The sequence below is a fragment of the Nonomuraea sp. NPDC059007 genome, from assembly GCF_042740555.1.
Classification (GTDB): Bacteria; Actinomycetota; Actinomycetes; order Streptosporangiales; family Streptosporangiaceae; genus Nonomuraea.
Genome location: NZ_JBHYJD010000007.1, coordinates 1 through 56,299 on the forward strand (window position 1 = coordinate 1; position 56,299 = coordinate 56,299).

Genomic DNA, 56,299 nt, shown 5'->3' on the forward strand with positions numbered 1-56,299 from the left:
GCTTAGCGGGGGCTCCCCCGGCGCCGGGCCCGCCTCCGGCGCCCCGGGGGCGGGGGCGCGGTCCGGGGTGTGGTGCCGGCGGGCCGACCCCCTGCCCCCCCCCCCGCCGCGCGGGGGGGGGCCTTCTCGTGCGGGCTACTTGGCCAGCAGCGAGCGGAGCACGTACTGCATGATGCCGCCGTGCCGGTAGTAGTCGGCCTCGCCGGGGGTGTCGATGCGGACGACCGCGTCGAACTCGACGTCGCCGGCCTTCACGTGCACGGTCGGCGGGATGCCGCCGTCGTTGAGCGCCACGACGCCGGTGATCTCGAAGGTCTCCTCGCCGGTGAGCCCCAGGGACGCGGCCGAGGCGCCCTCCGGGTACTGCAGCGGCAGGACGCCCATGCCGATCAGGTTCGAGCGGTGGATGCGCTCGTAGGACTCGGCGATGACGGCGCGGACGCCGAGCAGCGCGGTGCCCTTGGCCGCCCAGTCACGCGAGGAGCCGGAGCCGTACTCCTTGCCCGCGAGGACGACCAGCGGCGTGCCGCTTGCGGCGTAGTTGACGGAGGCGTCGTAGATGAACGACACCGGCGCGCCGGCCTGGGTGAAGTCGCGGGTGTAGCCGCCCTCGGTGCCGGGGGCGATCTGGTTGCGCAGGCGGATGTTGGCGAACGTGCCGCGGATCATGACCTCGTGGTTGCCGCGGCGCGAGCCGTAGGAGTTGAAGTCCTTGACCGCGACGCCGTGCTCGTCGAGGTACTGCGCGGCCGGGGTGCCGACCTTGATCGCGCCGGCGGGCGAGATGTGGTCGGTGGTGACCGAGTCGCCCACCTTGACCAGCACGCGGGCGCCGGAGATGTCGGTGACCGGCTCCGGCTTGACCGGCATGCCCTCGAAGTAGGGGGCCTTGCGGACGTAGGTGGAGTCCGGGTCCCACTCGAAGGTGTTGCCGGTGGGGATCGGCAGCGAGCGCCACGTGTCGTCGCCCTTGAAGACGTCGGCGTAGTCGCGCTCGAACATCTCGCGGCCGATCGAGGAGTTGACGACGTCCGCGACCTCCTCGGGCGAGGGCCAGATGTCCTTGAGGAAGACCGGCTCACCGTCGTTGCCGACGCCGAGCGGCTCGGTGTCGAGGTCGAGGTCCATCGTGCCCGCGAGCGCGTAGGCGACCACCAGCGGCGGCGAGGCCAGGTAGTTCATCTTCACGTCGGGGTTGATGCGGCCCTCGAAGTTGCGGTTGCCGGACAGCACCGCGGTGACGGCCAGGTCGTTGTCCTGGACCGCCTGGGAGATCTCGGGGATCAGCGGGCCCGAGTTGCCGATGCAGGTGGTGCAGCCGTAGCCGACCAGGTTGAAACCGATCTTGTCGAGGTACGGCTGCAGCCCCGACCGCTCGAAGTACCCGGTGACGACCTGCGACCCCGGAGCCAGCGAGGTCTTGACCCACGGCTTGCGGGTCAGGCCCTTGTCGACCGCGTTGCGGGCCAGCAGCGCGGCGCCCAGCATCACGTAAGGGTTGGAGGTGTTGGTGCAGCTGGTGATCGCGGCGATGGTGACGATGCCGTGGTCGATCTCGAACGTGGTGCCGTCGGCCAGCGTCACCGGGCACGGCTTGTGCGGCCGGCCGTTCGCGCTCTGCGCGGGCGGGTCGGAGGCCGGGAAGCTCTCCTGGCCCGCCTCGTCGTCGGCGACGAAGTTGGCGACGTCGTGGCGCCAGGTGTCCTTGGCGGCCGACAGGGCGATGCGGTCCTGCGGGCGCTTCGGCCCGGCGATCGACGGGACGACCGTGGCCAGGTCGAGCTCGATGTACTCGGAGAACTCGGGCTCGGCGCCGTCCGGGTCGAGCCAGAGGCCCTGGGCCTTGGCGTAGGCCTCGACGAGCGCGATCTGCTCCTCGGAGCGGCCGGTGAGGCGCAGGTAGTTGGTGGTCTGGCCGTCGATCGGGAAGATGGCGCAGGTGGAGCCGAACTCGGGGCTCATGTTGCCGATCGTGGCCCGGTCGGCCAGCGGCACGGAGGAGACGCCTTCGCCGTAGAACTCGACGAACTTGCCGACCACGCCGTGCTTGCGCAGGATCTCGGTGATCGTCAGCACCAGGTCGGTCGCGGTGGCGCCGGCGGGGAGCTTGCCGCTGAGCTTGAAGCCCACGACGCGCGGGATCAGCATGGAGATCGGCTGGCCGAGCATCGCGGCCTCGGCCTCGATGCCGCCGACGCCCCAGCCGAGGACGCCGATGCCGTTCTCCATCGTGGTGTGGGAGTCGGTGCCCACGCAGGTGTCCGGGTAGGCCTTGCCGTCGCGCGTCATCACCACGCGGGCCAGGTGCTCGATGTTGACCTGGTGCACGATGCCGGTGCCGGGCGGGACGACCTTGAACTCGTCGAAGGCCGTCTGGCCCCAGCGCAGGAACTGGTAGCGCTCGCGGTTGCGCTCGTACTCGCGCTCGACGTTGCGCTGGAAGGCGTCGGGGTGACCGAAGAAGTCGACGATGACGGAGTGGTCGATGACCATCTCGGCCGGGGCCAGCGGGTTGATCTTCGTCGCGTCGCCGCCGAGCTCGCGTACGGCCTCGCGCATCGTGGCCAGGTCGACGACGCAGGGCACGCCGGTGAAGTCCTGCATGATCACGCGGGCGGGCGTGAACTGGATCTCGACGCTCGGCGCGGCCTTCGGGTCCCATCCGCCCACGGCGCGGATGTGGTCGGCGGTGATGTTGGCGCCGTCCTCGGTGCGGAGGAGGTTCTCCAGCAGGATCTTCAGGCTGTACGGCAGGCGCGCCGAGCCCTCGACGGCGTCCAGCCGGAAAATCTCATACGACGCGTCGCCGACGCGTAGCGTGTCACGGCTGCCGAAGCTGTTCGCGGACACGGTGAATCGCCTCCTCGGTGGACCAAATACTCAGTCAAATCCTGCCGCACCCGGGGACCGGACAAGACGTTAGGTAACCCTAACCCGCAGGTTGCAGCGGATATCTCGACATCAAGATATCCCTAAAGTATCTCGACATCAAGTTAAACCGCGCTCACAGGGGCGCGAGCCGCCAGAACAGCAGCCCGACGATCGCCACCGACAACACCGGCGCCAGGATCTTCTGCTCGAACTTCTTGCCCGTCTTGATCCCGATCTTCCACGGCAGCACCCACCGGGCAGCCAGCGGCCACAGCACCGGGCACCCCCTCTCGGTCATGCAGTCGCCCACGACGTGGACGAAGCACCCGATCCCCACCGCCAGCCCCAGCCACGCGTAACCGACCCCGAGCGACATGAACACGACGAACAACCCCGCGGTCAGGCCGATGTTCACCATCGCCGAGCCGGTCTTGTTGCCGGGAATGCCGATGCCGATGGCTCGCAGGGCCAGGCCGATCAGCAGGACGACCATGATGTCGCGCCCGATCGGGTACGTGTTCGCCAGCCAGTGCGCCCCGAACCCCACCGCCACCGCGAACGCCAGCGAGTGCGTCATCCCCCGGTGCCCGCCGCTGATCCAGGCGACCACCTTCGACAACGCCCACGTCACCGGCCCGAACGTCTGGGCGATGGTCGCGCTCGGATGGTCGAGGTCGGGCAGCATCGCCGCCCCCGCGCACACCAGCGCCCCGGCGATGAGCTCGGACGGCGTCAGCGCGCTGGCCATGATCCCGGTCTCGATGAACCGGCTCGACTCGTTCAGCAACGGCAGCGCCGCGAACGCCGGCGCCAGTCCCAGCCACGCGATCGCTCCGGTCATCGCGTGCGAATGCCCCATCATGCGAAGATCACAAAGAGTTACTGTAATGCAAAATCCCGCCCTGGCGGAGGTATCCCCAAGGCCACTGGCGCTCCAGAAAGTCCGCCAGAACCGGCGAAACCGCCCCGCCCCACCCACTCCGGCTCGAAGCACTGAGCATCGACCAATTCACATGAGCCCTGTTCACATTTCCGAAATCTTGGGGTTACTTGTGAGTATCACTCACGACTGCCGGAGGTACCCCCCAATGCGCTTACCCCTGGCCCTGCTGGCGGCACTGACCGTGCTCGTCACACCGGCCCATGCCCAGGCAAGCACCGCCAACCCCCTCCCGCCCCACCTGGAGACCATCCGCAAGGCCGAGGCGATCAAGCTCTACGGCGACGACGCCATCCGCCCGCTGCCCCAGCGCAAGACCTCCCTCGCCGCACTCGGCGACAGCGAGATCTCCGGTGAGGGCGCCGTAGACCGCTCCCTCTACGAGCCCGGCACCGACGGCCCCGACAACTGGTGCCACCGCTCCACCAAGGCGGCGGTGCACGTCACGCAGATCCCCGCCGACGTCACCTACAACCTGTCCTGCTCCGGCGGCGCGACCAACGACATCACCATCGGCGGCACCCACCAGTACGAGGAGCTCAACCAGGGCGAGAACCTGTCGATCAAGGCCCGCAACACCCGGATCAAGATGATCACCGTGGTGGCCGGCGCCAACGACGGCGGCGGGCCCGAGTTCGGCCCCACGATGACCGACTGCGTCACGCGCCGGATCCTCTTCCAGGGCAACTGCTGGCCGAACCAGGACCCGACCTGGCAGCAGCGCGTCGACTTCATCGTCCCGCGCGTGGCCAAGGCGCTGACCGACGTCAAGCAGATCATGGCCGAGGCCGGGTACGCCCCCGGCGACTACCAGCTCGTCGCCATGTCCTACCCGGGCCCGGCCAGCCCCGACGTCGAGGACAACCCGAACTTCCCCGGCTGGTACAACGGCGGCTGCCTCGGCTACCTGTCCGACCTGGCCTTCGCCCGCAACAAGGCGGTCCCGATCTTCGAGCAGGGCATCCGCGCCGCCGCCCAGCAGGCCGGCGCGCGCTACCTGGACGCCAGCCGCCTCTTCCACGGCACCGAGCCCTGCCAGGACACCACCTGGGTGACCGGCCTGCACGCGGTCAACGGCGACTTCTTCAACCCGAACGCGGTCCGCCAGTCGTTCCACCCGAACACCTCCGGGCACGCGGCGTTCGGCGCCTGCCTGACCCAGTTCTTCAACGCCGGCACCAACGCGGCCACCTGCATGAACCCGGCCGGCTCGCTGAGCCCGCGGCTGTACGCGGGACTGCCGGAGTTCAAGCAGCTCAGGCATGCGGCGACCGGTACCTGCGTGGACGTGGAGGGCAATTCCTCGCGCAACGGCCGCAAGCTGCTCAACTGGCCGTGCGAGGCCACCAGGAACCAGGCGTTCTGGTACGACCCGTCCACCCAGGCCGTCCACTCCCAGCTCTCGCAGGACCGGTGCGCCGACATCAACGGCGGCAACCTGGTGGCCGGCACCGCCGTACAGGTGTGGAACTGCAACGCGAGCCCGGCGCAGCGCTGGACCTTCGACGGCGCGCGCCTGCACGCGGCCGGAGCGCCGTCGCTGTGCGCCACCTTCCCGGGTACGGCCCGCGCCCTCGGCGACGGAATGGTCCTGGCTCCGTGCGACGGCGGCGACCAGCGCCAGGTGTTCACCTGGGAGGCCAAGACCGCGGTCGTCTACCAGCAGCTGAAACTGTCGGGCAAGTGCCTGGACGTGCCGGGAACCAAGCCGGCGAGTGGCGCGAACCTGCTGCTCTACTCCTGCGACGGCAGGGCCGACCAGTTCTGGGGGTTCAACACGGTCTCCGGGCAGCTGCACAACCTGGCCGACCCCGGCCTGTGCGCCGACGTCGAGGGCGGCACGGTGGACCAGGGCCGGCCGGTGCAGGTGGCGAACTGCTCGGCGGCGATCGGCCAGTACTCGGCCTCGATGCGCTGGAACCTGTCCGGCGGGGGCTATGCCTCCCGCAAGGACCCGTCATGGCTGATCGGCGCGGCGGGCTCGGCCGACAACACGCCGGTGACCTTGCAGAGGACGGGATCCTGGACCCCGGGTGAGAGCCGCAGGCCCGACCCGTGGAAGTTCATGACCGTCGACATCTACTGAAAACCCACTGAAACTTACGGAAAACGCAGACGAGGTCGTTTCCAGCGGCGACAGCACCCCCCAGCCCTGCCGACGCGGAACGACCTCGTCTGCTCTAGATAACGGCCGTCTTTCCCATGCTGTTCCCGGATTCCGCAACTTTTTCGTGATCTGTCTCACTCTCGGCCAGTGCGGCCGAGGTGACCTCCCGGAAGAAGGGCACCACGATCACCAGAGCGAACGCGGCGAACACCGCGAAGGCCACCCGGACCCCGGCGAACTGGGCGACGAGCCCGGCCACGAGGGAGGCGACCGGCATCGCCCCGTAACCCAGCATGCGCCCGGCCGCGGTGTAGCGGCCGAGCAGCCGGTCCGGCACGACGCGCTGCGCGATCGTGCGGGAGTTGACCGTCCACAGCGTGCCGCCCATGCCGCCCACGAAGGCGGTGACGCCCACCGCCCACGCCACGGGCAGCACGGCCGGGACGAGCAGCATGAGGAACGTCCCGGCCAGGTCGGCGAACAGGGCCCAGCGCACGCCCAGCAACCGGTTGATCAGCGCGACCGTCAGGGCCCCGGCCAGGCCGCCGAGGCCGATGGCGCTGATGAGCAGGCCGTATCCGGCCGCGTCCAGCCGGAGCTCCTGGATCGCGTAGATCGGCAGCAGCGCCAGCCAGGCCGCCCAGCTCGCGCCGAGCACGGTGACGGCCAGGTTGAGCGTGCGCAGGAGCCGGTGGTTCCACAGGAAGGCGAGCCCCTCGCCGATCTCGCCGCGGACCGACGTCCGGCCGGACGCGGGCGCCGCCGCGGCGCGGAAGCGGCCCACGAGCAGCGCGAGCAGGACGGCGCCCAGCGCGAAGCCGGCTCCCGCCGAGCCGAGCGCCACCGACAGGCCGATCCCGACCAGCAGGCCGCCGACCGCGGGACCGGCGAACTCGTTCATCAGCGTCTCGGCCCCGGCGATCCAGGCGTTGGCGCGGGTGAGCCGCCTTGCCGGTACGGCCGCGGGGACCAGGGCGCCGATCGCCGCGCTGGCGACCACCTCGGCGACGCCCAGCGTGAGACCGGTGGCGTACAGGAGGGGAATGGACAGCCAGCCGGCCAGCGCGGCGGCGAGCAGGACCCCGACGGCGCCGAGGCGGACCAGGTTGGCCACGACGGCCAGCCGCCGCCGGTCGCCGCGGTCGGCGAGGACGCCCGCGTGCAGCGAGACCAGCAGCCACGGCAGGGTCAGCGTCACGCCCACACCGGTGATCAGCGCCGGTGAGGAGGTCAGCCCCACCGCGGCCATCGGCAGGGCGATCCGGCCGATGCCGTCGGCCAGGTTCGTGACCGCGGTGAACCCGACCAGGGCGCCTTCGTTTCTCATTCCAACCACCTATCGCATTAGAAGGTTAGATCTTAACCGTCTAGGTGATTAGATGGAAGGCATGATGGAACCGTCTTCCGCGACCCTTCTCATCGAGGCGTTCGCGAACACGATCGACGTCGAAGAGGGCACCGATCTGCTGTCCGAGCCAGGCGGGCTGCGGAGCTGGCTGGCCGCCCACGGCCTGCCCGGCAGCGTGGACGAGCGCGCCTTCCAGCAGGCCAGGCTGCTGCGGGCGGGACTCAGGGAACGGCTGCTCGCCAACAACGGCGAGGAGCCGGACGAGCGGGCCATCGCCAAGGCCGAGGAGGTACTCGACTACCTGCCGGTGACGGTGAGCCTTCGCGCCGAGGCGCCGCTGCGAGCGGAGGGACCGCTGGCGGCCATCGCCGCCGCCTGGGCGAACACCGCCGCGACCGGCGAATGGCAGCGGCTGAAGAGGTGCCCGAACCACGCCTGCGCCTGGGTTTTCTGGGACGGGACGCGCAGCCGTACCCGGAAATGGTGCTCGATGCGGGTGTGCGGAAACCGGGCGAAGGTGCGCGCGCACGCGGAACGGCAGCGGACGACGTAGGCTTGTCATCGACCGGTTGTCGATATATCTTTGAAGCATCGACAGCATTCGACGATAGGAGCACGACATGTCTTCCGCACAAGCGTCAGGTGGCCCTTGGCCCGACGCACACGAGATCAAGCGCGCCGCCCGTGAGGCGATCAGGAACATCTCCGAGGCCTTCGAGCAGGGCGCCGAGCACCACCACCGTCATCGGGGCGGCGGTCCGCACGAGCACCGAGGCCGCGGCAGGCGCGGCGGTCCCGGCCCGTTCGGCTTCGGTCCCGGCGGCCCCTGGGGCCAGGGCGGTCCCTTCAGCGGGGGCCGCGGCGGCTGGGGCGGCTGGGGCGGCCGGCCCCGCAAGGCCAAGCGCGGCGACGTCCGTTCCGCCATCCTCGCCCTTCTGGCCGAGGAGCCCCGCAACGGCTACCAGATCATCCAGGAGATCGCCGAGCGCAGCGAGGGCGGCTGGAAGCCCAGCCCCGGCGCCGTCTACCCGGCGCTCCAGCAGCTCACGGACGAGGGCCTGGTCGTCGCCGACGAGAGCGAGGGCCGCAAGACCTTCCGCCTCACCGACGCCGGCCGCGCCTACATCGAGGAGCACGCCGACGAGGTACGCGCCCCGTGGGACGAGATGCGCCCCGACATTGACGACAACACCGCAGATTTGTGGGATATCGCCCGCCAATCCGCCTTCGCCATGATGCAGGTATTGCAGACTGGCAGTGAGGCGCAGATCCGCGAGGCCCGCAAGGTGCTCACGGAGACGCGCCGCAAGCTCTACCAGATCCTGGCAGACGGCGACCCTGGCGAGGAGTGACCTGAGTGGACGCGCACGACCTCCGGATCGGCGATGCCGAGCGTGAGCGGACGATGGCTTCCCTGCGCGAGCACTTCGCGCAGGGCCGCCTGAACCATGAGGAGCTCGACGAGCGACTCGACCGCACGCTGGCCGCCCGCACCGCACGCGACCTGACCGCGATCACCGCGGACCTCCCCTCCTCGGAGTACGGCTACGCGCCACCCGCTCCGGTCAAGGAGGGAGCCTGGGACGACCGGCACGCCTACCACGACATGATGCGCGCCCACCGTGACCAACTGCGCGAGGCGCGTCACCAGATGCACGACGCGCACCGGCAGTGGCATGACATGCGCCACAAGATGCGGCACCAGGGCCGCACCCACCACCATCACGGACCGGGGCCGATGGTGCCGTTCCTGGTGGTGTTCGGGATCGTCGCCATGATCGTGGGCGGCTTCGGGGCACTGAAGTTCGTGCTGCTCTTCGCGATCGGCGCGATGATCTTCAGTTCCATCCGCCGCGCGGCCATCCGCCGGTCCCTACGCTGACGCGCCGGGCTCCCCGCCCGGCGCCAGCGACTCCCTCAGCCTGCGCAGCTCGGCCGCGATCGCGTCGAGGGTCCAGTGCGCGTTCAGCCCGCTCGGGTTGGGCAGCACCCACACGGGCGTGTCCGCGATCTTCCGCTCCTGCGCCCCCATCGTCGCCTTGGGTACGGCGAAGGCCGTGCGAAAGGCCGACACCCCGAGCACGGCCAGAGTTCTGGGCCGGTGCTCGCTCAGCAGCGCCGCCAGCCGTACACCCCCCTGCGCGAGCTCGGCCCGCGACAGCTCTGCGGCCTTCGCGCTCGCTCTGGGCACGATGTTGGTGATCCCCAGCCCGTAGGAAGGCAGCAGGTGCTGCTCGGCCGGCGCCAGCAGGCGCGGCGTGAACCCCGACAGGTGCAGCGCGGGCCAGAACCGGTTGCCCGGCCGGGCGAAGTGATGCCCGGTGGCCTCCGACATGAGCCCGGGGTTGATGCCGCAGAAGAGCACGTCGAGATGGGGGCCGAGCACGTCGTCGATCACAGCGGCGAGATTAGCCCATGTCTTCGAGCTTGCGGCCCTTGGTCTCCTTGACCCACTTGGTGACGAAGAGGAAGGACAGGACGGCGAACGCGGCGTACATCGCGTAGGTGAACGGCAGGTTCCACTCCGACAGCGCCGGGAACGAGACCGTGATCAGCCAGTTCGCGATCCACTGGGCCGCGGCGGCGACGCCGAGGGCGGCGGCGCGGATCCGGTTCGGGAACATCTCCCCCAGCAGCACCCAGACCACCACGCCCCAGGACAGGGCGAAGAACAGCACGAACACGTTGGCGGCGACCAGCGCGATCGTGCCCTGCGGGTTCGGCAGCGTGACCGCGCCGCCGACCGTCTGGGCCGCGCTGAACGCCCACGCCGCCGTGCCCAGCGAGATCGCCATGCCCGCCGAGCCGATCAGCAGCAGCGGCCGGCGGCCGATCCGGTCGACCAGCGAGATGGCGATGAACGTGCCGATGATGTTGATGACCGAGCTGGAGAAGCTGATCAGCAGCGAGTTGCTCTGGTCGATGCCGACCGACTGCCAGAGCACCGACGAGTAGTAGAAGATCACGTTGATGCCGACGAACTGCTGGAACACCGACAGGATGATGCCGATCCAGACGATCGGCAACAGGCCGAGCGCCCGGCCGCGCAGGTCCTTCATCGTCGGGCGGGCCTCGGTCTTCAGCGAGTGCTGGATCTCGGCCACGCGGGCGTCCAGGTCGATGTCCGGGCCCTCGACCTCGGCCAGCACCTTCCGCGCCACCGTCGAACGTCCGGCCGCGATCAGGTAGCGCGGCGACTCGGGGATGGTGGAGGCGAACAACAGGTACAGCAGCGCCGGCACCACACACGCGCCCAGCATCCACTGCCACGCCTGCAGGCCCCACAGCGGGTTGTTCACGTCGCCGCCGGCCACCCGCGCCAGCACGTAGTTGACCAGCTGCGACACCGCGATGCCGAGCACGATCGCCAGTTGCTGGAACGACCCGAGCCGCCCCCGGTAGGCGGGCGGCGCCACCTCCGCGATGTACGTCGGCCCGAGCACCGAGGCCATGCCGATCGCCACGCCGGCCAGCACCCGCCAGAACGCCAGGTCCCAGATCGCGAACGGCAGCATCTGGCCGATGGAGCTGATCGCGAACAGCGCCGCGGCGACCTGCATGGTGCGGGTCCTGCCCCACCGGTCGGCCAGCCCGCCGCCGACCCACGCGCCGATGGCGGAGCCGAGCAGCGCGATCGCCACCACGAAGCCGGTCTCGACCGAGCCGACCTGGAAGTGCTTCTGGATGCCGGTGACGGCGCCGTTGATGACGGAGCTGTCGTAGCCGAACAGGAAGCCGCCGATGGCGGCCGCGGCCGTGATGAAGACGACGTGCCCCAGGTTCTCCTGCTGCGACTGCGGTGTGGCCATGTTTCCGGACGTACCCGGAGATTGATCAATAAACGGCTCCACTTAGGCAAAGAGAGGGAGCTGCGGCATTTTGGTGGCGCGGACCCCTCGGGGATTTGGCCCAATAAGAAAGAGGAAAAGCGGCGCTTATGCCGGGCTAAGTCTGGCGATTAACGTACCTGCATGTCACGGATCGTCCCGCCCGCCGGGCCTGCCCGGACCCTCGCGCTGGCACAGCTCACCAACTCCCTCGGCGACGGCGCCTTCTACGCCACCTCCGCGCTGTTCTTCACCCGGGTCGTCGGGCTCTCGGCCGCGCAGGTCGGCGTGGCGCTGACCGTGGCGTGGGCGTGCGGCATGCTGGCCGGGGTACCGCTGGGACACGTGGCCGACCGGTGGGGACCGCGGCGTACCGCCGTCGTGCTCGCGGTGGCGACCGCGCTGGCCCTCAGCGCGTTCCTGGTGGTGCGCGCCTACCCGCTGTTCATCCTCGTGGCCTGCCTGTACGCCTGCTGCCAGGGCGGACTGACTTCAGCCAGGCAGGCGCTGCTGGCTGGCCTGGTGCCCCCGGAGGAGCGCACCGCCGTCCGCGCCCACCTGCAGTCGACGCTGAACGCCGGGCTCGCGGTGGGCGCCGGAATCGGCGGGCTGGCGCTCTCCTTCGACACCGCGCCCGCCTACCTGGCCGTCTTCGCCCTGGACGCCGTCGCCTTCCTGCTGGCCGCACTCATGCTGCGCCGCCTGCCGGAGGTGCCCCCGGTCCCCGCCGCTCCGGCCGGGACCCGCGCGCCACGCCTGGCCGTCCTGCGCGACCGCCCGTACGCGCTGATCACCTTCCTCAACGCGATCATGTACCTGAACATGCCGCTGCTCAGCCTCGGCCTCCCCCTCTGGATCGTCGAACGCACCGACGCCCCCAAACCCGTCGCCGCCGCGCTGCTCGTGGTCAACATGCTCTCGGTGGTGATCTTCCAGGTACGGGTGGCCCGCCAGGTGACCGACCTCCCCAGCGCCGCCAGGGTAGGTGGCCGATCCGGCTGGGTCTTCCTGGCCGCCTGCCTGGTATACGCGGTGTCCGGCGCCAGCATCGGCCCGTGGGCGGCAGTGGCGGTGCTGGTGAGCGCCGCCCTGATCCAGGTGTTCGGCGAGATGATGCAGGGCGCCGCCGCCTGGGAACTCGGCTTCGCCCTGGCCCCGGCCGACAAGCAGGGCCAGTACCAGGGCTTCTTCGGCATGGGCCCGCAGATCGCCCGCATGCTGGGACCGGTGCTCATGACCACGCTGCTGATCGGCTGGGGCACGGCGGGCTGGCTCGTCCTGGGCGTCTTGTTCCTGACCGCCGGCCTGGCCCTGGGCCCCGCCATCCGCCACGCCCAGCGCACCCGCCAACCCCTCCCCGCCCACCCCTGACCCCACCGTGAGGGTCAACCTCCCGGGTCCAGAGGTCCCGGAGGGTTCGGGAGTCTCGAAGTCCAGGGGTCAGTCGAGGATGAGCATGAAGTGTTCCTCGCCGTCGTGGACGATCGTGCCCGCGTGCCGGAAGCCGAGCTTCTCCAGCAACCGCACCGAACCGGTGTTGGCCTTGTGCGGGTCGGCGTGCAGCGGGCGGGCCTTCTCCTCCTGGAGGTAGAGGGTCAGCGCCCGGGTGCCGACGCCCTTGCCCCAGTGTTCGCGGCCCAGCCAGTAGCCGAGAAAGCGGCGGCTCTCCTCGGTCCAGGACACGATGTTGCCCGCCGTCACGCCGTCCACGGTGACGGTCCTGACCAGCACGTCGGGGTCGCCGAGGATGTTGGCCCGCCAGTGGTTCATGAACCGCTCGCGCGGGCGGGAGGGAAAGTTGGCCCGCGCGCTGGCCTCCTCGTCGTGCTCCTGCTCGAAGAACACCTCAAGGTCGGCCTGCTCCACGGCCCGCAGCCGCACATCTACGCTCATGCCGCGGGAGTCTGGCACCCGCCACCGACATTTCACGGACGCTGGTCGGTGGGGATCGTGGCGGTCACCACGAATCCGCCCTGACCGTCGCCCTCGGCCGCGAACTCCCCGCCCAGCAGCGACACCCTGCGGCGCAGCCCGGTCAGCCCCATCCCGGAACCGGCCGCGGCCAGTTCGGGCGCGGGGGAGGACAGGGGCGCCTGGTTGCGGACCTCGACCTCCACCCGGTCGGCGAAGTAGGCGAGCGAGACCGTCACCGCGCCGCCGGGCGCGTGCTTGCGGGCGTTGGTCAGCGACTCCTGAACCACCCGGTACGCCGCCCGTGCCACCACCGCGGGCACCGCCGACGCGTCACCCGAGACCGCGAGCGTGACCCCCTCGCCCGAGGCCAGCTCCGCCAGGTCGCCCCCGGTGTCGTGGTCGGGCGGCCGGCCGCCCACGCTTTTGCCCGGCAGTTCGTCACCGGCGACCACCTGCATCAGCTCGCGCAGTTCGTTGAGCGTGCGCGCCCCGGCCCGGCGGATCTGGTCGGCCGCGGTGCGGGCGGACTCCTCGCGGGCGGTGACGCGCAGCGCCTCGGCGTTCAGCACGATCTCGGTGACGTGGTGGGTGACGATGTCGTGCATCTCGGCGGCCAGCCGCCGCCGCTCGGCGACCTCGGCGCGTTCGGCCAGCAGGCGGCGTTCGGCGTCGGCCAGTTCGGCCCGCCGCCGCAGCGAGCCGATCAGCTCGTAGCGGGTCTTCAGCCAGAGCGCCACGACGGCGGGCAGCGCCGTGGCCGACAGGGCGAAGTACAGCGCGGTCCAGGCCGGCGCCCAGATCGGGATCGCCAGCAGGGCCAGCGCGGCGGCGAAGGCGAACGCCTGGCGCCACGGCAGCAGGTACACCAGGAACGACACCACGAGCGGCGCCGCCAGCGGAGCGGACGCCTGCGTGGTTCCCGCGCTCAGGGCCAGCGCCGCCATGGCGGCCAGGGTGAGCGCGCCGACGGTACGCGGGAGCCGTACCACGCCGAGAAGACAGACGTCGACCACGAGGTTCACGACCAGCTCCGCGACCTGACCGCCGCCCGCGAACAGGAAGACCTGCGTGATCGCGCACACGACGGCCGCGCCCCACGAGGCCAGAACCACGGTACGGCGGTCGCCCGCGGTGAGGTCGGGCCTGGTCACGGCGGGTCACCCGGCAGCAGCCCCGCCCGGTGGGCCAGCAGCGCGGCCTGGGTGCGGTGGGTGAGGCCGAGCTTGGTCAGCAGCCGCGAGACGTAGCTCTTCACGGTCGTCTCCGACAGGAACAGCCGTTGCGCGATCTCCGGGTTCGTGAGCCCTTCGCCCAGGCAGACGAGCACCTCGCGGTCGCGCTCGGCCAGTTCCTCGACCCTGGCGCGAGCGCTCTCGCCGCGCGCGGACTGTGTCACCAGGCGGCGCGCGGCGATCGGCGACATGACCACGTGCCCGCCGGCGGCGACTCTGATGAGGTTGAGCAGGTCCTCGGCAGGCGTGGTCTTGACCAGGTATCCGCTCGCCCCGGCGGCCAGCGCGGCGCGCACGTGGGTGTCGGAGTCGAAGGTGGTCAGCGCGATCACGGTGGGCGGGTCGGCCAGCGCGGCGATCTCCCCGGTGGCCGTGACGCCGTCGACGCCGGGCATCCGCAGGTCCATGAGCACCACGTCGGGCCGCCCCCGCAGGACCTCCTCGACCGCCTCCGCCCCGTCGCGCGCCTCCCCCACGACCTCGATCTCTGGGCTGGAGCCGAGGATGGTCCGCAGGTGGCCGCGTACCATCGGGTCGTCGTCGACGAGCAGCACCCTGATCATGCCTGCCGAGTCTGTCATCACCCCAGTGTCTCTCTCCAGAACAATGTCCCGCTCCAGAACCCGCACTGGTGCGCCCGGTCCAGGTCGACGGGTCCGACGCCGCCCTGCTCGGCCGGTTTGAGGCTGACGGCGCGCGCGCCGGTGAAGGCGGGCCAGCCGCTCGGCCGGCCGGTGCGGGCGAAGGAGGTCCAGGCGTCGATCATCTGGTCGGCCAGGCGCCACTGCCCGGCGGTGAGGTCGTCCCAGGGCTGCCCGCCCAGGTCGAACAGGTACGGCAGCTCACTGGCATGCTGCGCGCCCGGCGGGAAGCCGGCCGGCACCCGCCCGATGTTGGGCGCCTTCTCGTCGGCGAACTCGTAGGCGTAGACCCGGGTGTGCTCGGCCATCTCCCGGTCCGCCCAGAGCGTCGGGCAGGCCCAGGCCCGGTCACTGGCCACGGTGGCCCAGGCCAGGGCCGGGCTCCGGTAGGCCGACAGCGGGTACTTCCTCATCGCGGCCTCGGCGTGCGTGCCGAAGGCGCCCTTCATGAGCCGCGGGTAGTTCTCCGCCGTCACAGGGAATCCGGCCTGGGCGGCGCCGGATACGAAGCCGTTGCCCTCGTCCCTGGTGCCGCCGGACAGCACCGGGATCTTCAGGAACCTGCCCTGACGCAGCGCCCCTGCGGGTTCGCGGGGCAGCAGCGGCGTGCCGTACGCGAGACTGCTGGAGAAGCTCTCGTTGACCGGCATCAGCGCATCGGCGGGCTTGGCCCGCAGGCACTCCAGTTCGCGGCCCGCCGGGCAGCCCAGTTTCTTCGCCGCCTCAAGGCCCGTGGCGTGGTTGGCCTTCAGCGGGACATAGGGCGTGAAGGACGGCATGCCGGGGATCGGCAGGTAGGTGCCGCTGACCCACTCCAGCATGCAGGAGCCGGACTGGATGATCGCCCGGTCGGCCAGCCCGCGCATGGCCGGGGAGGTGAGCAGGGCGCAGGTGCTCATCCCGCCGGCCGACTCCCCGAACACCGTCACGTTGCCCGCGTCGCCGCCGAAGGCCGCGGCGTTGCGCTTGGTCCAGCGCAGCGCCTCCAGCTGGTCGGCCAGGCCGAAGGTGCCGGAGCCGGACAGGCCGGGCAGGCCGAGGTAACCGAACGCGCCGAGCCGGTAGTTGACCGTCACCACCATGACGCCGCCCTTGGCGGCCAGGCGGCGGGCGTCGTAGGCGGCGCCGGAGCCGGTGGTGAAGCCGCCCCCGTGGAGCCACACCATCACCGGCAGCCGCTTGCCCGTGCGCTTGGCCGGGACGGTGACGTTGACGAACAGGCAGTCCTCCGCGCCGACCCGCTTGCCCGCCTCCGCCTGGGTGCACTGCTCGCCCGGCTTGGTGGCGTCGGCCACGCCCGTCCACGGCTCGGGCCTGACGGGTTCCTTCCAGCGCAGCGGGCCGACGGGGGCACGCGCGTACCGGATGCCGCTGAAGGTGGTGACCGCGGCTTCGGTCTGGCCGCGGATCCGGCCGGAGTCCAGTCCGACCACGGTGGTGGTCTCGGGGGCCGCGGCGTGCGCGGCCCCCGAGACGAGGAGCAGGCAGAGCCCCGCGAGCAGGGACGATCTCATGACGACTTCCTTCCGAACGCCGTTGGGACCGCCACCGTACGATCGGCGCCACGGCCCCCGGCACCCGCGGAAGTTGCGACCCGGCGACCGGAAGTTGTCAGAGGCGCGGGTCCACGGGCTCGGTCTCCATCGCCAGCACGGCGAAGACGGGCTCGTGCACGCGCCACATCGCCTCGCCCTCGGCCAGCCGCGACAGCGCCTCAAGCCCCAGCGCGTGCTCGCGCAGGGCCAGCGACCTCTTCTTGCCGAGGAAGCGCCGGCGCAGCACCTCCAGCGCCTCGGTGTAGTCGGGGCCGTAGATGATGCGCAGGTACTCCCGCCCGCGCACCTTGACGCCGGGCTGCACCCGTCCTGGCGTGTACGCGGCGGGCTTGACCACCATGCCCTCGCCCCCGGCCGCCGTCAGCGACTCCCACCAGGCCGTCGCCGCAGCCCGCGAGTCGTCCGAGTCGAGCGACACGAACACGTGCCTGGTCGGCGTGATCAGCTCGGAGTCCAGGCGGCCCAGCGCGGACAGGTGCCACGCGTGCGGCTCCAGCGCGGTGTTGCGGCCGCTCTGCCCGTCCCCGCAGGCCAGGATCTGGAACGGCGCCAGCCGTACCCCCTCCAGGCCGTCCACGGGCCAGCAGTAGCGCGCATAAGCCTCGCGGAAGCGGGCGGCGTTGTCCTGGCGGCGCCGGGTGCGGTCCAGCAGACCGCTCACATCCAGGCCGCGCCCGGCCGCCGCCTCCAGGACCGAGGTGGCCATGGGCAGCGCCGTGCGCGCCGCCGCGCCGACGGAGGCGTACTGCGACCTGATCAGCTCGCCCGCCTTCGCCGACCACGGCAGCAGCTCGCAGTCGAGCACCACCCAGTCGGCGCCGAGCTCGTCCCACAGCGGCGCCACGGCCGCGCGCAGCCGCTCCACCAGCGGCGCGGTGTCGTCGAAGAAGCGCCGCCCGGTGCGCGTGAAGATCTCCCCCGCGCTGCCGTCAGTCACGCCGAAGCGCGCCGCCGCGGCCTCGGGCGTCCTCGCCAGTACGGCCACCGCCCGCGAGCCCATGTGCTTCTCCTCGCACACCACCTCGGTGACCCCGGCGGCGGCGAACTCCTCGAACGCCTGCGCCGGGTGCTCCAGGTAACCGTCGAGCTGGGAGGTCTCCGGCGGCGCCATGGTCGGCGGCAGGTAGACCAGCCAGCGCGGGTCCACCGCGAAGCGGCTCATGACCTCCAGCGCCGCTGCGGCGTTGGTGTCGAACACCTTGACCCGCGGGCCGAAGCGCGTCTCGACGTAACGGGTGCCCTGGACGTCGTTGATGTCGAGCTGGCCCGGGTCGCGGGTGTAGCCGCCGAGCGGCTTGACCGGGGCGTACCAGACCTGCTCGGCGGGCACGGAGACGAGCTCGCGCGAGGGGTAGCGCAGCGCGGTCAGCTCGCCGCCGAACACGGCGCCGGTGTCGAGGCAGATCGTGTTGTTGACCCACTCCGGCTTGACGGTCGGGGTGTGGCCGTAGACGACCATGGCCCGGCCCCGGTACTCCTCGGCCCACGGGTAGCGCACGGGCAGGCCGTACTCGTCGGTCTCGCCCGTGGTGTCGCCGTAGAGCGCGAACGCGCGCACGCGCCCGGAGGCGCGCATGTGGTAGGCCTCCTTGAGGCCGGCGTGCGCCACGACGAGCTTGCCGTCGTCGAGGACGTAGTGGCTGAGCAGGCCGTCCATGAACGTCCGCGCCCGCTCGACGAAGGCCGGGTCGCTCGCGGCGAGCTGGTCGAGCGACTCCTGCAGGCCGTGCGCGACGCGGACCTTGCGGCCGTTCATCGCGCGGACGAGCTTCTGCTCGTGGTTGCCCGCGACGCAGATGGCGGTGCCCGCCTCGACCATGTCCATGACGATGCGCAGCACGCCGGGCGTGTCGGGGCCGCGGTCGACCAGGTCGCCGACGAAGACCGCGGTGCGGCCCTCCGGGTGGTGCGTACCCTGCCAGCCGAGCTCGGCCAGCAGCCGCTCCAGCTCCGCGCGGCAGCCGTGCACGTCGCCGATGATGTCGAACGGCCCGCGCAGGTGCCGCAGGTCGCTCCACGCCTTCTCGTAGGTGACCTGCGCGTTCTCGATCTCGTCGAGGCCGCGCAGCACGTGGACCTTCCTGAAGCCGTCCTTGTTGATCTTGCCGAGGGAGCGGCGCAGGTCCTTGCGCTGCCGGATGACGACGCCGGGGCCGAAGTCGCGGTCGGGCCGCGTCTCGTTGCGCGCGATCGCCACCTCCTCGGGTACGTCGAGGACGACGGCGTCGGCCAGCACGTCATGCCGCCTGGCCAGCTCGATGAGGCTCTTGCGGGCCTGGTACTGCACGTTGGTGGCGTCGACCACGGTGAACAGGCCGCGGCTGAGCCGTACGCCCACGATGTGGTGGAGCAGGTCGAAGGCGGCGGGGGTGGAGCTCTGGTCGTTCTCGTCGTCGGAGACCAGGCCGCGGCAGAAGTCGGAGGAGATGATCTGCGTCCGCTTGAAGTGCTTGGCGGCGAACGTCGACTTCCCGCTGCCCGAGACCCCCACCAGCACCACGAGAGACAGCTCGGGAACGCTAACCACGAGTGAAAACCCCCATCTGAGTCGAGGGCCCCAGCTCGGGGTCCTCCTCGCCGACCGGCCTGATGCCGACGGTGTAGCCGAACCGCTCGCACACGCTCGCGCACCAGGCGGCGAACTCCGCCCGCGTCCACTCGAAGCGGTGGTCGCGGTGGCGCAGCCCGTCCAGGAACTCGTAGCGCACGTTGTACTCGACGTTCGGCGTGGTCACGAGCACGTGCTGCGGCTTGGCCGCGCCGAACACCACCCGCTCGAGCGCGGCGAGCCTGGGCGGGTCGACGTGCTCGACGACCTCCATGAGCACCGCGGCGTCGTAGCCCGCGAAGCGCTTGTCGGTGTAGGTCAGCGCACCCTGGAACAGAGTGAGCCTGGCCCGCTTGCTGTCGGACATGCGCTCCAGGCGCAGCTTGCGGGCCGCGATGGCCAGCGCCAGCGGCGAGACGTCCGTGCCGGCGACACGGGCGAACCGCGGCCTGGCCAGCAGCGCGCCGACCAGCTCGCCCTGGCCGCAGCCGAGGTCGATCACGCTGGTGGCGCCCAGCTCCTCCAGGGCCGCCAGGACCGCCTCACGGCGCAGCACGTTGAGCGGCCGCGCCTTCGCCTTCCCCGGCTCGCCGGACTCCGCCCGCGTCTCCTGTGTCTCCGGCGTCTCGGCCAGGGCCTCTTCGGTCTCGGCCGCCACCGCCTCGTCCGCTGCGGTCTCGTCCGGCGCGGCCTCCTCCGACACCGCGGGCTCCAGTTGCTCCTCGGTCTCGTCGCCGAGCTCGGCCAGCCGGGCCAGCGCCGAGCGGGCCAGCGTCCAGCGCCGCCCCAGGTACCGGCGGGCGATCACGCCGCGCAGCGGGTGCTCGCGCAGCCATCCCTCACCGGCCCGCAGCAGCTTGTCCACCTCGTCGGGCGCGACCCAGTAGTGCTTGGCGTCGTCGAGCACCGGCAGCAGCACGTACAGCTGGTTGAGCGCGTCGGCCAGCCGCAGCGTCCCGCGCAGCGTCAACCGCACGTACCGCGAGTCGCCCCACTCGGGAAACCCCTCGTCCAGCGGTACGGCCTGCGCCTCCACCGCCCACCCGAGCGGCTCGAACACCCCGCGGGCCAGATCCGCCCCACCCCTGCAGACCAGCGCGATCTCCAGCGGCAGCGGCGTCCCCGGCAGCTCGGGCCGTGCCTTGCACCGCCCGGCCCGCGCCGTCCTGAACACGTCCGCCAGCGCCACCGCCATCAGCGACGAGGCGGCGTACGGCCGGTCGTTGACGTACTGCGACAGGCTGAAGTCGGGCGAGCTCTTGCCGCTCGACCTGACCAGCGCCACCGGGTCCACTTCCAGCAGCAGGGCCACGGTGCATCGTCGCTCGTCCGCTTCTGGATAGAAGACCGTCGCCGTTCCCGTCGATTGACGGAACTCCTGCACCCGGTCGGGGTGCTTGTGCAGCAGGAAGCCCAGGTCAGTGGCCGGCTCGGCGGTGGTCGAGATCGTCAGTAGCACTCCGGAAGTCTGACTTATCCGGTACGGGCGGCGCCAATCAAAATCGCCGCCCGCCCGCGGCTGCTTCACACGTGGGGCAGGATCTCGGCGGCGATCAGCTCCAGGTGGTCGAGGTCGGTCAGGTCCATGACCTGCAGGTACACGCGCTCGGCGCCCACCTTGGAGAACTGCTCCAGCTTGCCCAGCACCTCGGCCGGCGTCCCCGCCAGGCCGTTGGCCCGCAGTTGGGCCAGGTCGGTGCCGATCGCCCCGGCCCGGCGCTCCAGCCCGGCCTGGTCGGCGGCCACGCAGACGGTCTGGGCCACCGACATGCGCACCGTGCGACCGGCCGCGTCGGCGGCCTGCCGTACCGTGTCGAAGTGGGTGCCGCTCTCGTCCACGGTGCGGAAGGGCACGTTGAACTCGTCGGCGTACTTCGCCGCGAGGCGGGGCGTGCGCTTGGCGCCGAAGCCGCCGATGATGATCGGCGGGTGCGGGCGCTGCGCCGGCTTGGGCAGCGCGGGCGAGTCCTTGAGCTGGTAGTGGGCGCCGTCGAAGGAGTAGGGGCCCTCGGCGCTCCACAGGCCGGTGACGATGCGCAGCTGCTCCTCGAACCGGTCGAAACGCTCCCCGACCGGCGGGAACGGGATGCCGTAGGAGGTGTGCTCGTTCTCGTACCAGCCGGTGCCGAAGCCGAGCTCGACCCGGCCGCCGCTCATCTGGTCGACCTGGGCGACGCTGATCGCCAGCGGGCCAGGCAGGCGGAAGGTCGCGGGCGAGACCAGGGTGCCGAGCCGGATGCGGGAGGTCTCCCTGGCCAGCCCCGCCAGGGTGATCCAGGCGTCGGTGGAGCCGCTGCCCGGATCACCCTGGCCGATGCGCTGATAGTGGTCGGAACGGAAGAACGCGTCGAACCCCAGCCGCTCGGTGGCCCGCGCGACGGCCAGCAGCTCGTCGTAGGAGGCGCCTTCCTGCGGTTCGGTGAAGATCCTCAACTTCATAGGCCCATTAAATCCGGAGAACGGCCCCGCGCCCGCGTGTAGCCTTGCTAGTTTCACTTTCGGTAGCCGCCCAGCCACGAAGGGTCGCTTATGCCGAACAGCCGGCGCAACAGAGAGCCGGGCACTCCCCCGCGCTCCATCGTGATGGCGGCGGCCCTGGCTCTGGCCGCCGCCACCGGCGTGGCCGTATGGCTGCTCCCGGCCCAGGCCACCCCCGAGACCCCGGTGGCCGCCCCCGTCAAGCCCCCGCCGCCGACGGTCACCGCCACCCCGCGGCCTTTAGCCGCCGAGGGGCCCAGCGCGTTCCTGGCGTTCGTCGACACCGCCCGCACGCCCGAGTTCGACCTGCCCGACCACAGCCGCCGCACCGGCGTGCGCTGGTACGCGCTCGGCCACGTGGTCTCCGGCGGCGACGGCTGCGTGCCCAAATGGGGCGGCAAGCTCGACCCCGGCAGCAACCCGGTCGCCAACCGCATCGGCAAGCTGCGCGCCGGCGGCGCCGACGCCGGCCTGTCCTTCGGCGGCCCCGCGGGCAGGGAACTGGCCGACGCCTGCGACGGCACCACCTCGCTGACCGCCGCCTACCGCCGGGTGGTGAGCGCGTTCGACGCCCGCTTCGCCGACTTCGAGATCCGCGACAGCGCCAACGCCGACGTGGTGCTGCGCCGGGCCAGAGCGCTGCGCGCGCTGCAGCAGGAGCGGCCGCTGCATCTCACCTTCACCTTCCCGCTGGGGCCCGGCGGGCTGTCAGAACGCGACGCGGCACTGCTCAAGCTCACCCACGACGCCGGTGCCCGGATCTCCACGGTGAACCTGCTGGCCGCCATCGAGCCCCGTGACGCGCCCGAGGGCCGGATGCGGCGGGTGGCGGAAGCCGTACGGGCGGCTCATGGGCAGGTCACGCGGACGCTGGGGATCACCGACCCCGCCCAGGCGTGGCGAAGCCTCGCGCTCACCTCGGTCCTGCGCGGCCCCGGCGACCTCGGCGAGATCGACGCGCGCAAGCTGACGACGTTCGCCGCCCGCTACGAGCTGGCCTGGCTGTCGCTGCGCGGAGCCGCCCCACCGCAGGCCGTGTCCCGAATCCTCTGGCGCACCCGTGCGTGAACAGTAAGATTCTCCGGTCAGGGGGTATTTGCCGGAGGAGGAGCGTTTGATGGCGGCCCGGCCGGAGCTGGCCAGGAAAGTGCTGCTCTACTGGATGGACGGCATGATCGCGTTCATCGCGGTCGCCTTCGTCTTCATGCTGCTCGGCCTCGTCGGCAACCGCACGATCTCCGCTGGACACGCGCTGCTGGTCATCGCGCTCCTGCTGACGCAGTTCGCCCTCTTCCCGTTCATCCTGCGCGCCGCCTACGACGACAAGCCCAGGCCCACCGTCCTGCTGGTCGTCTCGGGGGTGGCCATGCTGGCCGCGGTCGCGCTCATCCCGCCGGGGCTCGGTGTCAGCACCTGGGAGATCGTCGCCGGTCTGTGGCTGGCCGGCGTGGCGATCCACTTCCCGTGGCGGGTGAGCGTCGCCGTCGGTACGGCCCTGGCCGCCATCACCATCCCCGTAACCATCCTCGTCGCCCAGATCTCCGTGCCCTTGGCCGTGCTGGGCGAGGCGGTCACCCTGGTGCTGACCCCGCTGGCCATGTGGCTGTGGGTGTGGCTCGGGCGCACGATCAGGGAGGCGCACGAGAGCCAGACCGCCAAGTCCCGCCTGGCCGTCGCCGAGGAACGGCTGCGCTTCGCCCGCGACCTGCACGACCTGCTCGGCCACAGCCTGTCGGTGATCAGCCTCAAGAGCGAACTTGCGGCGAAGCTGTCGGCCAAGGACACCGGCCGCGCCGCGGGCGAGATGGCCCAGGTCCGCGAGCTGGCCGGGGGTGCGCTCGCCGAGGTCCAGGCCGCCGTCGAGGGCTACCGCTCGCTCGACCTGTCTCGCGAACTGGCCACCGTACGCGCCGCCCTGGAGGCCGCCGGCGCCCGCTGCACGATCGAGGCCGGCACCGACGACCTGTCGCCCGCCGCCCGCTCGCTGCTCGCGTGGGCGGTACGCGAGGGCGCCACCAACATCCTCAAGCACAGTACGGCCACGCGCTGCTCCATCACCATCGACCGGGGCGTGCTGGAGATCCGCAACAACGGCGTGAAGGGACCCCAGCGCATGACCGGCAGCGGCCTGCGCGGCCTGTCGGAACGGCTGACCGCCGCCGGCGGCACGTTCTCCGCCTCGGCCACGGGCTCGGACGAGTTCCTCCTGCGCGCGGCGGTGCCGGCATGATCCGGGCCAGCAAGCTCGACAGGATCCGGTGGCTGGTCCTGTACTCCTGCGACTTCATCAACCTGACCGCCTTCCTCAGCCTCGCCCAGCTCGGCCTCGCCTTGGAGGAGAACTGGGCGCCCAAGCCCGCGATCATCGCCTTCCTCGTCGTGCTCGTGGTCTTCTACGCCCTGTCCACCCGGCCCCTGCGCATCGCGACCCGCGGCGGGCGGCGGCCGACCCTGCTTCTGGCGGTCACCGCCGTCATCGCGCTCGTGTTCACCGCCTTCACCATGTTCTGGCTGGTGCCGGTGTGGCTGGCGATCGCGTCGCCGTTCCTGAGCAGACGCGTCTTCTGGACCACGGCCGCCGTCGTCGCCGCCCTGACCGGCGTGTTCGTGGCCGTTCTCGGCGGTCTCCCGGCCCTGGGCATCCTGCTGGTCCTGCTGGTGATCGTGACCGGCGGCACGCTGGCCAACGTCCGGATCTGGCGGATCGCCCAGGAGGCCCACGAAGGCCAGGAGGCCAAGGCGGCGCTGGCCGTGTCGGAGGAACGGCTGCGCTTCGCCCGCGACCTCAACGACCTGCTCGGGCAGAGCCTCGCCGACATCGCCGCCGGGGCCGGGCGGGCCGAGAGCACGCTGGGCGCCGACCCCGAGCGGGCGGCGGCGGAGATGTTCGAGGTACGGGACCTGGCCAGGCGGTCGTTGCGGGAGGTTCGCACCGCCGTACAGAACTATCGGGCGCTCGACCTCGGCGAGGTGCTCGCGAGCGTGCGCGCCGTGCTGGAGGCGGCGGACGTGCACTGCGCGATCGACACCGACGACACCGGCGACCTGCCCGCCGAGGCCCGCACGCTGCTGGCCGCGGTGGTACGCGAGGGTGCCACCAACATCCTCAAGCACAGCACCGCCCAGCGGTGCACGATCACGATCAAGAATGGGGTGCTGGAGATGTCCAACGACGGGATCTCGGCGGACGCCGGCGAGCCCGGCGGGCTGCGCGGCCTGTCCCAGCGGTTGAGCGCGGCGGGCGGCACGCTGAGCGCCGGCGCCGCCGACGGCGTCTACCTGCTGCGGGCCGCGGTATGACCACGCGCGTACTGCTCGCCGACGACGAGCACCTGATCCGCGGCGCCCTCGCCGCCCTGCTCGACCTTGAGGACGGCATCGAGGTCGTCGCCCAGGTCGGCCGCGGCGACGAGGTGGTCCCCGCGGTCCGGGCCCACAACCCCGACGTGGCCGTCCTCGACATCGAGATGCCCGGCATGGACGGCCTGACCGCCGCCGAGCAGATCAGCGACCAGTGCAAGATCGTCATCCTGACCAGCCTGGGCCGCCCCGGCTACCTGCGCCGCGCGATGGCCGCCGGAGTCAGCGGATTCCTGGGCAAGGACGCCTCCGCCGAAGAGCTGGCGATGGCCATCCGCAAGGTGATGGCCGGCGGCCGCTACCTCGACGCCGAACTGGCCGCCGCCGCGATGGCCGCCGGCGACAGCCCGCTGACCGAACGCGAACGCGACGCCCTGCGCCTGGCCGGCGACGGCGCCCCCATCTCCCGCATCGCCACCGAACTCCACCTGACAGAAGGCACCGTCCGCAACTACCTGTCCAGCGCCATGACCAAACTCAACGCCCAGAACCGCCTGGAGGCCATCCGCACCGCCCAGCGCATGGGCTGGCTGTAGCCCTGGCATGACGGCGATCGAGAAGGTCCTCGTGGCGATCGCGACGGCCCTGCGGCCTCCGGCCAGGGCGTTCGCCTGGTGGCATCGGCAGCTCACACACCACCCCCTCGTGACGCCTGTCGCCTCCGGGGCGGCGTTCTTCTCCCTCTATGTGACGGCGGCGTGGATCACCGGAGAACGGCCCATGCCCTGGCCCGTCGCCGGCTTCTTGGCCGCGGGCATGACCGCCGCGGCCGGGCTGCGATCGCTGATCATCACATGGCGCCGCGCACCGATCGAGCCACCCGGCTCCGACGGATTCCGGCTACGGCGGGTTCTCGAACACCCCTCCCAGCCCGAGCACCAGCGCGATCACCATGGCGGCCAGCAGCGCCGTCAGCACGAATAAGTGAATCTTCCTGCCCAGCCGGACAAGGTTCTGAGCTTTGCGCCATTGCCGCTGGTGGGCTCGCTGAGCCCGTAGCTGGGCGATCTGCCGGCGGCTCGTGACCTTGAGCCTGCTCCGGTCGATCTCCTGCCGCTTCATGATCGTGCGTCACTCATGCGTCGTCAGCGCCCCTTCTGGCCTGGATCCTTCGACGTAGTCGTGTCGATCGCCGGTCAGGGCGGCGATGCGCCGTAGGAAGCCCGTCCCCGGTGCCGCACGGAGGGGACGGGCTCTTGCCGGGACCTACGCGCGGCGCGTGTGGTCTCGAATGCCTTGCTGACTAGCAGATGTAATGAACGCCGTCCGTGGTCGGGGGCGCCGGGAGGAAGCTCTCGCCGCCGTTCCTAGGCACCTGGGTGATGTGCACCCAGGCGCTCCCGTTCCAGTTCGCGAGATTGACCGGGACCGTGGTGTTGTTCCTGGCCGCGCGGGCACGGTCGCCTAGACCCTGGGCTCCGATGTTGACGAACGCGCAGATCAGAGGCACGGAATAGAACCTGACACCGTTGCCGTCGTAGAGGCAGAAACTTCCACTCGGGCAATCGAGGGCTGCCTTGGCCGACGCCTGCGCGGGCAGGGCGCCGGTTGCACTCACCGCGATCACGGCCGCAGCCGCGACGAGCATGATCTTGCGCATGCACACTCCCTTGTGGAACGAGGGCAGCCTTTGCCGCCCCCCTGACAGTTGCTGACTCCCAAGGTCTACCGTTGGACGATTGATTGGATTCGGGTCCGCAACGCTAATCAATCAATGGTGAACAATCGTCAAGGGGTCCGCCCCGACCTATGGCCCCGCCCCCGAGACGGCCAGAGTGGGGCTCCCGGCCGCCTGGGCGTCTGCAGTCGCTCTGCCCAGGTGATGGGCAGAGCTGTTCCTGTATCCAGCTAGTCCGTGATGGTCGCCGGCCCACAGGAACCCCCACGGCCCGGGTCGACGCCGGGGTTGAGTGTTGTTGCGTACCTGCTGGTCAAAGCCTCTTTCTAGGCCTTGACCAGCAGGGCCACGCACTCCACGTGGTGGGTCATCGGGAAGGCGTCGAAGGCGCGCAGGTCGGTGAGGGGGTAGCCGCGTTCGTCCAGCCAGGCCAGGTCGCGGGCCAGGGTCGCCGGGTCGCAGGAGACGTAGACGATCCTGGCCGCCTCCAGCGAGGCGATGCGGTCCACGACCTCGCGGCCCAGGCCCGAGCGGGGCGGGTCGACGACCACCAGGTCGGCGCGTTCGATCTGGAAGCGGTCCAGGGCTTCCTCCACCCGGCCTCTCTCCACCCTGGCCTGGGGGAGGTCGCGCAGGTTGGCGCGGGCGTCGCGGACGGCGGCGGCCTCCGATTCGAGGCCGAAGACGGCGCCCTCGTCGCCCACCCGCTCGGCCAGCGCGGCGGCGAACAGGCCCACGCCGCAGTACAGGTCCAGCGCCCATTCGCCGGGTTCGGGCTGGCCGTAGGTGAGGACGGCGTCCAGGAGGGTCTCCGCGGCGCCGGGGTGCACCTGCCAGAAGCCGCTGCCCGTCACCCGGAACTCGCGGTCGTCCGCCCGCTCGTGGAGGTTGCCGGAGCCGTGACGGGCGTCGCTGCGGCCCTTGCCCTGGTTGACGAGGATGGAGGCGGGTGCCTCCAGGTCGGGGACGGCGACGGTGCGGCGCGGGCGGGGCGCGATGACGACGTTGCGTTCGCCGCTCGACGACGCGATGACCTCCACCCCGGCGGCGCCCTTCCAGTTGTGCGCCTCGGCGCCCACCGCCTCCACCTCGGGGTGGGCGATGAGGCAGGCGTCGACGACCTCGATGTCGTGGGAGCGGTGGTGGCGGAAGCCGAGCTCGCCGCCGGGCGTGGCGGCGAACTGGACGCGGGTACGCCACCCGAGCCCGTCCTTGGCCCCAGGAACCTCCTCCACCACGATCTCGCGCTCGATCCCGGCCAGGCGGCGCAGTTGCTCGGCGACCACGTCGGCCTTCATGGCCCGCTGCGCCTCCAGCGTGACATGCTGCCAGTCGCACCCACCGCACCGGCCGGGACCGGCGTACGGGCACGGCGGCACGACCCGGTCGGGCGAGGCCTGGAGGATCTCGACGGCGTCGGCGCGCAGGAACCGGGTCGTCTCCTCGGTGACCCGGGCACGGACTCGCTCTCCGGGCAGTGCGTGGCGTACGAACACCACCCGCCCCTCATGGCGTGCCACGCACCAGCCGCCATGCGCGACCGGGCCTACCGTCAGCTCGAGAGTTGCCTGTTCCACAGCAGTACAGCCTAGGCCCTCACCCGGCCGACTCCACCGAGCACCACCTTAACTACGCTATGTAACCATGCACGAGGGGCGGGTGGTACGACGGCGGCTCGGGTTCGGGGGCACGCTGGCCGCCACGCTGTTCTTCTGCGCCTCGCTCACCCCGACGCTGCTGCCCAGGCCGTGGGTCATGCAGGGCGCGATGGGCGGGGTCACCGGCATCATCGGCTACGCCGTGGGCGCGAGCGCGGGCGCGGCGGGACGGGCGCTGATCGGCTACGGGCTGCCCGAGCGGGGGCGGGTGCTGGCCTGGCGGGTGCTGATCGCGGTGTGCGCCACGCTGGCGGGCGTGACGCTGTGGTACAGCCTCGGCTGGCAGGGCGACCTGCGCGCGCTCATGGGGATGACCAGGCAGATCACCTGGTTCCCGCCGGCGATCCTGGCGCTGAGCGTCGCGCTGTTCGCGCTCTTCCTGCTCCTGGCCCGGTCGGTACGGCTCGGCGGCCGCAAACTGATCACCTGGCTGGACCGCTTCGTCCCGGTGCCCATCGCCCAGGCCACCGGAATCGTCATCGTGACCGCCGTCGTCGGGGTGCTGGCCAACGACGTGCTGTTCTCGGGGTTCGTCAACGCGGTCAACGACGCCTCGTCGGTCGCCAACGGCACCACCGATCCCGGGGTGCGGCGACCGGGTTCGGTGAAGGTGTCCGGCGGCGCGGGTTCGCTGGTGGGCTGGGACGCCCTGGGGCGCGAGGGCCGCAACTTCACCGGGAGCGCGATCGCGACGCCCCGGTTGCGCGCCTTCTCCGGGAAGCGGCCCGCCGAGCCGATCCGGGTCTACGTGGGCCTGCAGGCGGCTCCCACACCGGCGGCCCAGGCGGCGCTGGCCGTACGGGAGCTGGAAAGGACGGGCGCGTTCGCGCGCCCGGTGCTCGCGGTGCTGGGGACGACGGGCACGGGGTGGGTGGACGAGCAGATCGCCGACAGCCTGGAGTACATGTACAACGGCGACAGCGCGATGGTCGCCCTGCAGTACTCCTACCTGCCGAGCTGGGTGTCGTTCCTGGTGGACCGCGGCAAGGCGGCGCGGGCGGGCGCGGCGCTGTTCGACGCGGTGCGCGCGCGGTGGGAACGGCTGCCGCCGGGCGAACGGCCGCTGCTGGTCCTGTCAGGGGAGAGCCTGGGCAGCTTCGAGCTCGAAGGCGCCTTCCGCGACCTGCCGGACCTGGTGAGCAGGGCCGACGGGGCGTTGTTCGTGGGGCCGCCGGACGCCAACCCGATCTGGCGGGCGGTGACCGCGGGGCGTGAGCCGGACAGCCCGGTGTGGCGGCCGGTGTACGAGCAGGGCAGGACGGTGCGCTTCGGGCAGTATCCGGATGACCTGTCCTGGCCGCCGGGGCCGTGGGAGCGGCCGCGCGTGGTGTATCTGCAGAACGCCTCCGACCCGGTCGTGTGGTGGTCGACCGACCTCATCTACGCCAAGCCGGAGTGGCTGACCGCGCCGCGCGGGCCGGACGTCAATCCGCAGATGAACTGGTTCCCGCTGGTGACGTTCTGGCAGGTGCTGGGGGACATGTCGGTCGCGCTGAACGTCCCGGCCGGGCACGGCCACGTCTACGGCGCGAACGTGGTGGAAGGCTGGGCGGCCATCGCCGCGCCGGACGGCTGGAGCGCCGCCGACACCGCCCGCCTCCACGCGCTGGTCAGCGCTCGTTCTTCCCCGTGAGCTGCTCGTCCTTGATGACCTGGTGCCAGGGACGGCGCACGGAACCCGGCGCGAACGGCTCGGGACGGCCCTTGAGCCGGTCGGAGGAGTGCAGCTGCCACGGGACGCTGGTCACCATCACGCCCGGCTTGAACAGCAGGCGCGCCTTGAGCCGCAGCGCGCTCTGGTTGTGGAGCAGGTGCTCCCACCAGTGGCCGACGACGTACTCGGGGATGAAGACGGTGATGACGTCGCGGGGCGAGCGGCGGCGCAGCGTCTTGACGTAGTCGAGGATGGGCTGCGTGATCTCCCGGTAGGGCGAGTCGAGCATCTTCAGCGGGACGGGGATGCCTCGCCGTTCCCACTCCTCCTGCAGGCGGCGGGCCTCGTCGCCCTCGACGCCGACGGTGATGGCCTCCAGCGTGGACGGGCGGGTGGCGCGGGCGTAGGCGAGGGCGCGCATGGTCGGCTTGTGCACCTTGGAGACGAGCACGATCGCGTGGTTGCGGGCCGGGAGCATCGACGGCTCGTACTCCTCGGTGATCTCCAGCTCGGCGGCGACGTTGTCGTAGTGGCGGCGGATCGCCTTCATCATCAGGAACAGGATCGGCATCGCGATGCACACGATCCACGCGCCGACCAGGAACTTCGTCAGCAGCACCACGATCAGCACCAGGCCGGTCATGATGCCGCCGAAGAAGTTGATCGTCCGCGAGCGGTGCATCTGGTGGCGTACGCGGGGATCGGTCTCGGTCTTCAGGTGGCGCGTCCAGTGGATGACCATGCCGGTCTGGCTGAGCGTGAACGAGACGAAGACGCCGACGATGTAGAGGTTGAGCAGGCGGCTCACGTCGGCCTGGAACCCCCACAGCAGCAGGCAGGCGCCCAGCGCCAGGATGACGATGCCGTTGGAGAAGGCCAGCCGGTCGCCGCGGGTGTGCAGCTGGCGCGGCAGGTAGCGGTCCTGGGCCAGGATCGAGCCGAGCACCGGGAAGCCGTTGAAGGCGGTGTTGGCCGCCAGGAAGAGGATCAGCGCGGTCACCGCCGAGATCACCACGAACAGCACCGAGCCGCTGCCGAAGACGGCGTCGGCCACCTGGGAGATGATCGGCTGCTGGTAGTAGCTCTCGCCGGCCGACTTGCCGTCGATGAGGATGTCCAGCGCCGGGTGCTCGGAGACCTTCACGCCGGAGACCAGGCCGAGCGCGATGATGCCGCCGAACATCGTGATCGCGACCAGGCCCATCATGAGCAGCGTGGTGGCGGCGTTCCTGCTCTTGGGCTTGCGGAAGGCGGGCACGCCGTTGCTGATGGCCTCGACGCCCGTGAGGGCGGCGCAGCCGGAGGAGAAGGCGCGCAGGATCAGGAAGGCGGCGGCGAAGGAGGTCAGGTTCGTCTGCTCGGCCACGATCCCGTAGTCGGCGGTGGGGGCCTTGAGGTCGTCGTCGAGGACCAGCAGCCGGATGCCGCCCCAGACGATCATGCCGATGACCGCGGCCATGAACGCGTAGGTCGGGATGGCGAAGGCGGCGCCCGACTCCCTGATGCCGCGCAGGTTGACGACCGTGAGCAGAATGACGATGGCGATGGCGACCGTGGGCTTGTGCTCGGCCACGAACGGCACCGTCGCGCCCACGTAGTCGACGCCGTTGGCGACCGAGACGGCCACCGTCAGCACGTAGTCCACCATGAGCGCGCTGGCCACGGTCAGGCCGGCGTTCTTGCCGAGGTTGGTGGTGGCGACCTCGTAGTCGCCGCCGCCGCTGGGGTAGGCGTGGACGTTCTGCCGGTACGAGGCGACCACCGTGAGCATCACGATGATGACGGCGATGGCTACCCATGGGCTGAAGTGGTAGAACGACACACCCGCCAGCGAAAGGATGACCAGAATCTCCTGTGGCGCGTAGGCCACCGAGGACAGGGCGTCACTCGCGAACACGGGGAGTGCGATGCGTTTGGGAAGCAGCTGTTCATGCAGCTGACCGCTGCGCAGCGCCCTGCCGACCAGGACGCGTTTCAGGAGATCCGTTACCTTCGCCACGTAAACCGATGCTAGCCCTCTCCTCCCGCCCGGCAGTTACGGCGCTCCCTTATCAGGCCATACTGATACACGAGACCTGCCAACCCGCGGACGGCGGAGAGTATGCATATAGTGATCATGGGTTGTGGCCGGGTGGGATCGACCATCGCCCACATCCTTGAGGACAACGGCCACTCGGTCGCGATCATCGACCGGGACCCGCAGGCGTTCCGCCGCCTGCGCGCCGGATTCCGCGGCCGCCGCGTCACCGGCGTCGGCTTCGACCGCGACGTCCTCATCGAGGCCGGCATCGAGTCGGCCGCCGCCTACGTGGCGGTCTCCAGCGGCGACAACTCCAACATCATCTCCGCCCGCGTCGCCCGCGAGACGTTCGGCGTCGACAACGTCGTCGCCCGCATCTACGACTCCCGCCGGGCCGAGATCTACCAGCGGCTCGGCATCCCCACGGTCGCCACCGTGCGCTGGACCGCCGACCAGATCCTGCGCCGCGTCCTGCCCGAGGGCGCGGAACCCCTCTGGCGCGACCCCACCGGCACCGTCATCCTGGCCGAGGTCACGGTGAACGCCGCCTGGGTCGGCACCCGCGTCGTCGACCTCGAAGAGCGGGCCGGGGCCCGGATCGCGTTCGTCAACCGCATGGGCGAGGCCCTGGTCGTCAAGCGCGAGACCATGGTCCAGGAAGGCGACATCCTGCACGTCATCGCCGCAGAAAACGACATGGACCGGATCAACAAGGTGCTCGCCGCGGCGCCGGAACAGGACCACTGATGCGCGTCGCCATCGCCGGCGCCGGAGCCGTCGGCCGCTCCATCGCCGCCGAACTCCTGGAGAACGGCCACGAGGTCCTGCTCATCGACATCGACCCCAAGGCCATCAAGATCGACACGGTGCCGCGCGCCGAATGGCTGCTCGCCGACGCCTGCGAGATCTCCTCCCTCGACGAGGCCGGGCTCAACAACTGCCACGTCGTCGTCGCCTCCTCCGGAGACGACAAGGTCAACCTCGTGGTCTCACTGCTGGCCAAGACGGAGTACGGCGTGCCGCGCGTCGTGGCCCGCATCAACCACCCGTCGAACGAGTGGCTGTTCAACGAGTCCTGGGGCGTGGACGTCGCCGTCTCCACGCCGCGCCTGCTGTCCGCGCTGGTGGAAGAGGCGGTGAGCGTGGGCGATCTGGTGAGGTTGATGACGTTCCGCCAGGGGCAGGCGAACCTGGTGGAGCTCACACTGGCCGACGACGCCCCGGTGGTGGGCCAGCGCGCCGGCTCGGTCCCCTGGCCCACGGACTCGGCCCTGGTCGCCATCCTCCGCGAGGGCCGCGTCCTCGTCCCCACCGCCGACGACCCGCTCGAAGCCGGCGACGAGCTCCTCTTCGTCGCCAACCAAGAAGTCGAGCAAGATCTAGCGCACCTGCTGTCCTCTCACTGACTTTCCCTTCAAGCCCCACCATCCGTTACGGCAAGCCGCAGCCACCCCCACCCGCCGCACGTGGCCGGCCTCTGTCCAGGGACACGGCCGTCCAGCGTGCGGGGCGGGCCACCATAACGCCCGCCCCGAACCCGGCTACCGCTGACAAACACGTGTGCCCGGGGTTTCCGGAGCAGCGTCGGGTGGCCGGCGGGGCGGTCGTAGCGGCGGCCGGCCACGCACGCTGGACGGCCGTTCCCCTGGACGGGGCCCGGCCCTGTGCGGCGGGTGGGGGTGGCTGGGGCCGGCCGTAACGGAAAAAGGGCCGGAAAGAACCGCCACACACCCCTAGCCGCACACAGCAACCAGAAAAAGAAGATCAGGCAATCGACGGCTTGATGGGCGTGCGGCCGCGGCCCAGGAGCCAGAGCATGGCGGCCAGGGCGGCGACCTGGAGGGGCCAGCCCATCAGGATCTTGGTGATGCCCAGCGCCGCCACCGCCTCGTCGCCTCCGTACAGGTAGACGGGCAACTGCACCGCCACCCGCACCACGCACGGCACCATCAGCAACCACGTCAGCCGCGTGCACAGCCGCACGATCCCCGGGTCCTTGTGCCAGGCCGTCGGGTCGCCCGTGACCGAGCCGATGAGGAAGCCCACGACCGGCCAGCGGGTCACGATCGAGATGAGCATCGCCACCGAGTAGCCGGCGTTCCAGAGGATTCCGGGGAGAAAGTACGCCTTCGCGTCACCCGAGCGGCTGGCGAAGAAGGCGCCGATGGCGATGCCGATGAGGCTGTTGATCACGAACTGCGGCGTGGAGCGCTGCACGAGGCGCGCCAGGAGCAGCAGCACCGCCAGCGCGATGCTGACGATGAGCGAGGTTTTCAGCTGCTCCGTGGTGATCCACGTGACGGTGAAGGCGATCGTGGGCACCGCGGCCTCGATCATGCCACGCACGCCGCCCAGTGCCTTGCTGAGCTGGGCGCGCACCGCCGACTCGACGGTGTCGTGGGCGACTTCCTCGGCCTCGGCGCTCACCTGATCAGCTCCCTGGACGCAGTTCGTATCGTGGATTGAACATCACCTTGCGCCCGTCCTGCATGCTGACCAGGCCCTCGGCCTTGACGATGCGACCGGGTTCGATGCCCGCGATCCTTCGGCGGCCGAGCCAGACGAGGTCGATCACGTCGGACCCGTCGTAGAGCTCGGCCTCCAGCGCGGGCGCCCCACCTCGGGGACGCAGCGTCACGGTACGTAGCGTACCGGCTACGCAGAAGCGGCGTCGGCCGCCGCACCTGACGATGGGAGTGGCGCCGGCCTGGTCGGCGTCCTCCCGCAGTTCCTGAGCTTCGATCTCGGACTGCGGGGAGGCAAGCCGGCTGAAGAAGCCGCGCAATCCCCCGCGTTTGTGGGGCTCTGCCGTACTCGTCATGATGACTCAGCTTATGTGATGAGAGGCGTCAGCGAATCTCACTGATTTCAGGTCCTCGCTGGAACGGGTTGAGCCCGGGGTCGGGCGCGTCCTGTTCCGGGGTGTTCTCGTTGGGACGGCGCAGCGGGATCGCCTCTTCCCTGGCCATCGGGTCGCTGCCGCGCACCACGACGATGTCCCTGATGAAGTCGAGGAACTCCTCCGCGACCTTCTCGTCGAGGGCGGCCCGGCCGCTGATGATGGCCAGCAGCAGCCAGCGCGGGCCGTCGACGCCGAGGTAGCGGATCTGGCGGCGTTCGCCGTCGGACTCGACCTCGCCCCTCAGCTCGGCACCCAGCGGGCCCTCGCTCACGGACAGGCCGCTCGCGGTGCTGGTGATCTTGGTGCGTACCTCGTCCCACAGGCCGGAGGACTTGGGCGCGGCCATCGCCTGGACCTGCAGCGTGCTCTCCTCGTAAAGGGCGATCACGCTGACGTGCTGGTCGCCCATGGCGGCCAGGCGGATGTCGAAGGCCGGGTGGTGCGGGACCCGCAGGCCACCCAGGTCGATCCGGTCTGACTCCGGGTGCGTCTCGTCGGCGTCCCAGGGACCCGACTCGCGGCCGGGCTCGCGTGCCGCCGATTCCTCGGCGACCGGCTCCTGCTCGCGACGCTTGCGTCGGAACACGTTCCTCACTCCTTAACGTCCGGTAGAACCAAAGCCGCCGTTGCCGCGTGCCGATCCGGGCAGGCGCTCGACCTCGGCGAAGGCGGCGCGCTCCACACGCTGGATGACCAGCTGGGCGACCCGGTCGCCGCGGCGCAGGCGGAAGGCGTTCTTGGTGTCGGTGTTGATCAGCGTCACCTTGATCTCGCCACGGTATCCGGCATCGACGGTGCCGGGGGCGTTGACGAGGGTCACGCCGTGCTTGGCGGCCAGGCCGGAGCGCGGGTGCACGAACGCGGCGTAGCCGTCGGGCAGCGCGATCGCCAGTCCGGTGCCGACCATCGCGCGCTCGCCGGGCAGCAGTTCGACGTCCTCGGCGGCGTAGAGGTCGGCGCCGGCGTCGCCCGGATGGGCATAGGACGGCGGCGGCAGCTCGCGGTCGAGCCGCTGGATCAGGACCTCCGTGTCCGTCGGGCGCGCGAGGCTCGCGCGCCTCCCGTCCACTGCGCCGGACTCGCTCCCGCTCACGGGTTCACCTCGTACTCGTGATGTTCGGCCGCCATGGCCTCGGCGTCGCCGTGCCGCGCGAAGTGCTCCATGTTCACCTCGACGAACAGCGCCGCGGCGCGGACGGCGACCGGGCCGTCGGGGGCGCCCACGCGCCCCTCAGCCTCAAGGTACGCCTTCCGCCCCGCCACACCGGTGCACCAGGCACGCAGGTGGAGTGTCGTGCCCACGGGAACCGGGAGGAGGTAGTCGGTCTCCAGGCGGGCCGTGACATACGGCTTGTGGAACAGCCAGATGGACATTCCGATGACTTCGTCCATCGCCGCGGCGAGCACGCCGCCGTGCGCCAGCCCCGGCGCTCCCTGGTGGGCCGTGCCGACGGTGAACTCCGCCTCGACCGTGGCCCCGTCGGGCGTGCGGGCGGCGAGGTGGAGTCCGGTCGGGTGGTCGGCGCCGCAGCCGAAGCACCGGCTGTAGTGGGAGCCGAGCGCCGAACCCGGCGGGGGCGCGTTGAGGTGCGCCTTCGGCTGGTCCGCGCCCTCGGGAGGCGTGGTCAGGGAGGAACGTGTCACGGGTGACGAGGTTACTCCTTGCCGGAGACCGCCACGTCCTCGGCGGCCGCACCGGGCTCGGCGGACGCTTCCGGCGCGGGGGCGCCAGGCTCCGTGGGCGCTTCCGGTGTGGAGGCGCCGGGCTTGCCGGGAGTGGGCTTCGCGGGCGCCCGCGGCGTGGACGGGTCGGCGGGCGGGAGTTCCTGCGGCGGATCGTGGCGCAGCTCGGGCAGCGCCCGGTAGATGACGGCGGCCACCGGGACCGCCACGACCGCGCCCGCGATGCCGCCCATGATGCCGCCGATCGCCAGCACCAGGATGATCGCCAGCGGGTGGAAGTTGAGCGCCCGCCCGACGATCAGAGGCTGCAGCACGTGGTTTTCCAGCTGCTGCTCGACGATGAGCACGATGAGGAAGACCAGCGCCTTCCACGGCTCGACCGAACCGAGCGTGACAAGCGTGGCCACGGTGCCGGCGAAGAAGATGCCGACGATCGGGATGAAGCTGGCCAGGAAGATCAGTACGGCCAGCGCCGCCCAGAGCGGCACCCCCAGCCCGGCCAGCACGATGCCCATGATCACGCCGTGCACCGCGGCGACCGCGACCGTGCCCTGGACGTAGTGGGAGATCGTGACCCATGCGGCGGTGCCGGCCCTGTCGACCCGCGGCGCCATGCTGCCGAAGCCCTTCAGGAACCAGCCCCAGATCCGGTCGCCATCCTTGAGCAGGAAGAACGTGACGAACAGCAGCAGCACGATCGAGGCCAGGATCTCCACGAAGACCTGACCGGCGGCCAGAGCGGTGCTGGTCAGCGCCGCCTGCTGCTGGGTGATCCAGCTCGTGATCTGCCCGGTCCACTTGCTGAGCTCGGCCTCGCTGAGATGCAGCGGCCCCACCAGCATCCAGTCGCGCACGTTGTTGATCGTCGCGGTGATCTGCTTGGCGAGCTGCGGGAACTCCTCGCTGGCCCGCGTGCCCACCAGCCAGCCGGTGCCGCCCAGGATGGCCAGCGCCACCAGCATCGTCAGCCAGGTGGCGTAGATCGGGCGCAGCCCGACCCCGCGGAAGAAGCGCGTCAACGGATAGAGCAGGGCGGCCAGCAGCAGCGCGATCGCCACCGGCAGCGCCACGAAGCTCAGCCTGGCGATGACCTGCGCGAAGACGTAGACGACCACGCCGACGAGGATCAGGCAGGCACTCCACGCCGCCATGCGGGCCAGGACGGGCGGCACGAGTTTCGTCAGTCGGTCGGAGAACACGTGTTCAAGACTGGCACGTCCCACCGACAGATGCGCGCAGATATTCGGGCCTGGGCAAGGTCAGCGGCCCATGTCACGTTCGACGCATGAAGGCTGTCCCGATCTTAGTGGCGCTCCTCATGGCGCTGTCCGGTCTCACCGCCCTGCCCGCCCACGCGGGCGGCGGCCTCGCGCTGGAGGTGCTCTCCAGCCGCGCCGACCAGGTGAGCGGCGGCGACGCCCTGCTGAGGGTAAGACTCGCCCCGCGGCTGAAAGTGCTGCGCAACGGCGAGGACGTGACCTCGGCCTTCGCCCCCGACCCGGGCGGCAGGACGGCGACCGGCCTGGTGACCGGCCTGCGCTCGGGCGAGAACCTGGTCACCGCGACGGCGCGGCCGTACCGGGACGTGCTGCGGCTGCGCAACCACCCGATCTCGGGACCGATCTTCTCGGGCCCACAGCAGTACCCGTTCGTCTGCAAGACCGAGCGCACGGGCCTCGGCCCGCCCGTGGCCGACAACCAGGACCGGCAGGGTTACCGGGTCGAGGGCGGCTGGAGCAAGGACTGCTTCGCCCCGTCGGTCACCGACCGGATCTACCGCTCGACCGGCGGCCAGTGGAAGCCGATGCCCGCCGAACGCCCGGCCGACATGTCCACGACGAAGCTGCTCGACGGGCGCACCGTCGACTTCGTGGTCAAGCGCGAGCGCGGCGTCGTCAACCGCTTCCTCTACTCGATCGCGGTCGTGGAGGGCGGCTGGAACCAGCGGGCCATGTACCGCTTCGACGGCGGCGTCGCGATCGGCCGCGACCAGGGCACGCTCGGCGGCAGCGCCCTCGACCCGCACGGCCTGGGCCTGGGTTACGCGATCCTGCACTCCTCCGGCACGCGTACCTCGACCCACTACAACCTGATCGTCGGCGGCGAGACCGCCCTGATGGTCAAGGAACGCTTCATCGAGCTGTACGGCAGGCCGCTCTACACCGTGGGCGTGGGCGGCTCGGGCGGCGCCATCCAGCAGTACGTCTACGCCCAGAACCACGGCGACCGGATCATCGACGCCGCCATCCCCCAGTACTCCTATCCCGACATGGTCACCCAGACCATCCACATCGGCGACTGCGAGCTGCTCGAACGCTACATGGACGCCACCCCGCGCTGGGCGAACTGGAACTCCAGGACCGCCCTGATCGGCCTGAACGCCAGCGACACCGTCGCCAACCCGTACACGAGGCAGCCGGGCGCCAGCGAGTGCGTGATCGGCTGGCGCGGCCTGACCCCGCTGGCCATGAACCCGAAGTGGACCGACGACAACGACCCCGAGTGGGCCAAGATGGACCCGCCGGGCGTCAAGGACACCGTCCACTGGACCCACTGGGAAGACCTCAAGAACGTCTACGGCGTCGGCCCCGACGGCTACGCCCGCTCCCCCTGGGACAACGTCGGCGTGCAGTACGGCCTGAAAGCCCTGCGCGACGGCGTCATCACGCCGGAGGAGTTCCTGGACGTCAACGAGAAGGCGGGCTCGTGGAAGGAGTCGCGCGACATGGTCCAGGAGGGCTGCCCGTTCGTCCCGGCCGCCTGCCCGGCCGACTGGGACCCGTGGAGCGCCCGCAACATCGGCCCCGGCCGCAGGACCGGCGACCCGGTCGCGATCCGCAACGTCGAGCGCAGCGGCCTGGTCTTCAGGGGCGACATCGACATCCCGGTCATCGACTGGCGCCACTACCTGGAGGACCAGCTCGACATGCACAACAGCCACCAGTCGTTCGCCTCGCGGCGGCGGATGCTCGACCATGACGGCGACGCCGGCAACCAGGTGATCTGGTTCACCGACGCCCGGCCTGACGGGCCGCGCTTCGACCAGACGCCGCAGGCGCTGGAGGTCATCGACGCGTGGATGGCCAACATCCGCGAGCGCCCGTGGCGCGGGGTGTCCGGCAACAAGCCGCCGCTGGCGGTGGACCGCTGCTTCGCCACCGACGGCACGCAGATCGCGGCCGGCCGCGGCGTGTGGAACGGCATCCTCGACCGCCGCGAGCCGGGCGCCTGCACGAAGGCGTTCCCGCTGTACTCGACGAGCCGGATCGTCGCGGGCGGCCCGATCGAGGGCGGGGTCTTCAAGTGCCGGCTGCAGCCGGTCGCCAAGGCGATCGCCCGCGGCCTGTACGGCACGTGGAACCCGGCCCCCGCCGAGCGCGCGCGGCTGGACGCGGTCTTCCCGGCGGGGGTGTGCGACTACTAGCCGAGCTCCACCTCGACGGTGAGCGACTCTCCCGGTTCCAGGACGAACTCCTCGACGTTGCCGGCGCCGCAGAGGTCGTCCTGGGCCAGCCGTACCAGCGCCACCTCGGGGCCGGTGACGGTCAGCCTGGACACCTCGGCCCGCATCGACTGCTTGGCCTCGGACTTGGCCTTGCGCACCCGGCGCAGGATCTCCGAGGCCACGGTCAGCACGGCGGGGTCGCCGGCGCCGGGGGCGGCCTGCGGCCACGCGGCCCGGTGGACCGAGCCCTCGCGCCACCACGACCAGACCTCTTCGGTGACGAACGGCAGGAACGGCGCGAACAGCCGCAACTGCGTCTCCAGCGCCCGCCGCAGCGCCACGATCGCCGAGGCGTCCCCCTCGTACGCCCGCGCCTTGACCAGCTCCAGATAGTCGTCGCAGAACGACCAGAAGAACCGCTCGGCGACCTCAAGGGCCCTGGTGTGGTCGTAGGACTCGAAGGCCCGGCCCGCCTCGCCGACGGCCTCGTCCAGCGCGGCCAGCATGGACAGGTCCAGCGCCTCGGTCACCTCGCCGCCGACCTCGCCGAAGCCGAGCACGAACTTCGAGGCGTTGAGGATCTTGATGGCCAGCCTGCGGCCGACCTTGAGCTGGCCGGGGTCGAAGGCGGTGTCCACGCCATAGCGGCCGTTGGCGGCCCAGTAGCGCACGGCGTCGGAGCCGTACTGCTCCAGCAGCGCCATCGGGGTGACGACGTTCCCCTTGGACTTGGACATCTTCTTGCGGTCGGGGTCGAGGATCCACCCCGACACCGCCGCGTCGCTCCACGGCAGGCCGCCGAACTCCAGGTGCGAGCGGGTCACCGTGGCGAACAGCCAGGTGCGGATGATCTCGTGCGACTGCGAGCGCAGGTCCATGGGGAAGACCCGGCGGAACAGGTCGTCGTCGGTCTCCCAGCGGCCGGCGAGCTGCGGCGTCAGCGAGGACGTGGCCCAGGTGTCCATGACGTCGGTGTCGCCGGCGAAGCCGCCGGGCACGCCGCGCTGGTCCTCGGTGTAGCCGGGCGGCACGTCCGAGGACGGGTCGACCGGCAGCATCTCCTCCGGCGCCAGGATCGGCTCGTCGTGCAGCCGGTTGCCGGAGCCGTCGAGCTTGTACCAGACGGGGAACGGCACGCCGAAGAAGCGCTGCCTGGAGATGAGCCAGTCGCCGTTGAGCCCTTCGACCCAGTTGTCGTAGCGCACCCGCATGTGCGGCGGATGCCACTTCAGCTCCCGCCCGCGCTCCAGCAGCCGCTCGCGCAGCGCCTGGTCGCGCCCGCCGTTGCGGATGTACCACTGGCGGGTGGTGACGATCTCCAGCGGCTTGTCGCCGCGCTCGTAGAACTTCACCGTGCGCTGGACGGGCTTGGGCTCGCCGTCGAGGTCGCCGGACTCGCGCAGCATCTCCACGATCCGCTCGCGGGCGCTGTGGACGGTCTTGCCGGCCAGTTCCTTGTACGGCTCGCCGTCCACGCCCTCCGGCGGCTCGGGCAGCAGGCGCCCGTCCCAGCCGATGACCGACCGCGTGGCCAGCCCCAGCTCGCGCCACCAGGTGACGTCGGTGACGTCGCCGAAGGTGCAGATCATCGCGATGCCGGAGCCCTTGTCCATCTCGGCCAGGCGGTGGGCCACGATCGGCACCTCGACGCCGAACAGCGGCGTGAGCACGCTCGTGCCGAACAGCGGCTTGTAGCGCTCGTCGTCGGGGTGGGCCACCAGCGCCACGCAGGCGGGGATGAGCTCGGGCCGGGTGGTCTCGATGAAGACCGGCCCCTGGTCGCCGTAGAAGGAGATCCGGTGGAAGGCGCCGGGCCACTCGCGATCCTCCAGCTCCGCCTGGGCGACGGCGGTGCGGAAGGTGACGTCCCAGAGCGTCGGCGCCTCGGCGAGGTAGGCCTCGCCGCGCGCGAGGTTGCGCAGGAAGGCGCGCTGCGACACCGCGCGGGAGTCGTCGCCGATCGTGGTGTAGAGCAGCGACCAGTCGACCGACAGGCCGACGCGCCGCCAGACCTCCTCGAAGGCCTGCTCGTCGATGGCGGTCAGCTTGTGGCACAGCTCGACGAAGTTGCGCCGCGAGATGGGGATCTCCCGCTTGCCCGGCTTGTCCGGTGGAGCGAACTCCGGGTCGTAGGGCAGGGAGGCGTCGCCGCGCACGCCGTAGACGTTCTGCACCCGGCGTTCGGTGGGCAGGCCGTTGTCGTCCCAGCCGATCGGGTAGAAGACCTCGTAGCCCGCCATCCGCTTGTAGCGGGCCATGATGTCGGTGTGGGTGTAGGAGAAGACGTGTCCGACGTGCAGCGAGCCGGAGACGGTGGGCGGCGGGGTGTCGATCGAGAAGATCTCCGGCCGCTCACGGGTACGGTCGAAGCGGTAGACGCCTTCGTCCTCCCAGCGGGCTACCCATACCTGCTCCAGGCCGTCGAGAGTCGGTTTCTCCGGCATGGCGGCATGGCGTAGTCGCTGTTGAGTCATGCCTCCTTATGGTACGGCTTCGCACGGCTCGCAGAAGCTAGAGACTAGTGTTCGTTACATAGGCGAAGGAGTGATCAGGATGGCGGACGACAAGCCGGATGTCGCGTGGCGGGTGATCGGCGGTCTGGTGGGTCTGGTGACGGCCTGGGCGGCCAGGAAGCTGCTCGGGATCGTCTGGGTCAAGGCGACGGGCAAGGAGCCCCCGATCGACTCGGAGTCCCCCGAGGTCAGCATGGGTGAGGCCATCGGCTACGCGGTCGTGATGGGCGTCGGCATGTCGGTGGCGCAGATCGTGGTCAACAAGACCGCGAAGAAGCGCTACGACGCCTGGAAGGCGCTCAAGACTCCAAAGCCGTGAGAAACTCGCTGGCCCAGCGGTCGACGTCGTAGGTGGCCACCCGGCGCCGCATCGTGCGCATCCGCCGGGCCAGCTCGTGCGGCGAGGCGTTCATGGCGGCCATCATCTCCCGTTTGAGTCCCTCCACGTCGTACGGATTGACCAGGTACGCCGAGCGCAGCTCGGAGGCGGCCCCGGCGAACTCGCTCAGCACCAGCGCGCCCTGCAGATCGTGGTGGCAGGAGACGTACTCCTTGGCCACGAGGTTCATCCCGTCGCGCAGCGGCGTCACGACCATGATGTCGGCGGCCAGATAGAGCGCCGCGAGTTCCTCCCGGTCATAGGACTGGTGGAAGTACTGGACCGGCTGGGCCCCCAGCACCGAGTGCTCGCCGTTGATCCGGCCGACCTGCAGCTCGATGTCGTCGCGCAGCCGCCGGTACTCCTCGACCCGCTCCCTGCTGGGCGTCGCGATCTGCACGAACACCGCCTCGCCCGGGGCCAGGCTCTCATCGCGCAGCAGTTCCCCGAAGGCTTCGAGCCGCTGGCCGATGCCCTTGGTGTAGTCGAGCCGGTCGACGCCGAGCAGCACGTGCTCGGGATCGCCGAGCTCGACCCGGATCTCCTTGGCCCGGTGCATGATGTGCGGCTCGCGCACGAGCGTGTCCAGCTCGGAGAAGTCGACGGAGATCGGGAACGCCTGGGTGGTGACGACCCGGTCCTCCAGGAAGATCTCGTTGCTCTTGTACGGCAGGCCGAGCAGCCGCCTGCACAGCATCCGGAAGTTGGCCGCCCCGCCGGGGAGCTGGAAGCCGACCAGGTCCGCCCCGAGCAGCCCTTCGACCAGCTCGCGCCGCCACGGCAGCCGCCAGAACAGCTCGACGGGCGGGAACGGGATGTGCAGGAAGAACCCGATGCGCAGGTCCGGCCGCATCTTGCGGAGCATCGCGGGCACCAGCTGCAGCTGGTAGTCCTGCACCCACACGACCGCGCCCTGCTCGGCGACCTCGGCGGCGGCCTGCGCGAAGCGCTCGTTGACGGTGCGGTAGGACTCCCACATCTCGCGTTCGAACACCGGCGGTGCGACCACGTCGTGGTAGAGCGGCCAGAGCGTCGAGTTGGAGAAGCCCTCGTAGTAGAGCTCGACCTCTTCCGAGGTCAGCGGGACGGGGATGAGGTCCATGCCGTCGTTCTCGAACGGCTCCAGGAGTTCGTCGGCGGCGCCGTGCCAGCCGAGCCAGGCGCCTTTGCGGCGCTGCATGACCGGGGCGATGGCGGTGACCAGTCCTCCAGGGCTTCGACGCCACGATGCCGTTCCGTCAGGCCCTACCGTGCGGTCCACCGGCAGGCGGTTCGCCACGATCAGGAACGAGCTACGGCTGGTCACCAAGGATTCCCTCCTACGACTCACTGTACGCAAGCCGCAAGGCACGGCTCACGGCGGCCGCCACCTCTTCGGTCCCCGCATGGGGGATCATCGCGGCGATGTGGGCGTCGGGCCTGACGAGCCATACCTCATCCGGCGCCGCACCGAGAGTCTCGGCCAGGGCTCCGGTCCCATCGATCTCCGCGAGCTCGCGAACGGCGAGCGGCGCCGTAGTCACCTTCCCCGGGATCTGGGCAAACAAACTCGAATCACACATTTCACCCAGGAGTAGCAGGAAACCGCTCCTGCACATCTCGCGCAGCCGTCCGCCAGGCATGGGGCAGTCGGGAAGGATCACCCCGGGCGCCGGAGCCGGGCTCTGTCCCCTGGGCGGACGCCCGGCGAAGGGGCGGCCCGGCGTGGTGAGCGGGGAGTCGACGTACCAGTACGGCTCGGCGAAGCGCCCGGAGTCGACCTCCTCGATCGCGCCCCGCTCCAGCACGTCGCGCCGGTGCGCCCGCCCGGCCTCGTCCGTGGGCACCAGGAAGCGCATGGTGGCCGTGGTGACCTCCAGGTTCTCCCGGGCGGCGGCGTGCCGTTCGTCGTGATAGGTCTCCAGCAGTTCCTCCGGCGCCCAGCCGCGCAGGACTGCGGCCAGCTTCCAGGCGGCGTTCTCGGCGTCGGGCACGCCGGAGTTGAGCCCGCGGGCGCCGAACGGGGCCACGAGGTGGGCGCAGTCCCCGGCCAGCAGGACCCGTCCCACGCGCATCCGGGAGGCGATCCGGGAGTGGAAGCGGTAGACCGACTGCCAGACGAGCTCATACGGCCGGTCACCGATGATTTGCCTGATTTTTCGCGAAATATCATCTGATGTTGCGAGGTAGCCGGGCGGGACCTGCCAGTCGATCCGATACGTCGAGCCGGGACACGGGTGGATGAGGACCTGGCGGCCGGGGTTCCACTCCGGATCGAAGTAGAAGCGGCGCTCCTGCTCCCAGCCCGGCAGATCGGCCCGGATGTCGCAGATGAGGAACTGGTCGTCGAAGGAGTGCCCGTCGAAGGTGACGCCGAGCGCCTGCCGTACCCCATGGGCGCGGGCGCCCGCGCAGGCCAGCACATAGGGCGCGCGCGTCACCCGATCGCCGCAGCGGACCGTCACCTCCTCGCCGTCCTGCTCCAGGCCGGTCACCTCGTGGTCCCAGCGCACCTCGATCAGCGGCTCGGCGGCGATGGCCGCGTCGAGCAGTTCCTCGGTGCGGGCCTGCGAGATGTTGACGAACGGCGGCAGCGGGCCCTGCGCGCCGAAGCTCCACGAGAACAGCTCGCGGTCGCGGTAGTAGGTGCGCGCGGTGGTCCAGGTCAGGCCCTCCTCGGCCACCTGCGGCACGCCCAGCCACGACCAGAGGTCGAGCACGTCGCGCTGCTGGCAGATCGAACGCGAGCCCTCCAGGTCACGCGCCGGCCTGCGGTCCAGGACCAGCACCCGCAGCCCCCAGCGGGCCAGCAGCAGCGCCGCCGTCTGGCCGACCGGGCCCGCGCCGACCACTATGACTGCAGGGCCGCCCATACGTCCCTGTCCCTCTCTGCGGTCCAGATGACCGGGCGCTCGATCCCGTGCAGCTCGTCCCACAGCCGCGAGACGTCGAACGGCAGGCAGTGCTCGAAGATCGGCCAGCGTCCGTAGCGGGGCGCGAGCGCCGCGTGGGTGCGCTCGAAGGCCTCCTTGAGCGTACGGCTGCCGCCCACCTCCCTGATCATCACGTCCAGGAACTCGCGGGTCTGGGCGATGGCCGCCTCGACCCCGTCCTTGCCCGTCGCGACCGCGCCCCTGCCGCCGACCAGCGTCTCCGCCCCGAACGCCGCCACCCGGTCGAGCGTGCCCGACGCCCAGTCGCGGTGGAAGGCGTCGCCGGTGTACAGGGCGGCCTGCGACTCCACGAGGTCGCCGGCGAACATGATCCGGTGCTTCGGCAACCACATCACCAGGTCGCCCTCGGTATGGCCGCGCCCGCAGTACTGCAGGACCAGCTCACCCCTGTCGCCGCCCAGCTCGATGGTGAAACGGTCGCTGAACGTGGCGGTGGGCCAGGTCAGGCCGGGGATCGAGGCGGGCTCCTTGAACAGGCGCGGCATCCTGCCGTACTCGCTGGCCCAGTCCTGCTCGCCGCGCTCGGCGATGAGCTCGCGGGTCTTCTCGTGCGCCACGATCACGTCAGCGCCGAACGCCGACGCGCCCAGGACCCGCACCGCGTGATAGTGGGACAGGACCAGGTAGCGCACCGGTTTGTCCGTGTGCTCACGCAGCTTCGCCAGCCACTCGCGGGCGGCGACCGGGGTGGCCAGCGCCTCGAAACACACCACGAAATCCTCGCCCTCGACCGCGCCCACGTTGGGGTCGCCTTCGGCGGTGAGCGCGTAGACGCCCTCGGCCAGGACATGCAGCGTCTGCCGCTTCTCGCCCAGATCCTCCGATGAGGCGAACGGCTTGGCCATCTTCTTCCGCTCCTTCACAACAGGCGCTTCCCCGGCTCTTTCCGGCTTTCCGCTTCCCCAGCTTTTCCGCTCCCCCGCTCCCCCGCTCCCCCGTTTTCCGCTTTTTCGGGTTTTCGGGTTTTTCGCCTTTTCAGGCGTCGAAGTCCGCTGTGACGTGCTCGGTGACGGGGTGGCTCTGGCAGGCCAGCCGGTATCCGGCCGCCAGTTCTCCGGGCTCCAGCGCGTAGTTCTGGTCCATCGTGACCTCCCCCCTGCTCACCCTCACGCGGCAGGTGCCGCAGACGCCGCCCCTGCACGCGTAGGGCGCGTCCGCGCGCACCCTCAGCGCGGCGCCGAGCAGGCTCTCGTCGTCGCGCAGGTTCACGCGCGTGGTGCGGCCGTCGAGCGTGAAGTCGAAAACCGCCCCATCCGGTACGGCATGCGCCCTCGCGACCGGCTCCCCCGCGTAGAACAGCTCGTAGTGGACCCGTCCGCCTACCAGCATCCCCCTGACCGTTTCGACCAGGCCGATAGGGCCGCACAGGTAGTACTCGTCGGCCTCGCCCAGCAGGGGCAGCAGGGTGCGCATCTTGTCCGCGTCGATGCGGCCGCTGGCGATCGGCGCCTCCTGGGGCTCCTGGCTGAGGACGTGGAGGAGGTTGAGCCGGCTGCCGTAGACGTCCTTCAGGTCGGCCAGTTCCTCGGCGAACATGACCTCCCTGGCGGTTCTGTTGCCGTACACGAGGGTGAAGCGGCTGAGTGGCTCGACCTCCAGCGTGGTCGTCAGCAGGGAGATGACGGGGGTGATGCCGGATCCGGCGGCGATGGCCAGATGATGCCGCGATTTTTCCGGATATAGCGGGGTGGTGAACCGGCCGAGTGGCGGCATCGCCTCCACCATGTCGCCCGGCTTGAGCATGGAGTTGGCCCACTCGGAGAACGCCCCGCCCGGGAGCCGCTTGACCCCGATCCTGAGGGGGCCGCCGGCCGGGGAGCAGATGGAGTAGCTGCGCCGTACCTCCAGGCCGTCGAGGAAGACGCGCACGGTGAGATGCTGCCCCTGCACGAACGGCAGCCGCTCCTCGAACGTCACCGCCACCGCGTCGTCGGTCAGCCGGTCCACGGCCGCGACCGTGAGGGGCCGGAAGCGGCTCACGTCAGATCTCCTTGAAGTGGTCGAACGGCTCCAGGCACACGCGGCACGTGTAGAGCGCCTTGCAGGCGGTCGAGCCGTACCGGCTGACCAGGCGCGTCTCCGGCGACCCGCACCGGGGACACCGCGCGCTCAACTCCAGCGCGACCGCCCCCCACTCGCTCAGCTCCAGCGCGACCGCTCCCCTCTCGCTCAGCTCCAGCGCGACCGTCCCCCGGCCGCGCAGGCGGCCCGGCGGCGAGATCCCGTGCTCCCGCAGCTTCTCCCTGCCCTCGTCGGTGATCCAGTCCGTGCTCCAGGGCGGCGACAGCACCGTCGTGACCACCGCGCCGGGCAGCGCCCGGCCGATGTCCTCGCGGATGGCGTCCATGGCCGGGCAGCCCGAGTACGTGGGCGTCACCACCACCTCGAACCCACCGTCCGCCCTCTGCCTGACCTCCCTGACGATGCCCAGATCACCAAGGGTGAGCACCGGCAGCTCAGGATCCGGCACCGCCGCGACCACCGCTCTGGCCTGCGCGAGCGTCACCATGTGGCGCCCTGGTGCTCGCGGTGCAGTGCCTGCATCTCGGCGAGGAGGGCGCTCAGGTGCTCGCTGTGCACACCTCTGCGCCCCCCATACCGCTGCCCAGTACCCTCCGGCACCGCCAGCCCCGCCTCATTCAGCACCGCCCCCACATACTCCGCCCAAGGCTCCCTGAGCACACTCACGCCCACACCCCAACCGCCCCCTTCACCCGCGTCTCCGGCATCCCCGGCGCCCTCGGCGCTCCCGGCGTCTTGGGTGTCTTGGGCGTCTTGGGCGAACAGCTCCCCGGTGAACGGCCAGAGCGCGTCCAGGGCGGCCGTCATGCGGCGGTGGCTCTCGTCGGTCCCCAGTCCGAGACGCCTGGTCCAGAGGGCGGCGTAGTCGCGGTGGTAGGCGATCTCCTTGACGCCCTTGGCGGCCACCCCGTCCTCGGGATGCGTGCCGTACACCTCGAACAGGAAGCTCGCGTACAGCAGGTGCCGCACCACCGTGTGCGCGAAGTCCCCGTTGGGCTGCTCCACGAGCAGGCAGTTGCGGAACTCCCCGGGCCCGCGCAGATACGCCAGCTCGTCCTCATCCCCGATCCGCGACAACAAGGAGCGGGCCTGCCCGAGAAGGTCGAGCGAGAGGTTGGCCAGAGCGACGTCCTCCTCAAGGGTGGGCGCCCGCGTCACCCACTCGGCCAGCCGCTGCGACAGCACGAGGCAGTCGTCACCGATCTCCAGGGAGTTCACAGGTGCTTCACCCCCTCGGGCAGGTCGTAGAAGGTCGGATGCCGGTACGGCTTGTCCCCCGCCGGATCGAAGAACGCGTCCTTCTCATCCGGCGACGAGGCGGTGATCTCGGCGGCCGGGACGACCCAGATGCTCACGCCCTCCTGGCGGCGGGTGTACAGATCCCTGGCATGCCGCAACGCCAACTCGGCGTCCTCGGCGTGCAGGCTCCCGGCGTGCACATGCGAAAGCCCACGCTTGGGCCGCACGAACACCTCCCACAACATCACCCCACCTCCCCAACCCCGGAACCGCTTTCCCACGGCACCGCCCCAGATCCCGCCACCCCTTCCCCCGGCACCCCACGCGCCGCCGGCTCACGGTCCGACAACCCCTGGTCTGACAACCCCTGGTCTGACAACCCGCGGTCCGACAGCCCCAGGTCTGACAACCCCCGGTCCGACGACCTGTGGGCTGACATTTCGGGATCCGACAACCCCCGGTCTGACAACCCCCGGTCTGACAACCCCCGGTCTGACAACCTGCGGTCCGACACTTCGGGGTCCGACAACCCGGGGGCTGACGGCCTAGGTGCTGACGTTTCGGGGGCTGACTCCTCGGAGGCCTCACGGTCCGGCAGCCTGGAACCTGACGCCCCAGAGGTGGATGGGCCCGAGGTGGATGGGTGGGGGCTGGAGCGGGTCGCGTAGGCGGTGGCGGCTTCGCGGACCCAGGCGCCCTCCTCGTGGGCGCGGCGGCGGTGGGACATGCGTTCGGCGTTCATGGGCCCGTCGCCCGCCAGCACGCGCTTGAACTCCGACCAGTCGATCTCGCCGTGGTCGTAGTGGCCGCGCGCGGGGTTCCAGCTCAGGTCGGGGTCGGGGAGGGTGAGGCCCAGGATCTCGGCCTGCGGTACCAGCATGTCGATGAAGCGCTGCCGCAGTTCGTCGTTGGAGTGGCGCTTGATCTTCCAGGCCATCGACTGCGCGGAATGGGTCGACTCGGTGTCCGGCGGGCCGAACATCATCAGCGACGGCCAGTACCAGCGGTCCACCGCGTCCTGGGCCATGCGCTTCTGGGCGGGCGTGCCGTGGGCGAGCGTGTAGAGGAGTTCGTAGCCCTGCCGCTGGTGGAAGCTCTCCTCCTTGCAGATCCGCACCATCGCCCGCGCGTACGGCCCGTACGAGCACCGGCACAACGGCACCTGGTTGACGATGGCGGCGCCGTCCACGAGCCACCCGATCGCGCCCATGTCCGCCCAGGTGGGGGTCGGATAGTTGAAGATCGAGGAGTAGCGCTGGCGGCCCTCGTGGAGTGCGTCGAGCAGTTCGTCGCGGTGGACGCCGAGCGTCTCGGCGGCGCTGTAGAGGTAGAGCCCGTGCCCCGCCTCGTCCTGAACCTTGGCCAGCAGGATCGCCTTGCGCTTGAGCGAGGGCGCCCGGGTGATCCAGCTGCCTTCCGGCTGCATGCCGATGATCTCGGAGTGCGCGTGCTGGGCGATCTGCCGGATCAGCGTCTTGCGGTAGGCGTCGGGCATGTCGTCGCGTGGTTCGATGCGCTCGTCCGCGTCGATGACTTCCTGAAATATCCCGCTCATCGATCCTCCTCCCACGTATAGAACCCTTTCCCCGACTTACGCCCCAGTTCCCCCGCGGCGACCTTCTCCCGCAGAATCCGGGGCGGCTCGAACCGTTCGCCGAGCTTCCGGTGCAGGTACTCGGCGATGGCCAGCCGCACATCCAGCCCCACGAGGTCCCCGAGCTTGATCGGCCCCATCGGGTGCCGGTAGCCGAGTTCCATGGCGGTGTCGATGTCCTCGGGCGAGGCGACGCCCTCCTCGACCATCCGCATGGCCTCCAGCCCCAGCAGCACCCCCAGCCGACTGGACGCGAACCCCGGCGAGTCGTTGACCACCACCCCCGTCTTCCCGATCAGCTCCACCCACCGTTGCGCCCGCCCGAGCACCTCACCCGGAGTACCGGGCGTCACAACGATCTCGACCAGCTTCTGCACCGGCACAGGGTTGAAGAAGTGCAGCCCGATCAGCCGCTCGGGCCGATCAAGCCCCGCCGCCAGCTCACCGATCGACAGCGAACTCGTATTGCTCGCCAGTACGGCCCGCTCCCCCGCCCGCGCCTCCGCCTCGGCCAGAACCTCGACCTTGAGCTTGGGATCCTCCGGCACCGCCTCGATCACCAGATCCACACCACGCGGCACCGGCCCCATCACCAGCCGACCCAACGCCTCCCCCGCACTGACCCCACCACCCCCAGAGCCGACAACCCCCGGACCGACAGACCCAGGGATGACAGGTCCCGGGCCGACCGACCCTGAGCTGACCGACCCTGAGCTGACCGACCCTGAGCTGACCGACCCTGAGCTGACCGACCCTGAGCTGACCGACCCCGGGATGTCCGCCCCCGGGCTGACAGACCCGGGGCTGACAGACCCCGGACCGACGGAGCCAGGGGTGACAGACCTCGGGTTGACCGAGGCGGGGTTGGCGGGCTGGGGGCTGGGTGGTGTGGTGGTGGGTTGACCGGTGGATTTGGATGCGGCTATGGCCAGGCCCTTGGCTATGCGGGCATAGGCGGCTTCGGATTCGGGTTCTTGGACGGTTACCTCGGCTCCGGCCGTAAGGAAGACCTGGGCTATGCCGGCGCCCATCCGGCCGCCGCCGATGACGGCCACCCGCAGGCGGCGGGGTTCCTCTGGGGGTGCGTCGGTCATCTGTTGTCCTTCCTGTTCCGGTCCAGGAATTTCCGCATGCGGGCATGCTTGTCGGGGTCGTCGAACAGCACGGCCTGGGCCAGGTGGTCGGTGACCGGGTGGGCGGCAGGCGGGGCGTCCAGGACGAGCTTGGTCAGGCGGAGTGCGGCGGGTGACATCTTCACCATGCGGTCGATCAGGGCGTGGGCCGCCGCCTCCAGGGACTCTTGCTCGTGCACGGAGGCGACCAGGCGCGACGACAGCGCTTCCTGGGCGTCGATGGTGTGCCCGGCCAGCAGTACCAGCTTGGCCAGCGGCTCCCCGACCAGTTCCTTCAGCCGCCAGCACGCTCCGGCGCCGGCGATGATGCCCAGACCGGGCTCCGGGTTGCCGAACTTCGCCTGGGTACTGGCCACCCTGATGTCGCAGGCGTACGCCAGTTCCGCGCCGCCGCCCAGGGCGTAACCGTCGACCGCGGCCACCGTCGGCATCGGCAGGTGGCGGATTCGCTCGAACAGCGTGCTGTTGATGCCCTGGAGCGCCTGGTCGCGGCCGCGTTCGAGCAGTTCGGCGATGTCGGCCCCGGCGGCGAAGAACCCGTTGCCGCCGGTCAGCAGCAGTGGCCTGGGGTCGCTTTCCAGCAGGCTGCAGACCGCGTGGAGGTCGCCGACCATCTCGGCGTTGATCGCGTTGCGGGCCTCGGGCCGGTGGAGCCGCACCACGAGCCGGTCCGGCTTCTCCTCCACGAGCACGGTGTTCACCGTCGGCCCCCGGCGGCCGGGTGGCTGTCAGTCATGCGGGCTCCTCACGGTTCGCGGCACGGGCAGAGGCATCGGTCAAGGCAGCGGCGACAAGGGCAAAACCTCAGAGCGGGACGATGCGGGCCGCCGCTGTAGGACGTCAGGTGCGAGAACGGGCCCGGTGGTGGTTGCGCTGGTCGATGGTGTGCTGCGGGCGGCGGCCCCCAGGGCCTGACCGGGTGACAGCGGCCGGACCGGGTACCGAGGGCCGGACTGGGTGACAGGAGCCGGACGGGATGACAGGGGCCGGACGGGGTGCACGGAGGGCCGGAGCGGGTGGCCCGTTCCCCGGCCCGGCCCCTAGGCATCACACGGCACAAGAACGGAGTGTCAGGCCGGGCGGCGGGATTGGACGATGTGGAAGCGGCCCGCCACATACCCCGGATCGGTGAGGGAGGCCGTCGCCGCCGGGTTGGCGCCGGAGCCGTGGAAGTCGCTGAACGCCGCCGACTGGTTGACGAAGATGCCGCCGGTCAGGTTGCAGGAGAGGTTGACCCCGGCCTCCAAAGCCGCCTTCTCCGCCCGGTCCAGCACATCGGGCGAGGTCGAGTACACGGCCGCCGTCAGCGCCCCGTGCGCCGAGACGGTCTCGCCGAGCAGGTTCAGCGCCGCCTCGGTCGACTCCACCGGGATCACGAAGGAGATGGGCCCGAAGTGCTCGCTGGTGTAGACGTCGGATCGCGCGGGGTCCACGCGTACGATGACGGGCGTCCTGACGGTCGCCTCCGGGAAGGTCGGGTGCTTGAGCGCCCGCGATTCCAGGACCACCTCGCCCAGCGCGGGCGCGTTGTCGACGCGGGCCAGCACGTCGGGGTTGGCCAGCGCCCCGGTGAGCTCCACCGCGCGGGCGTCGTCGCCGAGGAGTTTGCCGACCGCGGCGGCGATCCCGGCGGCGACCTCGTCGAAGCTCTTGTGTCCTTCGTCGGTGTCGATGCCGGCGGCCGGGATGAGGATGTTCTGCGGCGCGGTGCACATCTGGCCGCTGTAGAGCGACAGGGAGAAGGCGAGGTTGCCGAGCATGCCCTTGTAGGCGTCGGTGGAGTCGAGGACGACGGTGTTGAGCCCGGCCTTCTCGGTGTGGACGAGCGCCTGGCGGGCGTTCGCCTCCAGCCAGTCGCCGTAGGTGGTGGAGCCGGTGAAGTCGACGATGCGTACGCCGGGATGGACGGCCAGGTCGGTGGCCAGGCCCACGCCCTCCTCCACGGCCAGTTGCACGAGGCCGGGGTCGAAGCCCGCCTCGGCCAGCACCTCGCGGGCGATCTGGACGGAGATGGCCAGCGGCAGGATGGCGCGCGGGTGGGGCTTGACGATGACGGGGTTGCCGGTGACGAGCGAGGCGAACAGGCCCGGGTAGGAGTTCCAGGTCGGGAAGGTGTTGCAGCCGATGACGAGCCCGATGCCCCGCGGCACGACGGTGAACTTCTTCTCCATCACCAGCGGGTCGCCCTTGGCCGGCTTCTCCCAGCGCGCCGCGGTGCCGGAGGCGGTCATGGCGGCGTAGCCGTACGCGATGGCTTCGAGCGCGCGATCCTGGGCGTGCGGGCCGCCGGCCTGGAAGGCCATGACGAACGCCTGGCCGCTGGTGTGCTGCACGGCGTTGGCGAGCTCGAAGGAGCGCTTGTTGATCCGGTTGACGATCTCGACGCAGGCGAGCGCGCGCGCCTCAGGCCCGGCATCGCGCCAGGCGGGCAGCGCCGCCTTGGCGGCGGCGATCAGGGCCGCGACGTCCGGCCGCGGGTAGGTGACGCCGAGTTCGATCCCGTACGGCGAGCGTTCCGCCCCGACCGGGTCACCGGAGGACGGCTGGTCGGTGGGGAAGGGTCTGCCCAGATAGCCCTCGAACGCTTCCTTGCCCCGCTCGGCGGCACCCTCTCCGTAGACGCGGGGGCTCGGCGACTCGGGATAGGCGCTCCAGTAGCCCCGTTCCGAGATCGCGGAGAGCGCCTGGTCCAGGGTCTCGCGGTTCTGCTCGAACATGTTGTCCCTCTCTTGACAGGGATCCGCCGGACGTGAAGTGTTTACCGAACATTCGGTCAGTTGACAAGGGAGACTTCCGTTGGAAAGCGCGCGTCGTATGCTCGCCGCCGACACGGCCTCCAAGGCACTGGGCATCGAGCTACTCGATCTGGCGGAGGGCCGGGCGACCTGCCGGATGGCGGTGACCGCGGAGATGGTCAACGGGCACGGCCTGTGCCACGGCGGATACGTCTTCCTCCTGGCCGACACCGCCTTCGCCTGCGCGTGCAACACCTACGGCCCGGTGACGGTCGCGGCCGGGGCGGAGATCACCTTCGTCTCCCCCGCCCGGGAGGGCGACGTGCTGACCGCCGCGGCGGCCGAGCGCACGCGTTACGGACGCAGCGGAATCTACGACATCACGGTGACGGGTTCCGGCGGCCGGGTGGTCGCGGAGTTCCGCGGCAGAAGCAGGGAGCTGCGGTGAAGCAGGAAGATGCGGTGAAGCGGGGAGATGTGGTGAAGCAGGGAAATGCCGTGAAGTGGGGAGATGCCGTGAAGCGGGGAGATGCCGTGAAGCGGCCCATGGACACGGCCGGAGCGCCCGCGCCGGAGGACCTCGATCCCGCGGAACGGCTTTCGCGTGACGAACTGGCCGCGTTGCAACTGGAGCGCCTGCAGTGGACGCTCAACCACGCCTACCAAAACGTCCCGTTTTATCGTCATAAATTCGACGAACAAGGCGTCCACCCCCGCGACTGCAAAGAGCTCGCCGCCCTCGCGCAATTCCCCTTCACCACCAAGCAGGACCTGCGCGACACCTACCCGTTCGGCATGTTCGCCGTCCCCCGCGAGCAGGTCGTCCGGATCCACGCCTCCAGCGGCACCACCGGCAAGCCCACCGTCGTCGGCTACACGCGCGACGACATCGACACCTGGTCCGGCGTCATGGCCCGCTCCATCCGCGCCGCCGGCGGCCGCCCCGGCCACATCGTGCACGTCGCCTACGGCTACGGCCTGTTCACCGGCGGCCTCGGGGCCCACTACGGCGCCGAGCGGCTCGGCTGCACCGTTGTGCCGGTCTCCGGCGGCATGACGCCCCGGCAGGTCCAGCTCATCAACGACTTCCGGCCCGAGGTCATCATGGTGACCCCGTCGTACATGCTGGCGCTTCTCGACGAGTTCGAGTCGCAGGGCCTCGACCCGCGCGCCAGTTCGCTCAAGGTCGGGATCTTCGGCGCCGAGCCGTGGACCGAGGAGATGCGCAAGGAGATCGAGGAGCGCTTCGACCTGCACGCGGTCGACATCTACGGCCTGTCGGAGGTGATGGGGCCCGGCGTCGCGCAGGAGTGCGTGGAGACCAAGGACGGCCTGCACGTCTGGGAGGACCACTTCTACCCGGAGACGGTCGACCCGTTCACCGGCGAGGTCGCCGAGGCGGGCGAGCTGGTCTTCACCTCGCTGACCAAGCAGGCGCTGCCGATCATCCGCTACCGCACCCATGACCTGACCAGGCTGCTGCCCGGCACCGCGCGGCCGGCGTTCCGGCGCATGGAGAAGGTGACCGGACGCACCGACGACATGATCATCCTGCGCGGCGTGAACGTCTTCCCCACCCAGATCGAGGAGATCGTGCTGCGCACGCCCGGCCTGTCGCCGCACTTCCAGGTGCACCTGACCCGGCCGGAGCGGCTGGACGTGATGACCGTCAAGGTCGAGGCCAGGCCGGGCTTCGAGGGCCGCGGGGAGGCCGCAGCCGCGCTGCGCGGGGCGGTCAAGGACACGGTCGGGGTGAGCGTCGAGGTGGAGATCGTGGAGCCGGAGACGCTGGAGCGATCCGTCGGCAAGCTCAAACGGGTCATCGACAGACGGTATAAGACGGGATAATTGACCATATGGCCACCACATCCCGTCAGCGGAAGCGCGGACACGACCCCGAGTCCGTGCTGTCCATCGCCGTGGGCGTCTTCAATGAGCGCGGCTTCGAC

50 protein-coding genes and 3 pseudogenes (1 of these 53 cut by a window edge) are annotated in these 56,299 nt (G+C 70.6%); 19 read left to right on the plus strand and 34 right to left on the minus strand.

Annotated elements, in window-relative coordinates:
- Positions 1-135: 135 nt before the first annotated feature.
- Positions 136-2,850 carry an aconitate hydratase AcnA gene (gene acnA, locus ACFWY5_RS13150; RefSeq protein ID WP_379631911.1) on the minus strand — a complete coding sequence of 905 codons (2,715 nt, stop codon included), beginning with the start codon at positions 2,848-2,850 and terminating at the stop codon, positions 136-138.
- A gap of 154 nt (positions 2,851-3,004) precedes the next feature.
- A complete protein-coding gene (locus ACFWY5_RS13155) occupies positions 3,005-3,733 on the minus strand; it encodes a metal-dependent hydrolase (RefSeq protein WP_379613907.1) in 729 nt (242 codons plus the stop codon).
- Positions 3,734-3,959: 226 nt separating this feature from the next.
- Between ACFWY5_RS13155 and ACFWY5_RS13160 the strand changes: the two genes are divergently transcribed.
- The gene (locus ACFWY5_RS13160) at positions 3,960-5,897 is read left to right on the plus strand and encodes a ricin-type beta-trefoil lectin domain protein (RefSeq protein WP_379631913.1); all 1,938 of its coding nucleotides are present in this window, start codon (positions 3,960-3,962) and stop codon (positions 5,895-5,897) included.
- Between the two features lie 94 nt (positions 5,898-5,991).
- On the opposite strand, the gene ACFWY5_RS13165 is transcribed toward ACFWY5_RS13160, so the two are convergent.
- Positions 5,992-7,245 carry an MFS transporter gene (locus ACFWY5_RS13165; protein ID WP_379631915.1) on the minus strand — a complete coding sequence of 418 codons (1,254 nt, stop codon included), beginning with the start codon at positions 7,243-7,245 and terminating at the stop codon, positions 5,992-5,994.
- 52 nt (positions 7,246-7,297) lie between these two features.
- Between ACFWY5_RS13165 and ACFWY5_RS13170 the strand changes: the two genes are divergently transcribed.
- The 3 genes from ACFWY5_RS13170 (at position 7,298) to ACFWY5_RS13180 (ending at position 9,148) form a co-directional block, all read left to right on the plus strand.
- On the plus strand, positions 7,298-7,819 hold the full coding sequence (locus tag ACFWY5_RS13170) for a CGNR zinc finger domain-containing protein (protein ID WP_379613913.1): 522 nt from the start codon (positions 7,298-7,300) through the stop codon (positions 7,817-7,819).
- Positions 7,820-7,886: 67 nt separating this feature from the next.
- Positions 7,887-8,618: a PadR family transcriptional regulator gene (locus ACFWY5_RS13175; RefSeq protein ID WP_379613915.1), complete on the plus strand. Its 732-nt coding sequence runs from the start codon at positions 7,887-7,889 to the stop codon at positions 8,616-8,618.
- A gap of 5 nt (positions 8,619-8,623) precedes the next feature.
- Positions 8,624-9,148: a DUF1707 domain-containing protein gene (locus ACFWY5_RS13180; protein ID WP_379613917.1), complete on the plus strand. Its 525-nt coding sequence runs from the start codon at positions 8,624-8,626 to the stop codon at positions 9,146-9,148.
- Here ACFWY5_RS13180 and mug read toward each other — a convergent pair.
- On the minus strand, positions 9,140-9,664 hold the full coding sequence (gene mug / locus ACFWY5_RS13185; RefSeq protein ID WP_379613919.1) for a G/U mismatch-specific DNA glycosylase: 525 nt from the start codon (positions 9,662-9,664) through the stop codon (positions 9,140-9,142). The two genes, ACFWY5_RS13180 and mug, sit on opposite strands and share 9 nt — an antisense overlap.
- A 10-nt stretch (positions 9,665-9,674) precedes the next feature.
- Entirely contained in the window at positions 9,675-11,075 is a 1,401-nt protein-coding gene (locus tag ACFWY5_RS13190; RefSeq protein WP_379613921.1) for a sugar porter family MFS transporter, read from the minus strand.
- Positions 11,076-11,237: 162 nt separating this feature from the next.
- Between ACFWY5_RS13190 and ACFWY5_RS13195 the strand changes: the two genes are divergently transcribed.
- Entirely contained in the window at positions 11,238-12,464 is a 1,227-nt protein-coding gene (locus ACFWY5_RS13195) for an MFS transporter (protein WP_379613923.1), read from the plus strand.
- 69 nt (positions 12,465-12,533) lie between these two features.
- On the opposite strand, the gene ACFWY5_RS13200 is transcribed toward ACFWY5_RS13195, so the two are convergent.
- From ACFWY5_RS13200 to ACFWY5_RS13230, 7 genes are all read right to left on the minus strand, one after another.
- Complete coding sequence (locus tag ACFWY5_RS13200) at positions 12,534-12,986, minus strand: GNAT family N-acetyltransferase (RefSeq protein ID WP_379631917.1); 453 nt, start codon at positions 12,984-12,986, stop codon at positions 12,534-12,536.
- A 32-nt stretch (positions 12,987-13,018) separates the two neighbouring features.
- Positions 13,019-14,158, minus strand: coding sequence for a sensor histidine kinase (locus ACFWY5_RS13205; protein ID WP_379631918.1), 1,140 nt, complete (start codon positions 14,156-14,158; stop codon positions 13,019-13,021).
- Positions 14,155-14,820, minus strand: a complete 666-nt coding sequence (locus ACFWY5_RS13210; RefSeq protein WP_379631920.1) for a response regulator — start codon at positions 14,818-14,820, stop codon at positions 14,155-14,157. Before ACFWY5_RS13210 ends, ACFWY5_RS13205 begins: the two co-directional genes overlap by 4 nt.
- Entirely contained in the window at positions 14,820-16,394 is a 1,575-nt protein-coding gene (locus ACFWY5_RS13215; protein ID WP_379631922.1) for a carboxylesterase/lipase family protein, read from the minus strand. The genes ACFWY5_RS13210 and ACFWY5_RS13215 overlap by 1 nt, the downstream gene beginning before the upstream one ends.
- 97 nt (positions 16,395-16,491) lie before the next feature.
- Positions 16,492-18,963, minus strand: coding sequence for a polynucleotide kinase-phosphatase (locus ACFWY5_RS13220; protein ID WP_379631924.1), 2,472 nt, complete (start codon positions 18,961-18,963; stop codon positions 16,492-16,494).
- A complete protein-coding gene (locus tag ACFWY5_RS13225; protein WP_379631926.1) occupies positions 18,956-20,443 on the minus strand; it encodes a 3' terminal RNA ribose 2'-O-methyltransferase Hen1 in 1,488 nt (495 codons plus the stop codon). The genes ACFWY5_RS13220 and ACFWY5_RS13225 overlap by 8 nt, the downstream gene beginning before the upstream one ends.
- A gap of 65 nt (positions 20,444-20,508) precedes the next feature.
- A complete protein-coding gene (locus ACFWY5_RS13230) occupies positions 20,509-21,423 on the minus strand; it encodes an LLM class F420-dependent oxidoreductase (RefSeq protein WP_379609737.1) in 915 nt (304 codons plus the stop codon).
- Positions 21,424-21,513: 90 nt separating this feature from the next.
- Here ACFWY5_RS13230 and ACFWY5_RS13235 point away from each other — a divergent pair, with 90 nt between their 5' ends.
- The 5 genes from ACFWY5_RS13235 to ACFWY5_RS13255 are packed head-to-tail and all read left to right on the plus strand — an operon-like array spanning position 21,514 to position 25,746.
- Positions 21,514-22,530 (plus strand): hypothetical protein, encoded by a 1,017-nt coding sequence (locus ACFWY5_RS13235; RefSeq protein WP_379631928.1) that lies wholly within the window; start codon positions 21,514-21,516, stop codon positions 22,528-22,530.
- A 49-nt stretch (positions 22,531-22,579) separates the two neighbouring features.
- On the plus strand, positions 22,580-23,692 hold the full coding sequence (locus ACFWY5_RS13240) for a sensor histidine kinase (RefSeq protein WP_379609735.1): 1,113 nt from the start codon (positions 22,580-22,582) through the stop codon (positions 23,690-23,692).
- Positions 23,689-24,762, plus strand: a complete 1,074-nt coding sequence (locus ACFWY5_RS13245; RefSeq protein ID WP_379631930.1) for a sensor histidine kinase — start codon at positions 23,689-23,691, stop codon at positions 24,760-24,762. The genes ACFWY5_RS13240 and ACFWY5_RS13245 overlap by 4 nt, the downstream gene beginning before the upstream one ends.
- A complete protein-coding gene (locus ACFWY5_RS13250; protein ID WP_184971824.1) occupies positions 24,759-25,358 on the plus strand; it encodes a response regulator transcription factor in 600 nt (199 codons plus the stop codon). Before ACFWY5_RS13245 ends, ACFWY5_RS13250 begins: the two co-directional genes overlap by 4 nt.
- A gap of 7 nt (positions 25,359-25,365) precedes the next feature.
- Complete coding sequence (locus ACFWY5_RS13255) at positions 25,366-25,746, plus strand: hypothetical protein (protein ID WP_379631932.1); 381 nt, start codon at positions 25,366-25,368, stop codon at positions 25,744-25,746.
- Between the two features lie 319 nt (positions 25,747-26,065).
- Here ACFWY5_RS13255 and ACFWY5_RS13260 read toward each other — a convergent pair whose 3' ends face one another.
- Positions 26,066-26,422 (minus strand): peptidase inhibitor family I36 protein, encoded by a 357-nt coding sequence (locus ACFWY5_RS13260; protein ID WP_379609732.1) that lies wholly within the window; start codon positions 26,420-26,422, stop codon positions 26,066-26,068.
- Between the two features lie 344 nt (positions 26,423-26,766).
- Positions 26,767-27,996, minus strand: coding sequence for a class I SAM-dependent RNA methyltransferase (locus ACFWY5_RS13265; protein ID WP_379609748.1), 1,230 nt, complete (start codon positions 27,994-27,996; stop codon positions 26,767-26,769).
- An 88-nt stretch (positions 27,997-28,084) separates the two neighbouring features.
- On the opposite strand from ACFWY5_RS13265, the gene ACFWY5_RS13270 reads away from it, so the two are divergent.
- Positions 28,085-29,731: an alpha/beta hydrolase gene (locus tag ACFWY5_RS13270; protein ID WP_379631934.1), complete on the plus strand. Its 1,647-nt coding sequence runs from the start codon at positions 28,085-28,087 to the stop codon at positions 29,729-29,731.
- On the opposite strand, the gene ACFWY5_RS13275 is transcribed toward ACFWY5_RS13270, so the two are convergent.
- Positions 29,709-31,751, minus strand: a complete 2,043-nt coding sequence (locus ACFWY5_RS13275; protein ID WP_379631936.1) for an APC family permease — start codon at positions 31,749-31,751, stop codon at positions 29,709-29,711. The genes ACFWY5_RS13270 and ACFWY5_RS13275 overlap by 23 nt on opposite strands.
- A 102-nt stretch (positions 31,752-31,853) precedes the next feature.
- Between ACFWY5_RS13275 and ACFWY5_RS13280 the strand changes: the two genes are divergently transcribed.
- Positions 31,854-32,519 carry a potassium channel family protein gene (locus tag ACFWY5_RS13280; protein ID WP_379609729.1) on the plus strand — a complete coding sequence of 222 codons (666 nt, stop codon included), beginning with the start codon at positions 31,854-31,856 and terminating at the stop codon, positions 32,517-32,519.
- On the plus strand, positions 32,519-33,178 hold the full coding sequence (locus ACFWY5_RS13285) for a potassium channel family protein (protein ID WP_379609728.1): 660 nt from the start codon (positions 32,519-32,521) through the stop codon (positions 33,176-33,178). Before ACFWY5_RS13280 ends, ACFWY5_RS13285 begins: the two co-directional genes overlap by 1 nt.
- A 358-nt stretch (positions 33,179-33,536) precedes the next feature.
- Here the strand turns inward: ACFWY5_RS13285 and ACFWY5_RS13290 are convergent, their stop codons facing one another.
- Genes ACFWY5_RS13290 through ACFWY5_RS13315 form a run of 6 tightly spaced genes read right to left on the minus strand, consistent with a single transcriptional unit; the run spans position 33,537 to position 37,556 of the window.
- The gene (locus ACFWY5_RS13290; protein ID WP_379609727.1) at positions 33,537-34,199 is read right to left on the minus strand and encodes a DUF3159 domain-containing protein; all 663 of its coding nucleotides are present in this window, start codon (positions 34,197-34,199) and stop codon (positions 33,537-33,539) included.
- 4 nt (positions 34,200-34,203) lie between these two features.
- Complete coding sequence (locus ACFWY5_RS13295) at positions 34,204-34,593, minus strand: OB-fold nucleic acid binding domain-containing protein (RefSeq protein ID WP_184971835.1); 390 nt, start codon at positions 34,591-34,593, stop codon at positions 34,204-34,206.
- A 28-nt stretch (positions 34,594-34,621) separates the two neighbouring features.
- Positions 34,622-35,260, minus strand: a complete 639-nt coding sequence (locus tag ACFWY5_RS13300; RefSeq protein WP_379609726.1) for a DUF3710 domain-containing protein — start codon at positions 35,258-35,260, stop codon at positions 34,622-34,624.
- Positions 35,261-35,272: 12 nt separating this feature from the next.
- Positions 35,273-35,743 (minus strand): dUTP diphosphatase, encoded by a 471-nt coding sequence (dut, locus tag ACFWY5_RS13305; protein ID WP_379609747.1) that lies wholly within the window; start codon positions 35,741-35,743, stop codon positions 35,273-35,275.
- Between the two features lie 20 nt (positions 35,744-35,763).
- Positions 35,764-36,318: a PaaI family thioesterase gene (locus tag ACFWY5_RS13310; RefSeq protein ID WP_379631939.1), complete on the minus strand. Its 555-nt coding sequence runs from the start codon at positions 36,316-36,318 to the stop codon at positions 35,764-35,766.
- Between the two features lie 11 nt (positions 36,319-36,329).
- Positions 36,330-37,556 carry an AI-2E family transporter gene (locus ACFWY5_RS13315; protein ID WP_379631941.1) on the minus strand — a complete coding sequence of 409 codons (1,227 nt, stop codon included), beginning with the start codon at positions 37,554-37,556 and terminating at the stop codon, positions 36,330-36,332.
- 86 nt (positions 37,557-37,642) lie between these two features.
- Here ACFWY5_RS13315 and ACFWY5_RS13320 point away from each other — a divergent pair, with 86 nt between their 5' ends.
- Positions 37,643-39,781: a DUF6351 family protein gene (locus tag ACFWY5_RS13320; RefSeq protein WP_379631943.1), complete on the plus strand. Its 2,139-nt coding sequence runs from the start codon at positions 37,643-37,645 to the stop codon at positions 39,779-39,781.
- On the opposite strand, the gene valS is transcribed toward ACFWY5_RS13320, so the two are convergent.
- Positions 39,778-42,276, minus strand: a complete 2,499-nt coding sequence (gene valS / locus ACFWY5_RS13325) for a valine--tRNA ligase (protein WP_379631945.1) — start codon at positions 42,274-42,276, stop codon at positions 39,778-39,780. The genes ACFWY5_RS13320 and valS overlap by 4 nt on opposite strands.
- Positions 42,277-42,355: 79 nt before the next feature.
- Here valS and ACFWY5_RS13330 point away from each other — a divergent pair, with 79 nt between their 5' ends.
- On the plus strand, positions 42,356-42,634 hold the full coding sequence (locus ACFWY5_RS13330) for a DUF4235 domain-containing protein (protein WP_379609721.1): 279 nt from the start codon (positions 42,356-42,358) through the stop codon (positions 42,632-42,634).
- Here ACFWY5_RS13330 and ACFWY5_RS13335 read toward each other — a convergent pair.
- The 9 genes and pseudogenes from ACFWY5_RS13335 to ACFWY5_RS13375 all read right to left on the minus strand — a co-directional run.
- Positions 42,615-44,000, minus strand: coding sequence for a trehalose-6-phosphate synthase (locus tag ACFWY5_RS13335; RefSeq protein ID WP_379609720.1), 1,386 nt, complete (start codon positions 43,998-44,000; stop codon positions 42,615-42,617). The two genes, ACFWY5_RS13330 and ACFWY5_RS13335, sit on opposite strands and share 20 nt — an antisense overlap.
- A gap of 13 nt (positions 44,001-44,013) precedes the next feature.
- Positions 44,014-45,546, minus strand: coding sequence for an FAD-dependent monooxygenase (locus ACFWY5_RS13340; RefSeq protein ID WP_379631947.1), 1,533 nt, complete (start codon positions 45,544-45,546; stop codon positions 44,014-44,016).
- On the minus strand, positions 45,525-46,472 hold the full coding sequence (locus ACFWY5_RS13345; protein ID WP_379631949.1) for an MBL fold metallo-hydrolase: 948 nt from the start codon (positions 46,470-46,472) through the stop codon (positions 45,525-45,527). The genes ACFWY5_RS13340 and ACFWY5_RS13345 overlap by 22 nt, the downstream gene beginning before the upstream one ends.
- 130 nt (positions 46,473-46,602) lie before the next feature.
- A complete protein-coding gene (locus ACFWY5_RS13350) occupies positions 46,603-47,607 on the minus strand; it encodes a 2Fe-2S iron-sulfur cluster-binding protein (protein ID WP_379609717.1) in 1,005 nt (334 codons plus the stop codon).
- Position 47,608: 1 nt separating this feature from the next.
- Entirely contained in the window at positions 47,609-48,136 is a 528-nt protein-coding gene (gene paaD, locus ACFWY5_RS13355) for a 1,2-phenylacetyl-CoA epoxidase subunit PaaD (protein WP_379609716.1), read from the minus strand.
- Positions 48,130-48,867, minus strand: a complete 738-nt coding sequence (gene paaC, locus ACFWY5_RS13360; protein WP_379631951.1) for a 1,2-phenylacetyl-CoA epoxidase subunit PaaC — start codon at positions 48,865-48,867, stop codon at positions 48,130-48,132. Before paaC ends, paaD begins: the two co-directional genes overlap by 7 nt.
- Positions 48,864-49,133 (minus strand): 1,2-phenylacetyl-CoA epoxidase subunit PaaB, encoded by a 270-nt coding sequence (gene paaB, locus ACFWY5_RS13365; RefSeq protein WP_379609714.1) that lies wholly within the window; start codon positions 49,131-49,133, stop codon positions 48,864-48,866. Before paaB ends, paaC begins: the two co-directional genes overlap by 4 nt.
- Before the next feature lie 410 nt (positions 49,134-49,543).
- Positions 49,544-50,443 (minus strand): annotated as a pseudogene (gene paaA, locus ACFWY5_RS13370) (1,2-phenylacetyl-CoA epoxidase subunit PaaA); the annotation flags it as partial.
- Positions 50,440-51,045, minus strand: a pseudogene (locus tag ACFWY5_RS13375) (3-hydroxyacyl-CoA dehydrogenase family protein); the annotation flags it as partial. The pseudogenes ACFWY5_RS13375 and paaA, both read right to left, overlap by 4 nt.
- Before the next feature lie 106 nt (positions 51,046-51,151).
- Here ACFWY5_RS13375 and ACFWY5_RS13380 point away from each other — a divergent pair.
- Positions 51,152-51,385 carry a hypothetical protein gene (locus ACFWY5_RS13380; RefSeq protein WP_379632244.1) on the plus strand — a complete coding sequence of 78 codons (234 nt, stop codon included), beginning with the start codon at positions 51,152-51,154 and terminating at the stop codon, positions 51,383-51,385.
- A 53-nt stretch (positions 51,386-51,438) separates the two neighbouring features.
- Here the strand turns inward: ACFWY5_RS13380 and ACFWY5_RS13385 are convergent.
- The 3 genes and pseudogenes from ACFWY5_RS13385 to paaN all read right to left on the minus strand — a co-directional run.
- A pseudogene (locus ACFWY5_RS13385) lies at positions 51,439-51,576 on the minus strand (3-hydroxyacyl-CoA dehydrogenase NAD-binding domain-containing protein); the annotation flags it as partial.
- Positions 51,573-52,316, minus strand: a complete 744-nt coding sequence (locus ACFWY5_RS13390; protein WP_379631953.1) for an enoyl-CoA hydratase/isomerase family protein — start codon at positions 52,314-52,316, stop codon at positions 51,573-51,575. The gene ACFWY5_RS13390 and the pseudogene ACFWY5_RS13385, both read right to left, overlap by 4 nt.
- Before the next feature lie 369 nt (positions 52,317-52,685).
- The gene (gene paaN / locus ACFWY5_RS13395; RefSeq protein WP_379631955.1) at positions 52,686-54,332 is read right to left on the minus strand and encodes a phenylacetic acid degradation protein PaaN; all 1,647 of its coding nucleotides are present in this window, start codon (positions 54,330-54,332) and stop codon (positions 52,686-52,688) included.
- A gap of 97 nt (positions 54,333-54,429) precedes the next feature.
- Between paaN and paaI the strand changes: the two genes are divergently transcribed.
- The 3 genes from paaI to ACFWY5_RS13410 form a co-directional block, all read left to right on the plus strand.
- The gene (gene paaI, locus ACFWY5_RS13400; RefSeq protein ID WP_379609746.1) at positions 54,430-54,798 is read left to right on the plus strand and encodes a hydroxyphenylacetyl-CoA thioesterase PaaI; all 369 of its coding nucleotides are present in this window, start codon (positions 54,430-54,432) and stop codon (positions 54,796-54,798) included.
- Between the two features lie 98 nt (positions 54,799-54,896).
- Complete coding sequence (gene paaK / locus ACFWY5_RS13405) at positions 54,897-56,198, plus strand: phenylacetate--CoA ligase PaaK (RefSeq protein ID WP_379632238.1); 1,302 nt, start codon at positions 54,897-54,899, stop codon at positions 56,196-56,198.
- A gap of 8 nt (positions 56,199-56,206) precedes the next feature.
- Positions 56,207-56,299, plus strand: partial view of a TetR/AcrR family transcriptional regulator gene (locus ACFWY5_RS13410; RefSeq protein ID WP_379609711.1) — the 5' portion only. The gene runs 498 nt beyond the window's last position; 93 of the gene's 591 nt are visible here — the first part of the coding sequence; it begins with the start codon at positions 56,207-56,209; its stop codon lies off the right edge, out of view.

Bases quoted from the DNA above. Each gene is read 5' to 3' on its own strand.
- ACFWY5_RS13155 (WP_379613907.1), bottom strand. From the start codon at position 3,733: ATGATGGGGCATTCGCACGCGATGACCGGAGCGATCGCGTGGCTGGGA.
- ACFWY5_RS13160 (WP_379631913.1), top strand. From the start codon at position 3,960: ATGCGCTTACCCCTGGCCCTGCTGGCGGCACTGACCGTGCTCGTCACA.
- ACFWY5_RS13165 (WP_379631915.1), bottom strand. From the start codon at position 7,245: ATGAGAAACGAAGGCGCCCTGGTCGGGTTCACCGCGGTCACGAACCTG.
- ACFWY5_RS13170 (WP_379613913.1), top strand. From the start codon at position 7,298: ATGGAAGGCATGATGGAACCGTCTTCCGCGACCCTTCTCATCGAGGCG.
- ACFWY5_RS13175 (WP_379613915.1), top strand. From the start codon at position 7,887: ATGTCTTCCGCACAAGCGTCAGGTGGCCCTTGGCCCGACGCACACGAG.
- ACFWY5_RS13190 (WP_379613921.1), bottom strand. From the start codon at position 11,075: ATGGCCACACCGCAGTCGCAGCAGGAGAACCTGGGGCACGTCGTCTTC.
- ACFWY5_RS13195 (WP_379613923.1), top strand. From the start codon at position 11,238: ATGTCACGGATCGTCCCGCCCGCCGGGCCTGCCCGGACCCTCGCGCTG.
- ACFWY5_RS13200 (WP_379631917.1), bottom strand. From the start codon at position 12,986: ATGAGCGTAGATGTGCGGCTGCGGGCCGTGGAGCAGGCCGACCTTGAG.
- ACFWY5_RS13210 (WP_379631920.1), bottom strand. From the start codon at position 14,820: ATGACAGACTCGGCAGGCATGATCAGGGTGCTGCTCGTCGACGACGAC.
- ACFWY5_RS13215 (WP_379631922.1), bottom strand. From the start codon at position 16,394: ATGAGATCGTCCCTGCTCGCGGGGCTCTGCCTGCTCCTCGTCTCGGGG.
- ACFWY5_RS13230 (WP_379609737.1), bottom strand. From the start codon at position 21,423: ATGAAGTTGAGGATCTTCACCGAACCGCAGGAAGGCGCCTCCTACGAC.
- ACFWY5_RS13235 (WP_379631928.1), top strand. From the start codon at position 21,514: ATGCCGAACAGCCGGCGCAACAGAGAGCCGGGCACTCCCCCGCGCTCC.
- ACFWY5_RS13240 (WP_379609735.1), top strand. From the start codon at position 22,580: ATGGCGGCCCGGCCGGAGCTGGCCAGGAAAGTGCTGCTCTACTGGATG.
- ACFWY5_RS13245 (WP_379631930.1), top strand. From the start codon at position 23,689: ATGATCCGGGCCAGCAAGCTCGACAGGATCCGGTGGCTGGTCCTGTAC.
- ACFWY5_RS13250 (WP_184971824.1), top strand. From the start codon at position 24,759: ATGACCACGCGCGTACTGCTCGCCGACGACGAGCACCTGATCCGCGGC.
- ACFWY5_RS13255 (WP_379631932.1), top strand. From the start codon at position 25,366: ATGACGGCGATCGAGAAGGTCCTCGTGGCGATCGCGACGGCCCTGCGG.
- ACFWY5_RS13260 (WP_379609732.1), bottom strand. From the start codon at position 26,422: ATGCGCAAGATCATGCTCGTCGCGGCTGCGGCCGTGATCGCGGTGAGT.
- ACFWY5_RS13270 (WP_379631934.1), top strand. From the start codon at position 28,085: ATGCACGAGGGGCGGGTGGTACGACGGCGGCTCGGGTTCGGGGGCACG.
- ACFWY5_RS13280 (WP_379609729.1), top strand. From the start codon at position 31,854: ATGCATATAGTGATCATGGGTTGTGGCCGGGTGGGATCGACCATCGCC.
- ACFWY5_RS13285 (WP_379609728.1), top strand. From the start codon at position 32,519: ATGCGCGTCGCCATCGCCGGCGCCGGAGCCGTCGGCCGCTCCATCGCC.
- ACFWY5_RS13295 (WP_184971835.1), bottom strand. From the start codon at position 34,593: ATGACGAGTACGGCAGAGCCCCACAAACGCGGGGGATTGCGCGGCTTC.
- ACFWY5_RS13320 (WP_379631943.1), top strand. From the start codon at position 37,643: ATGAAGGCTGTCCCGATCTTAGTGGCGCTCCTCATGGCGCTGTCCGGT.
- valS (WP_379631945.1), bottom strand. From the start codon at position 42,276: ATGACTCAACAGCGACTACGCCATGCCGCCATGCCGGAGAAACCGACT.
- ACFWY5_RS13330 (WP_379609721.1), top strand. From the start codon at position 42,356: ATGGCGGACGACAAGCCGGATGTCGCGTGGCGGGTGATCGGCGGTCTG.
- ACFWY5_RS13340 (WP_379631947.1), bottom strand. From the start codon at position 45,546: ATGGGCGGCCCTGCAGTCATAGTGGTCGGCGCGGGCCCGGTCGGCCAG.
- ACFWY5_RS13345 (WP_379631949.1), bottom strand. From the start codon at position 46,472: ATGGCCAAGCCGTTCGCCTCATCGGAGGATCTGGGCGAGAAGCGGCAG.
- paaD (WP_379609716.1), bottom strand. From the start codon at position 48,136: ATGGTGACGCTCGCGCAGGCCAGAGCGGTGGTCGCGGCGGTGCCGGAT.
- paaB (WP_379609714.1), bottom strand. From the start codon at position 49,133: ATGTTGTGGGAGGTGTTCGTGCGGCCCAAGCGTGGGCTTTCGCATGTG.
- ACFWY5_RS13380 (WP_379632244.1), top strand. From the start codon at position 51,152: ATGACAGGTCCCGGGCCGACCGACCCTGAGCTGACCGACCCTGAGCTG.
- paaN (WP_379631955.1), bottom strand. From the start codon at position 54,332: ATGTTCGAGCAGAACCGCGAGACCCTGGACCAGGCGCTCTCCGCGATC.
- paaI (WP_379609746.1), top strand. From the start codon at position 54,430: ATGCTCGCCGCCGACACGGCCTCCAAGGCACTGGGCATCGAGCTACTC.
- paaK (WP_379632238.1), top strand. From the start codon at position 54,897: ATGGACACGGCCGGAGCGCCCGCGCCGGAGGACCTCGATCCCGCGGAA.